The 55172-nt window shown below is 64.7% G+C and carries 57 protein-coding genes and 2 pseudogenes (2 of these 59 cut by a window edge); 31 read left to right on the top strand and 28 right to left on the bottom strand.

Annotation, left to right across the window (positions count from 1 at the left end; all coding sequences use genetic code 11):
* Window positions 1-2597, bottom strand: partial view of a VCBS domain-containing protein gene (locus I6F36_RS05560; protein WP_225171071.1) — the 5' portion only. 1495 nt of this gene lie to the left of the window's left edge; 2597 of the gene's 4092 nt are visible here — the first part of the coding sequence; the start codon lies at window positions 2595-2597; its stop codon lies beyond the left edge, outside the window.
* A 409-nt stretch (window positions 2598-3006) separates the two neighbouring features.
* On the opposite strand from I6F36_RS05560, the gene I6F36_RS05555 reads away from it, so the two are divergent.
* From I6F36_RS05555 to I6F36_RS05545, 3 genes are all read left to right on the top strand, one after another.
* Window positions 3007-3633 (top strand): FecR family protein, encoded by a 627-nt coding sequence (locus I6F36_RS05555; RefSeq protein WP_306469098.1) that lies wholly within the window; start codon window positions 3007-3009, stop codon window positions 3631-3633.
* A gap of 65 nt (window positions 3634-3698) precedes the next feature.
* Window positions 3699-4604: a tetratricopeptide repeat protein gene (locus tag I6F36_RS05550; protein WP_192893148.1), complete on the top strand. Its 906-nt coding sequence runs from the start codon at window positions 3699-3701 to the stop codon at window positions 4602-4604.
* Window positions 4605-4818: 214 nt separating this feature from the next.
* Window positions 4819-8535, top strand: a complete 3717-nt coding sequence (locus I6F36_RS05545) for a tetratricopeptide repeat protein (protein ID WP_225171070.1) — start codon at window positions 4819-4821, stop codon at window positions 8533-8535.
* Between the two features lie 169 nt (window positions 8536-8704).
* Here the strand turns inward: I6F36_RS05545 and fliP are convergent, their stop codons facing one another.
* Window positions 8705-9463, bottom strand: a complete 759-nt coding sequence (fliP, locus tag I6F36_RS05540) for a flagellar type III secretion system pore protein FliP (RefSeq protein ID WP_036013079.1) — start codon at window positions 9461-9463, stop codon at window positions 8705-8707.
* Complete coding sequence (locus I6F36_RS05535; RefSeq protein ID WP_225132771.1) at window positions 9460-10434, bottom strand: flagellar biosynthetic protein FliO; 975 nt, start codon at window positions 10432-10434, stop codon at window positions 9460-9462. The genes fliP and I6F36_RS05535 overlap by 4 nt, the downstream gene beginning before the upstream one ends.
* Window positions 10435-10785: 351 nt before the next feature.
* On the opposite strand from I6F36_RS05535, the gene flgB reads away from it, so the two are divergent.
* From flgB to I6F36_RS05485, 10 genes are all read left to right on the top strand, one after another.
* Window positions 10786-11190, top strand: coding sequence for a flagellar basal body rod protein FlgB (gene flgB / locus I6F36_RS05530; RefSeq protein ID WP_036013075.1), 405 nt, complete (start codon window positions 10786-10788; stop codon window positions 11188-11190).
* Between the two features lie 19 nt (window positions 11191-11209).
* Complete coding sequence (flgC, locus tag I6F36_RS05525) at window positions 11210-11635, top strand: flagellar basal body rod protein FlgC (protein WP_036013073.1); 426 nt, start codon at window positions 11210-11212, stop codon at window positions 11633-11635.
* 16 nt (window positions 11636-11651) lie between these two features.
* A complete protein-coding gene (fliE, locus tag I6F36_RS05520; RefSeq protein WP_157280796.1) occupies window positions 11652-11966 on the top strand; it encodes a flagellar hook-basal body complex protein FliE in 315 nt (104 codons plus the stop codon).
* Window positions 11967-12073: 107 nt separating this feature from the next.
* Window positions 12074-12337, top strand: a complete 264-nt coding sequence (gene fliQ / locus I6F36_RS05515; RefSeq protein ID WP_025037372.1) for a flagellar biosynthesis protein FliQ — start codon at window positions 12074-12076, stop codon at window positions 12335-12337.
* Between the two features lie 17 nt (window positions 12338-12354).
* A complete protein-coding gene (fliR, locus tag I6F36_RS05510) occupies window positions 12355-13125 on the top strand; it encodes a flagellar biosynthetic protein FliR (RefSeq protein ID WP_225114657.1) in 771 nt (256 codons plus the stop codon).
* Between the two features lie 13 nt (window positions 13126-13138).
* Complete coding sequence (flhB, locus tag I6F36_RS05505) at window positions 13139-14218, top strand: flagellar biosynthesis protein FlhB (RefSeq protein ID WP_225171069.1); 1080 nt, start codon at window positions 13139-13141, stop codon at window positions 14216-14218.
* A 155-nt stretch (window positions 14219-14373) separates the two neighbouring features.
* Window positions 14374-16962: a cell cycle histidine kinase CckA gene (gene cckA, locus I6F36_RS05500; protein WP_225132768.1), complete on the top strand. Its 2589-nt coding sequence runs from the start codon at window positions 14374-14376 to the stop codon at window positions 16960-16962.
* A 230-nt stretch (window positions 16963-17192) separates the two neighbouring features.
* Window positions 17193-18206 carry a Tim44 domain-containing protein gene (locus I6F36_RS05495; protein ID WP_225132767.1) on the top strand — a complete coding sequence of 338 codons (1014 nt, stop codon included), beginning with the start codon at window positions 17193-17195 and terminating at the stop codon, window positions 18204-18206.
* A 144-nt stretch (window positions 18207-18350) separates the two neighbouring features.
* Complete coding sequence (locus I6F36_RS05490) at window positions 18351-19031, top strand: lectin (RefSeq protein ID WP_225132766.1); 681 nt, start codon at window positions 18351-18353, stop codon at window positions 19029-19031.
* Window positions 19032-19282: 251 nt separating this feature from the next.
* Window positions 19283-19990, top strand: coding sequence for a glutathione S-transferase (locus tag I6F36_RS05485; protein ID WP_225132765.1), 708 nt, complete (start codon window positions 19283-19285; stop codon window positions 19988-19990).
* A gap of 22 nt (window positions 19991-20012) precedes the next feature.
* Here I6F36_RS05485 and I6F36_RS05480 read toward each other — a convergent pair whose 3' ends face one another.
* The 3 genes from I6F36_RS05480 to I6F36_RS05470 all read right to left on the bottom strand — a co-directional run bounded on the left by I6F36_RS05480 (window position 20013) and on the right by I6F36_RS05470 (window position 21752).
* Window positions 20013-20687 (bottom strand): isoprenylcysteine carboxylmethyltransferase family protein, encoded by a 675-nt coding sequence (locus tag I6F36_RS05480; protein ID WP_036027901.1) that lies wholly within the window; start codon window positions 20685-20687, stop codon window positions 20013-20015.
* 116 nt (window positions 20688-20803) lie between these two features.
* The gene (locus I6F36_RS05475; protein WP_167361693.1) at window positions 20804-20977 is read right to left on the bottom strand and encodes a hypothetical protein; all 174 of its coding nucleotides are present in this window, start codon (window positions 20975-20977) and stop codon (window positions 20804-20806) included.
* Window positions 20978-21278: 301 nt separating this feature from the next.
* On the bottom strand, window positions 21279-21752 hold the full coding sequence (locus tag I6F36_RS05470) for a hypothetical protein (protein WP_225171068.1): 474 nt from the start codon (window positions 21750-21752) through the stop codon (window positions 21279-21281).
* A gap of 211 nt (window positions 21753-21963) precedes the next feature.
* On the opposite strand from I6F36_RS05470, the gene I6F36_RS05465 reads away from it, so the two are divergent.
* On the top strand, window positions 21964-23619 hold the full coding sequence (locus tag I6F36_RS05465; RefSeq protein WP_036027899.1) for a fumarate hydratase: 1656 nt from the start codon (window positions 21964-21966) through the stop codon (window positions 23617-23619).
* 196 nt (window positions 23620-23815) lie between these two features.
* Here I6F36_RS05465 and I6F36_RS39840 read toward each other — a convergent pair.
* The 5 genes and pseudogenes from I6F36_RS39840 to I6F36_RS05440 form a co-directional block, all read right to left on the bottom strand.
* A pseudogene (locus tag I6F36_RS39840) lies at window positions 23816-24735 on the bottom strand (SH3 domain-containing protein).
* A gap of 16 nt (window positions 24736-24751) precedes the next feature.
* The gene (locus I6F36_RS05455; RefSeq protein WP_036013050.1) at window positions 24752-25048 is read right to left on the bottom strand and encodes a hypothetical protein; all 297 of its coding nucleotides are present in this window, start codon (window positions 25046-25048) and stop codon (window positions 24752-24754) included.
* A gap of 105 nt (window positions 25049-25153) precedes the next feature.
* On the bottom strand, window positions 25154-25708 hold the full coding sequence (locus I6F36_RS05450; protein ID WP_225171067.1) for an inner membrane-spanning protein YciB: 555 nt from the start codon (window positions 25706-25708) through the stop codon (window positions 25154-25156).
* Between the two features lie 227 nt (window positions 25709-25935).
* Complete coding sequence (locus I6F36_RS05445) at window positions 25936-26193, bottom strand: hypothetical protein (RefSeq protein WP_338129061.1); 258 nt, start codon at window positions 26191-26193, stop codon at window positions 25936-25938.
* A gap of 79 nt (window positions 26194-26272) precedes the next feature.
* Window positions 26273-27670: a carotenoid oxygenase family protein gene (locus tag I6F36_RS05440; RefSeq protein WP_225132762.1), complete on the bottom strand. Its 1398-nt coding sequence runs from the start codon at window positions 27668-27670 to the stop codon at window positions 26273-26275.
* A gap of 106 nt (window positions 27671-27776) precedes the next feature.
* On the opposite strand from I6F36_RS05440, the gene I6F36_RS05435 reads away from it, so the two are divergent.
* Window positions 27777-28505 (top strand): TetR/AcrR family transcriptional regulator, encoded by a 729-nt coding sequence (locus tag I6F36_RS05435; protein WP_225132761.1) that lies wholly within the window; start codon window positions 27777-27779, stop codon window positions 28503-28505.
* A gap of 4 nt (window positions 28506-28509) precedes the next feature.
* On the opposite strand, the gene I6F36_RS05430 is transcribed toward I6F36_RS05435, so the two are convergent.
* Window positions 28510-29115 carry a hypothetical protein gene (locus tag I6F36_RS05430; RefSeq protein ID WP_225132760.1) on the bottom strand — a complete coding sequence of 202 codons (606 nt, stop codon included), beginning with the start codon at window positions 29113-29115 and terminating at the stop codon, window positions 28510-28512.
* 162 nt (window positions 29116-29277) lie between these two features.
* Between I6F36_RS05430 and I6F36_RS05425 the strand changes: the two genes are divergently transcribed.
* Entirely contained in the window at window positions 29278-29841 is a 564-nt protein-coding gene (locus tag I6F36_RS05425; protein ID WP_036013055.1) for an SET domain-containing protein, read from the top strand.
* A 411-nt stretch (window positions 29842-30252) separates the two neighbouring features.
* Complete coding sequence (locus I6F36_RS05420; RefSeq protein ID WP_157784088.1) at window positions 30253-30645, top strand: hypothetical protein; 393 nt, start codon at window positions 30253-30255, stop codon at window positions 30643-30645.
* Between the two features lie 833 nt (window positions 30646-31478).
* On the opposite strand, the gene I6F36_RS05415 is transcribed toward I6F36_RS05420, so the two are convergent.
* Together I6F36_RS05415 and I6F36_RS05410 are read right to left on the bottom strand one after the other, a co-directional pair.
* Window positions 31479-31877 (bottom strand): hypothetical protein, encoded by a 399-nt coding sequence (locus tag I6F36_RS05415; protein WP_036013040.1) that lies wholly within the window; start codon window positions 31875-31877, stop codon window positions 31479-31481.
* 34 nt (window positions 31878-31911) lie between these two features.
* Window positions 31912-32142 carry a hypothetical protein gene (locus I6F36_RS05410; RefSeq protein WP_225132758.1) on the bottom strand — a complete coding sequence of 77 codons (231 nt, stop codon included), beginning with the start codon at window positions 32140-32142 and terminating at the stop codon, window positions 31912-31914.
* 100 nt (window positions 32143-32242) lie between these two features.
* Between I6F36_RS05410 and I6F36_RS05405 the strand changes: the two genes are divergently transcribed.
* Both I6F36_RS05405 and I6F36_RS05400 read left to right on the top strand, forming a co-directional pair.
* Window positions 32243-33064: a helix-turn-helix domain-containing protein gene (locus tag I6F36_RS05405; protein ID WP_225132757.1), complete on the top strand. Its 822-nt coding sequence runs from the start codon at window positions 32243-32245 to the stop codon at window positions 33062-33064.
* Between the two features lie 40 nt (window positions 33065-33104).
* Window positions 33105-33929, top strand: coding sequence for a helix-turn-helix domain-containing protein (locus I6F36_RS05400; RefSeq protein ID WP_225132756.1), 825 nt, complete (start codon window positions 33105-33107; stop codon window positions 33927-33929).
* On the opposite strand, the gene I6F36_RS05395 is transcribed toward I6F36_RS05400, so the two are convergent.
* On the bottom strand, window positions 33917-34717 hold the full coding sequence (locus I6F36_RS05395) for a thioesterase family protein (protein ID WP_225132755.1): 801 nt from the start codon (window positions 34715-34717) through the stop codon (window positions 33917-33919). The genes I6F36_RS05400 and I6F36_RS05395 overlap by 13 nt on opposite strands.
* A gap of 186 nt (window positions 34718-34903) precedes the next feature.
* Between I6F36_RS05395 and I6F36_RS05390 the strand changes: the two genes are divergently transcribed.
* Complete coding sequence (locus tag I6F36_RS05390; RefSeq protein ID WP_225132754.1) at window positions 34904-35569, top strand: DsbA family oxidoreductase; 666 nt, start codon at window positions 34904-34906, stop codon at window positions 35567-35569.
* A gap of 4 nt (window positions 35570-35573) precedes the next feature.
* On the opposite strand, the gene I6F36_RS05385 is transcribed toward I6F36_RS05390, so the two are convergent.
* The 3 genes and pseudogenes from I6F36_RS05385 to I6F36_RS05375 all read right to left on the bottom strand — a co-directional run.
* The gene (locus tag I6F36_RS05385; protein ID WP_225132753.1) at window positions 35574-36743 is read right to left on the bottom strand and encodes a GNAT family N-acetyltransferase; all 1170 of its coding nucleotides are present in this window, start codon (window positions 36741-36743) and stop codon (window positions 35574-35576) included.
* Window positions 36744-36898: 155 nt separating this feature from the next.
* Window positions 36899-38335: a cytochrome c oxidase accessory protein CcoG gene (gene ccoG, locus I6F36_RS05380; RefSeq protein WP_225171066.1), complete on the bottom strand. Its 1437-nt coding sequence runs from the start codon at window positions 38333-38335 to the stop codon at window positions 36899-36901.
* A 43-nt stretch (window positions 38336-38378) separates the two neighbouring features.
* Window positions 38379-38519 (bottom strand): annotated as a pseudogene (locus I6F36_RS05375) (ArsR/SmtB family transcription factor); the annotation flags it as partial.
* Between the two features lie 47 nt (window positions 38520-38566).
* Between I6F36_RS05375 and I6F36_RS05370 the strand changes: the two are divergent.
* Together I6F36_RS05370 and I6F36_RS05365 are read left to right on the top strand one after the other, a co-directional pair.
* Window positions 38567-38995, top strand: coding sequence for a YeeE/YedE family protein (locus tag I6F36_RS05370; protein WP_225132751.1), 429 nt, complete (start codon window positions 38567-38569; stop codon window positions 38993-38995).
* 5 nt (window positions 38996-39000) lie between these two features.
* The gene (locus I6F36_RS05365) at window positions 39001-39468 is read left to right on the top strand and encodes a DUF6691 family protein (RefSeq protein ID WP_036013015.1); all 468 of its coding nucleotides are present in this window, start codon (window positions 39001-39003) and stop codon (window positions 39466-39468) included.
* A 57-nt stretch (window positions 39469-39525) separates the two neighbouring features.
* On the opposite strand, the gene I6F36_RS05360 is transcribed toward I6F36_RS05365, so the two are convergent.
* From I6F36_RS05360 to I6F36_RS05350, 3 genes are all read right to left on the bottom strand, one after another.
* Window positions 39526-39849, bottom strand: a complete 324-nt coding sequence (locus I6F36_RS05360; protein WP_036013014.1) for a hypothetical protein — start codon at window positions 39847-39849, stop codon at window positions 39526-39528.
* A gap of 102 nt (window positions 39850-39951) precedes the next feature.
* Complete coding sequence (locus I6F36_RS05355) at window positions 39952-40353, bottom strand: hypothetical protein (RefSeq protein WP_036027875.1); 402 nt, start codon at window positions 40351-40353, stop codon at window positions 39952-39954.
* A gap of 348 nt (window positions 40354-40701) precedes the next feature.
* Window positions 40702-40944 carry a PilZ domain-containing protein gene (locus tag I6F36_RS05350; protein WP_225114243.1) on the bottom strand — a complete coding sequence of 81 codons (243 nt, stop codon included), beginning with the start codon at window positions 40942-40944 and terminating at the stop codon, window positions 40702-40704.
* 220 nt (window positions 40945-41164) lie between these two features.
* Between I6F36_RS05350 and I6F36_RS05345 the strand changes: the two genes are divergently transcribed.
* Window positions 41165-41458 carry an HdeA family protein gene (locus I6F36_RS05345; RefSeq protein WP_036013032.1) on the top strand — a complete coding sequence of 98 codons (294 nt, stop codon included), beginning with the start codon at window positions 41165-41167 and terminating at the stop codon, window positions 41456-41458.
* 114 nt (window positions 41459-41572) lie between these two features.
* On the opposite strand, the gene I6F36_RS05340 is transcribed toward I6F36_RS05345, so the two are convergent.
* Window positions 41573-42037 carry a PaaI family thioesterase gene (locus tag I6F36_RS05340; protein ID WP_225132750.1) on the bottom strand — a complete coding sequence of 155 codons (465 nt, stop codon included), beginning with the start codon at window positions 42035-42037 and terminating at the stop codon, window positions 41573-41575.
* A 362-nt stretch (window positions 42038-42399) separates the two neighbouring features.
* Between I6F36_RS05340 and I6F36_RS05335 the strand changes: the two genes are divergently transcribed.
* Both I6F36_RS05335 and I6F36_RS05330 read left to right on the top strand, forming a co-directional pair.
* The gene (locus I6F36_RS05335) at window positions 42400-42696 is read left to right on the top strand and encodes a hypothetical protein (protein WP_036013030.1); all 297 of its coding nucleotides are present in this window, start codon (window positions 42400-42402) and stop codon (window positions 42694-42696) included.
* Window positions 42697-42794: 98 nt separating this feature from the next.
* Window positions 42795-43049 carry a hypothetical protein gene (locus I6F36_RS05330; RefSeq protein WP_036013009.1) on the top strand — a complete coding sequence of 85 codons (255 nt, stop codon included), beginning with the start codon at window positions 42795-42797 and terminating at the stop codon, window positions 43047-43049.
* Window positions 43050-43090: 41 nt separating this feature from the next.
* Here the strand turns inward: I6F36_RS05330 and I6F36_RS05325 are convergent, their stop codons facing one another.
* On the bottom strand, window positions 43091-43279 hold the full coding sequence (locus I6F36_RS05325; protein ID WP_225132749.1) for a hypothetical protein: 189 nt from the start codon (window positions 43277-43279) through the stop codon (window positions 43091-43093).
* Between the two features lie 234 nt (window positions 43280-43513).
* Here I6F36_RS05325 and I6F36_RS05320 point away from each other — a divergent pair, with 234 nt between their 5' ends.
* On the top strand, window positions 43514-43765 hold the full coding sequence (locus I6F36_RS05320; protein WP_109143204.1) for a DUF2798 domain-containing protein: 252 nt from the start codon (window positions 43514-43516) through the stop codon (window positions 43763-43765).
* A 576-nt stretch (window positions 43766-44341) separates the two neighbouring features.
* Here I6F36_RS05320 and I6F36_RS05315 read toward each other — a convergent pair.
* Both I6F36_RS05315 and I6F36_RS05310 read right to left on the bottom strand, forming a co-directional pair.
* Window positions 44342-44512: a hypothetical protein gene (locus I6F36_RS05315; protein ID WP_036012997.1), complete on the bottom strand. Its 171-nt coding sequence runs from the start codon at window positions 44510-44512 to the stop codon at window positions 44342-44344.
* Window positions 44513-44668: 156 nt separating this feature from the next.
* Window positions 44669-44869 (bottom strand): hypothetical protein, encoded by a 201-nt coding sequence (locus tag I6F36_RS05310; protein WP_036013004.1) that lies wholly within the window; start codon window positions 44867-44869, stop codon window positions 44669-44671.
* A 753-nt stretch (window positions 44870-45622) separates the two neighbouring features.
* Between I6F36_RS05310 and recA the strand changes: the two genes are divergently transcribed.
* From recA to I6F36_RS05285, 5 genes are all read left to right on the top strand, one after another.
* Window positions 45623-46711, top strand: a complete 1089-nt coding sequence (gene recA / locus I6F36_RS05305; protein ID WP_027577058.1) for a recombinase RecA — start codon at window positions 45623-45625, stop codon at window positions 46709-46711.
* 104 nt (window positions 46712-46815) lie between these two features.
* Window positions 46816-47799 carry a hypothetical protein gene (locus tag I6F36_RS05300; RefSeq protein WP_036027870.1) on the top strand — a complete coding sequence of 328 codons (984 nt, stop codon included), beginning with the start codon at window positions 46816-46818 and terminating at the stop codon, window positions 47797-47799.
* Window positions 47800-47808: 9 nt separating this feature from the next.
* Entirely contained in the window at window positions 47809-48807 is a 999-nt protein-coding gene (locus tag I6F36_RS05295) for a hypothetical protein (protein ID WP_225171065.1), read from the top strand.
* A gap of 182 nt (window positions 48808-48989) precedes the next feature.
* A complete protein-coding gene (locus I6F36_RS05290) occupies window positions 48990-49835 on the top strand; it encodes a hypothetical protein (RefSeq protein ID WP_225132747.1) in 846 nt (281 codons plus the stop codon).
* A gap of 139 nt (window positions 49836-49974) precedes the next feature.
* On the top strand, window positions 49975-50958 hold the full coding sequence (locus I6F36_RS05285) for a hypothetical protein (RefSeq protein WP_346656646.1): 984 nt from the start codon (window positions 49975-49977) through the stop codon (window positions 50956-50958).
* Between the two features lie 129 nt (window positions 50959-51087).
* On the opposite strand, the gene gcvP is transcribed toward I6F36_RS05285, so the two are convergent.
* The 3 genes from gcvP to gcvT form a co-directional block, all read right to left on the bottom strand.
* Window positions 51088-53955, bottom strand: coding sequence for an aminomethyl-transferring glycine dehydrogenase (gene gcvP / locus I6F36_RS05280; RefSeq protein ID WP_225132793.1), 2868 nt, complete (start codon window positions 53953-53955; stop codon window positions 51088-51090).
* A gap of 163 nt (window positions 53956-54118) precedes the next feature.
* On the bottom strand, window positions 54119-54487 hold the full coding sequence (gcvH, locus tag I6F36_RS05275; protein WP_109143207.1) for a glycine cleavage system protein GcvH: 369 nt from the start codon (window positions 54485-54487) through the stop codon (window positions 54119-54121).
* A 9-nt stretch (window positions 54488-54496) separates the two neighbouring features.
* A protein-coding gene (gcvT, locus tag I6F36_RS05270; protein ID WP_225132745.1) for a glycine cleavage system aminomethyltransferase GcvT crosses the window boundary here: on the bottom strand, window positions 54497-55172 show its 3' portion. 470 nt of this gene lie beyond the right edge of the window; the window shows 676 of its 1146 coding nt (coding positions 471-1146); its start codon lies off the right edge, out of view; its stop codon occupies window positions 54497-54499.

Here is a 55172-nt window from a genome sequence, read left to right as displayed (position 1 = left end):
GCCAGGTTGTCAAAATCGTTGGGGTCGGCATCACTGGCGCCATGAATGGCGACGGTCACCGTCTGCGTGGTACCGTCGATCGCGGTCACCGTGAATGTGTCGGTCAGGGTGTCGCCGGAATCGAGAGCCTCAACCACGCTGTTGTTGTTGTCGAGGGTGTACGTCCATGCGCCGGCTGCGGTCATCGTGAAGGTGCCGTATCCGTCGTCGCTCGCGGTCGGTGAAGAGATCGCGGTGAACGTATTCGGCGCGTTGTCGACGTCGGTATCGGTCAGCGTGCCAGTCGCGATGGGAGCGCCGGGCGAGAAGGTTCCTGCCTCGGTCACTGAGCCGGTCGTGGTGCCGGAAATGAGGGCCGCGTCGTTGCTGCCGTGAATGGTGATCGTCACCACTTGTAGCGTGCCGTCGAGGGTCGTGACAGTAAAACTGTCGGTGAGTGTGTCCCCGACATTCAGCGCCTGCACCGCGCCGCTCGCATTGTCGAGCATGTAAGTCCACGCGCCGGCGGCGGTTAGCGTAAAGGTGCCATAACCATTCGTGCTTGCCTTGGGCGAACTCACCGCAGTGAAGGTATTGGACGCATTGTCGACGTCGGCGGCAAACAGCGTGCCGGTTGCGCTCGGGCTGCCCGGTGTCGCATTGGCAACGCCGCCGGCCTCGGTCACCGCACCGGTCGTGGTGCCGGAAACGATGGCGGCATCGTTGGTGCCATGGATGGTGACCGTCACCACTTGGGCGGTTCCATCCAGAGTGGTCACCGTGAACGTGTCGGTCAGCGTTTCGCCGGTATTGAGCGCCTGCACCGCAGCGTTGGCGTTGTCGAGCGTGTAGGTCCACACGCCGGCAGCCGTCATGGTGAAGGTGCCGTAGCCGGCGGCGCTCTGCGTCGGCGAGCCGACGGCCGTGAATGCATTTGCGATCGTGTCCACGTCGGTATCGGTGAGGGTGCCGGTCGCGATGGGCGTGCCGGGGTTAGCACTGGCGACGCCGCCAGCCTCGATGACGGCGCCGGTCGTGTCGCCGGAGATGACCGCTGCATCACTGGCTCCCTGGATGGTGATCGTCACCACCTGGGGCGTGCCTCCGATCGTGGTCACCGTGAAGCTGTCGGTTAGCGTTTGGCCGGCATTGAGCCTCTGCACTGCGAGGTTCGAATTGTCCACGGTGTAGGTCCACACGCCGGCAGCCGTCATCGTGAAGGTGCCATAGCCGCCGGTGCTCGTCGTTGGCGAACTCACGGCCGTGAATGTATTTGGTGGGTCGTCGACGTCGGTATCGGAAAGCGTGCCGGTCGCAATCGGCGTGCCGGGCGTTCCATTGGCAATGCCGCCAGCCTCGACGATCGAACCGGTCGTGGTGCCGGAGATGATTGCAGCGTCGTCGACACCGTTGATGGTGACTGTGAACGTCTGACTCGCAGAACTGAGGCCGTCGGAAACCGCGATGACGAAACTGTCGGTCGTGGGCGCCTTCAGCGCGTTGATCGCGATGCTGTCAGGCACGAACGTGTAGGCGCCGCTCGTACTGTTGACGTAGAGCGTTCCGTACGGACCGGGCTTTGACAGGTCGTATGTCACTCCGCCGAGGACCGTCTCGCCGGCGGTCGCCCCTATGACGCCAAAGGTCAGCTTGGCGCTGCCGCTGGTGCTGCTGGCAGCGAAGATTCCGCTCGTCGCAGTGAATGTATCAAACACCACCGTATCGAGCTCGGTCGGCCCCGCTCCGGTGCTGAGTGTCGGCGGTATGGGGTCGAAAACGGGAATGACGAATGGCGACACAGGCGCCAGCAAATTCTGCAGCGAGGGCGCGTCGGGCTGAATGAAATTGATCGGCTGCAGCGATTGGGTTTTGACGAAGGGAGGCGTGCTCGAGCCATGCGGCCCCTGTCCGTCCAGATTGGCGAGCACGTCCTGCTGTGCGGCGCGCAACTCGTCCATGCGAGCGGCCGAGTTCGCGACCTGATTGACACTGATGGTGGATCCCACTTTCTTGACGATGATCGTTTCGCCGGGATCATCGACGATGATGTGCCGTGGGATCGGCTCCTTGGTCACGAGCTCAAATGCGCCGTGCGCAAGGTCCTTGTAAGTGATGGAGTCGTCATCCAGGAATGTGACGTCCGGGTCCGCGGCCTCGGCATTTTCCGCAACCGAGAAAGTCAATGCTGCAAGCGTCAGCATTCCGAAACCGCCCGCGTGACTTCGGGCGCGAATGCCTGCAATTGGCGTATTCAGCTGGAGAGACCCGGTTTCTGCCAGCCGACCTGGTACGAAACTGAAGCTGCCTCGGGTCACGTCGAACAGGGCTGTAGGTGGCGTGCCTTCGACGTCGAAGACGAATTCGCTCAGCGCGAGGCGAGTGTCGCAGGAGATGTTGAAGAAAGTACCGTCGACAATGCGAATCGTGATCTGTCCGTCGGCGTCAGTCTCTATCACGTCAGCCCGGTAGACAGGCGCGCCGGCTACGGCCTGTGTGGCGACGCCACTGGCTCGCGTGAGCGTACCGCAGCCGATCGCTGTATGAATATGGCCAATGATTTGGACGGGCAGGGCCGCGGCGGCCCTATTGCCAACCTGGACATCGGATGCAACCAACATGGCTCGACCTCGCCTGGGTGATTAATTCAGGCTCGGCGTGCTGCCATGGTCTTTCGGGGCGGCCCTCGCCAAGGGACAAATATCCTGGGCGCTGGCAGCCGAAGGCTTGCCGCCGAAAATCATCAAGTCTGGGCCAGAGAGACGCATGGCGCGGGGACGGCGGCGCGTAATGCCATTCCCGGCGCGTATCCCTCCCGCTAAAGTGATTAAATTGACAAACGAGAGCTTATTTAATTTGTGGCGCTTCCGTAGCGTTACGGTAAATTAGGACGATTAAAATTATTAAACAAGAAATTTATTTATTGCGACCGCGCTTCGCGGTTCAAGAGCGGTTCAAGAAATGAGCCGCCGCTAGTCGATAGGATCTTCTCGGAAAGGGCGGATCATGTGCAGACCTACGACAGCCGCTTTGGCGACCGGCTTGGTCTTGGCGCTAGCCAATTTCTCGCCGAGTGCGGCTCAAGCGCAAGTCGATTCCACCGGGCCCGCCGTCGCCAGCTCGTCTTCCAAACCGATCGGGAAGGTGGCGACGGCCACAGGCTCCGTCACGATCGAACATGCGGGCGCAGTGATCGTTCAAGCGAATGTCTCAAGTGAGCCCGGCCAGGCCAAGAGGGGTGATCCCGTATATCTTGGTGACGTGGTGCTGACCGGAGACGACGGCCGGGTCGGAATAAATCTTAGCGACGGCAGCTCGTTCAATTTATCGAGCAACGCCCGTATGGTGCTGGATCACTATGTGTATGAGCCGGCCGGCAAGTCCAACGCGACCCTGTTCAGTCTTGCCAAGGGAACGTTCACTTTTGTTGCGGGCAATGTTGCGAAGACCGGCGATATGAAGGTCGATACGCCCGTTGCCACGTTGGGGATCCGAGGTACGACGCCGCACATCGAGATTTCTGATGACGGGTCAGCCAAATTTTCGACGCTGATCGAAGAGGGCAAAAGCAAGGTCCTGAAGAAGCCGCCGGCCGGCGCGGCGCCGGAGCCCGATCGAAGCGCCAATCGCAGGCTCATTATCTGTCGGGGATGCTGAGAAGTTTGCTCGGCCGAAGCCGCCGTGATGCCGGCGCAGCGTCCGGCCCGGCAGAGAGACGCAACATGAGTGCTTCGTTTCGCTCGCGGAGTTCGGCGCTTGGTGTGAAAATCGCACGGGCCAGTGTCATCAGGGCAGGGATGCTCATTCTGATCGTTGGACTCTCCGGTTCGTCAGGCTTGGCGCAGACGTCGAAGAAGAGCAGCTCACTCAAGAATATCGAGCTATGTAACGGGTCAGATCGGGTCTCGCCCGAAGCTCGCATCGAGGCCTGCACGGCCTTTATCGATGCGGGCGAGGGGAGCACAAATGGCTTTGCCGTCGCCCACAACAACAGGGGCAATGCCCATAGCGCCAAAGCCGACTACGAAGGCGCGATCAAGGATTTCGTCGCAGCGACCCGGCATAACCCGAATTATGCGAAGGCCTTCAACAACCTCGGAGTGGCCTATCTGAGGACGGGCTCGCACGACCTTGCCCTTGGCGCTTTTCAGGAGGCGCTGAAGCTCAACCCCAACTATGCCACTGCCTTTGCCAACCGTGCGGCAGCGTTCTTGAAGAGGAATGCGTACGACCGTGCAGCGCAGGACTATGACGAAGCAATTCGCCTTGACCCGAAGCTGGAGGCGGCCTGGAGCGGACGCTGTTGGGCCCGGGCCATCCTCGGCGCCTTGCAGGCTGCGATGGAGGATTGCGAGATGGTGCTTCGATCGGGAGCGGGTAACGCCGCGACATACGATTCGCGAGCCCTGATCAATCTGAAAATGGGACAACTCTCCGCGGCTATCGACGACTACAACGCGGCGCTGCGGTACGCTCCCAAGCTGGCGAGCGCGCTGTACGGTCGCGGGGTCGCCAGATTCAAGCTCGGCGACACAGACGGCGGCAATAGCGATATCTCGGCGGCCAGAAGGATCGAGGCCCGAATCGCCGAAGATTTTGTCCGCTATGGGGTGCCGCAAAGGGACTGACAGGCCGCGACATCGTGCAGCCGTTAACAACTGCTTAACCGCCTGCGTCTCAAATTCAAACTCGCGGAACGGCCCCCGCTCCATCCGGCACGGCATGCTGTTCCCGCAAATCAAGACATAGCATTAACAAGTCCTTAATTGGCGAGACCTACAGTCGACGGCACGGGCCGGCGCCAGTGCCGGCATGCCCGCCGAACCGGAAGAAATGCCGCCAATGGCGCGAGAGGCTGCCGCTGGATTTGTGTCGCGAGCCCGCGCATCGGCGCGGGGCTTGTCGCGTCACGCCCGCGCCGCGGCCTTGCTGGCGGCCTGTCTCCTGCTTGGCCTTGCGGCGCCCGGCCGGGCGGCCGATCCGATCAGGGGCGAGGCGACGTTTTCAGCCGGTGGCGGCTTTGCCCGTCTCGTCATCAAGCTCGGCGAGGACGTTCCCTCCGAGGTGACGACCGCGGGCTCGATCCTCGTCATCCGCTTCGACCGGCCCGTCGATGTGCCCGTCGAGCGCATTCCGGAAGGCGCGCCCGATTACGTCAATTCCGCCCGCCGCGACCCTGACGGCGGCGCCATCCGCCTGTCGCTGGCGCGGCGCGTCACTGTGAACACCATGAACGCCGGCGAGCGCACCTTCATCGACCTGCTGCCCGAGGGTTGGAAGGGGCCGCCGCCGAGCCTGCCCATGGACGTGGTCAAGGAGCTTGCCGAGCGGGCACGCGCGGCCGAGCGTGCGCTGCGCGCCCAGCGTGCCGCCGCGGAGTCCAGGAAGCGTCCGCCGATCCGCGTGCGCGCCTCGGTGCAGCCGACCTTCGTGCGCTTCGTGTTCGAGATGCCCGACGGGGTCGGCGTCTCCTCCGTGCTCAACGAGCAGAAGCTGACGCTCGTCTTCAACGCCAATCTCAATTTCGACCTGGCGGACGCGGTTCTCGCCGCGCCGCCGAACGTCGCCTCGATCAAGCAGAAGTCCGATATCGACCAGACCAATGTCGAGATCGCGCTGATCGGCGATGCCGACGTGCATTCGTTCCGCGACGAGAAGAACTACGTCGTCGACGTCTCCTTCCAGCCCGACAAGGGTAAGTTGGCGGCAACGCCCGAGGCGACGATCGCGCAGATGAAGCCGGCCGGCCGCGGGCCGGCGGCTGCACCTGCACCTGCACCTGCACCAGAAAAGCCCGCCGCCGAGAAGAAGGACGCCCATCGCGAGATCCCACCGCCGACCTCCGAGACGATCGCGCGCGAGGCCAGGATCGAGATCAAGCCCGAGGTGAAGGTGGAAGCGCCCGCCGCGCTGCCGCCCGCCGAAGCGCCGAAACCGGCAGCCTCTCCCGCGGCCGAAGCGGCCCAACCGCCCAAGGAAGCTGCGAAGTCGGCGCCGGCGCCTGCGCCCGTCGAAGCGCCCAGGGAGGTCGCGAAGGAACCGGTCAAGGATGCCGCCAAGGATGCTGGCAAGGATGCTGCCAAGGCTGTGCCGGCGGAGGTGCCGGTCGCGCCCGCGATTGCCAGCGTCGATGCGCGCCGCGACAGCGACGGCTTGCGCGTGACGTTCCCGTTTCAGGTCGCAACGCCGGCGGCGGCGTTCCGCCGCGGCGACACCGTGTGGCTGGTGTTCGATACGCCGAAGCTCGTCGATGTCGAGGCGATCCGCACCAAGGGCGGCGCGATGATCGGCGAGGTCGGCCGCGTCCCGCTCGACAAGGCGCAGGCGGTGCGCATCCGTCTCACCCGTCCCCTGGTCTATTCGCTGACGAGCGAGGAGGTCGGCAAGGAGACCAACTGGATGTTGACGCTCGCCGACAAGATCCAGGCGACGCCGCTGCCGCTGATGATGTCGCGCAACATCACCGATCCCGCGCTCGCCAATATCGCGATCCCCTTCGCCAATCCAGGCCAGCTGCACAAGCTCACCGATCCCGATGCCGGCGACACGCTCTATGTCGTCACCGCGCTGCGGCCGGTGCGCGGCTTCATCAAGCGGCAGGACCTCGTCGATCTCTCGCTGCTGGAATCCGCGCACGGCATCGCGATCCGGCCGAACTCCGACGAGATCGGCGTCGAGGTCGGCTCCGACAAGGTCATTCTCGGCAAGAAGGGCGGCTTGACCCTGTCGCCGGTCGACATCTCGGCCGAGCGGGCGCCGACCGCCGTGCGCCCGATCTTCAGTCCCGAAGGCTGGCGCAAGGGCCAGTCGGAAAACTTCATGGCGCGCCAGGGCGAACTGATGACGGCGATCTCGGCGGTCGAGCCGGCGCTGCGTTCGCTGCCGCGGCTCGATCTTGCGCAATTCTACATGTCGCGCGCCATGTATCACGAGGCCAAGGCCGTGACCGACGTGATGCTGAGCGATCCGCTCAACAAGGAGGAGAGCGGCGCGCTGATCATGCATGCGATCGCCAACATCCTGATCGGCCGGCCGGCGCAGGGCCTGAAGGATCTCGCCAATCCTGCGATCGGCAATAGCCACGATTCCCAGCTTTGGAAGGCGCTCGCCTATGCGCGCCAGGGCAAATGGGCCGATGCGCGCGAAAAGTTCAAGAACGTCGAATTCGCCATCGCCTCGCTGCCGCTCGACATCCAGCGCATCGTGACGATGGACGCGATGCGCGCATCCCTCGAGGTGAAGGACTATGCCGGCGCCTCCAAGCGCCGCAACGAGCTCGAGGTGGTCGGTGTCCCGCCCGAGGCCGCGCCAGGCTTCGCCGTGCTGCGCGGCCGGCTCGCCGAGGCGCTCGGCCACGACAAGGATGCGCTCGACGATTACAAGCTCGCGGTCGCCTCGAATGACCGTCCGGCTGCGGCCGAGGCCAAGCAGCTCGAGATCGCGCTGCGTCAGAAGCGCGACGAGATCGGCAAGGAAGAGGCGCTGCGGGAGCTCGAGACGCTGTCGATGACCTGGCGCGGCGATGCGATCGAGGTCAAGACACTGCAGATGCTGTCGCGCCTCTATGCCGACAACGGGCGCTACCGCGATGCGCTCACAGCCGCGCGCACCGCGACGAGGCTGCAGCCGAACGCCGAAGCCTCGCGTCAGGCGCAGGATCTCGCCTCCGAGCTGTTCACGCAGATCTTCCTCGGACCGAAGGGCGACGAGCTGCCGCCGGTCGAGGCGCTCGGGATGTTCTACGAGTTCCGCGAGCTGACGCCGATCGGCCGCCGCGGCGACGAGCTGATCCGCCGTCTCGCCGACCGTCTCGCCTCGATAGATCTGCTCGACCAGGCCGCCGAGCTCCTGCAATACCAGATAGATCATCGCCTCGAAGGCGCCGCGCGCGCCCAGGTCGCCGCGCGCCTCGCCATGATCTATCTCGCCAACCGCAAGCCCGACTTGGCCATCACCGCGCTGCGCGCGAGCCGCATCAGCGATCTCTCAGGCGAGCTCCGGCAGCAGCGCCTGCTGCTGGAGGCGCGTGCGCAGAGCGACGTCGGCCGTCATGATCTTGCGCTCGACATTGTCTCCAACGTCGCCGGGCGGGAAGTGCTCCGCCTGCGCTCCGACATCTTCTGGGCGGCGCGGCGCTGGCGCGAGTCCGCCGAGCAGATCGAGCTCTATTACGGAGACCGCTTCCGCGACTTCAAGCCGCTCAATGCGGTCGAGAAGAGCGACATCATCCGCGCCGCCGTCGGCTACGCCCTCGCCGACGACTCGATCGGCCTGTCGCGCTTCCGCGAGAAATACGCCCCGCTGATGAGCGAGAGCGCCGACCGTCTCGCCTTCGACATTGCGAGCAAGCCGGCCGCAGCCTCCAGCGCCGAATTCGCCGAGATCGCCAAGCTCGCCGCCAGCGTCGACACGCTCGACGGCTTCCTGCGCGAGATGAAGCAGCGCTTCCCCGACGCCACGGCCCGCGCGCCCGGCGCGCCGCAGGCCAAAGATACGAGCGACCACACCGGCTCGCTGCCCACGATCCCGGTCGTGCGGCAGATCAAGATGACGCGGTAGAGCTCAGCGGCGCGCCATTCCTCCGTCATTGCGAGCGCAGCGAAGCAATCCAGAATCTCTCCGCGGCGGCACTCTCTGGATTGCTTCGTCGCAAGGCTCCTCGCAATGACGGGAGGGAACGGAGGCGATCGCTATGGGCGGGGGGATGCAGGCGTCCCGAAGCCCGCCGTCACCCCCCGTAACTCTGCACCAAGCTCCCCGCCACCAGCGACCAGCCGTCGACCAGCACGAAGAAGATCAGCTTGAACGGCAGCGAGATCGTCGCCGGCGGCAGCATCATCATGCCCATCGACATCAGCACCGAGGCGACGACGAGGTCGATGATCAGGAAGGGCAGGAACAACAGGAAGCCGATCTCGAAGGCGCGCTTCAGCTCGGAGATCATGAAGGCGGGGACGAGAATGCGTAAGGCGAGATCGTCGGGCGTGGCCGGCGGCGGCTCGCCGGAGAGGTCCAGGAACAGCTTCAGGTCCTTTTCGCGCACGTTCTTCTGCATGAAGCCGCGCAGCGGCACGGAGGCGCGCTGGAACGCGTCCTCGACGCCGATCTGGTTGGCGACGAGCGGGCGGATGCCCTCGTCGTAGGATTTCTGCAGCACCGGGCCCATCACGAAGAAGGTGAGAAACATCGCGAGCGCGATGATCACCGAGTTCGGCGGGGCGGTCGCAGTGCCCATCGCGGTGCGCAGCAGCGACAGCACCACCACGATGCGGGTGAACGACGTCATCATGATCAGGATCGACGGGGCGATCGAGAGCACCGTGAGCAGCGCGATCAGCTGGATCGCGCGCTCGGTGACGCCGCCGCCACCGGCGCCGCCACCGAGATTGATGCTGATGTCCTGGGCATGCGACGGCATTGCGAGCGAAGCCGCGCCGACCAGGACAGAAAGGAAAAGAACTCTACGCGGGAGGGCGGGCAACCTCACGAAGATGGCTTCGGACGGCCGAGCAGGGAGGCCATCTCGTCTTCGAGATTTTCAAAGCTGGTCTTTTCCGCAGCCGGCTTCGCCGGCGCAGCGGGCGGTGCCGGCGGCTCGCTGCGGGCGGCGCGCGCCGGAGCGGGCGGCGGCTCCGGCGCAACCGGAGGCGCGACCGTTTCCCCGGCCGGGCGGCGCAGGGCAGCCTCGAGGCGCTGCGCCATTTCGGCGAGATTCTGCTCGGCGCTCGAGGGCGCGGCAGCGGGTGCCGGCGGCGGAACGGGCGCAGCCTGCGGCACGGGCGGAGGAGGCGGTGGTGCCGCGGCGCGCTCGGCTCGCACCGGCGGCATCTTCATCGGCTCACTGCCGCGCGGCGGACGCGGCATCAGCGGCGGCTCGCCGCGGGCGATGCGCGGCGGCAGCGGCTCGGGCCGCGGTTCGCGCTCGGGACGTGGCGCGATCGGCTCCGGCGTAAAGCCGCCCAGAGCCGGCTCGCTGCGGCGTTCGGCCAGTGCAGGCGCAGGCCGGCGCACCTCGTCGGCGAAGGATGGCCGCGCGGGCCGCGGCGGCGGCTCGGGCATTTGCGGCTCGGGATGATCGAGCAGCTCGGGCCGCGGCGCTTCATCGGCCCAGCCGCCGGCATCGGGCATGGGGGCAAGGCGCGGCGATTCGGCGGCACTCGGACGTTGCGGGATCTGGTCGCGGCTGGGCGCGGCGCGAACGATGTTGGGCTCGACAACGATGTCGGTTGGGCCGCCGATCATCAGCAGATGCTCGACATTGTCGCGCCGGACCAGGACCAGCCGGCGCCGGCCATCGACCGCGGCGGCGTCGATCACGGCGAGGCGGGGCATCCGGCCGCGCTGGGTGTTGGCGCCGATGCGGCTACCGGCGAATCGGCGAACCAGCCATGCAGCGACGCCGATCAACGCCAGAACGACGATGAACGCGACGATGAAGGTGATAGGGCTGCCTTGCATACTTGTCCCCGACAAATGGCGCATTTTTCGTGCCCATGGTCAGTCGAATCGACCACCGGCGGACGATGCCCCAAACTGCGATTTCTTAACGTTCCACGGCAAGTTTTGCCGTCCCCAACTCTTAATAACCCATGAATCGCCCGATCCAAAACGACTTCTTGCCCTGCGCACGTCTCGCCAAACGGCTGGGTTAATGCCACTTTTCGCGGCGTCGAATGGCGGGGCGCAAGAATCAGTTTCGGCTGGGGACATGCATCACGACCGGTCCTTAACCAGCTGTTAACCATACAGGCGGCAAATTCTGCCTAGCGGCGGTCCCTAGGGTCCGTCGGGGCGGAGGGAGCCGCGACGATGTCCATCAACGATATTCCGGAACTGTCGGTGCTTCGGACCAAGATGCAGTGGCATCAGGAGCGCCAGCGCGTCCTGTCCGAGAACGTCTCCAATTCCGACACGCCGAAATTCCGGCCGCGCGACCTGGTCGAGCCGAAGTTCGACAAGGCCGGCGCCGTCACGGGGTCCATGGGGCCCTTGGTCCTGACCCGGACCAGCGCCTCGCATTTGGCGCCGTCGGGGGCCCCTTCCGCCTTCGACCAGAACAAGAACGCGGGTTTCGAGACCCGCCCCGCCGGCAATGCCGTCAATCTCGAGGAGGAGATGATGAAGGCCGCCAGCAACCAGATGGACTACGCCGCGGTGACCTCGCTCTATTCGAAGAGCCTGCGCCTGCTCAAGACCGCGATCGGCAAAGGTTAGGCCCTAAAGGAGGCGGATCATGGCAAATGACAGCAGCGACTTCGCCCGCTCCATGGCAATCGCGACCTCGGGCCTGCGCGCGCAGGCCGGCCGCATGCGGGTGATCTCGGAGAACATCGCGAATGCGGACTCGACGGCGCAGACTGCCGGCGGCGATCCCTACCGGCGCAAGGTGCCGACCTTCTCATCCGCGCTCGACCGCACGCTCGACGCGCAGGTCGTCACCCTCGGCAGGATCAAGCCCGACCAGTCCGCCTTCCGCGTCAGATACGAGCCGAACAATCCGGCTGCGGATGCCAGCGGCAACGTCAAATATCCCAATGTGAACTCGGTGGTCGAGATGACCGACATGCGCGACGCGCAGCGGTCCTACGAGGCCAACCTCAACATCATCAGTGCGACGCGCCGGATGATCCAGCGCACGCTCGACATCCTCAAGAGCTGAACAGGACATTTGAGCCATGGCATCACCGACAATTGCCGCCAATGCTTACGCCAGCCTCGCCCGCGTGCTGGAGAACACCGGCACCGGCGCCGGCAAGGGCAGCGAACCGAACGGGCAATCCTTCGCCGCGCTGCTGAAGGACGCCGTCGGCAGCGTCGTGGAATCCGGTCGCAAGTCCGACGCGCAGACGGTGGCGATGGCCTCCGGCAAGGCCAACGTGATGGACGTGGTTACGGCGGTCGCCGACACCGATGTCGCGGTGTCCACGCTGGTCTCGGTCCGCGACCGCGTCATCGCGGCCTATGAAGACATCATGAAGATGCCGATCTGATTTGAAGCGAATGGCGAGTGGCGAATGGCGAGCTCTGGCCACCATTCGCTACTCGCGATTCGCTACTCGCTTCTCGCGCCTTCCTCTAACCCCATCGGAACCTCCAAATGACCGGACCCGAGACCCTCGACGTCGCGCGCGATGCGATCTGGACCATCGTGATCGTGTCGTCGCCGCTGATGGTGGTCGGCCTCGTGGTCGGCGTCATCGTGTCGCTGTTCCAGGCGCTGACGCAGATCCAGGAGCAGACGCTGATCTACGTGCCGAAGATCCTCGCGATCTTTGCCACGATGCTGTTGGCGCTGCCGTTCATGGCCGATTCGATGCACGCCCACATGCTGCGGATATCGTCGCGAATCATAGGCGGCTGAGGCACTATGCGTGAATTATGCGCATCGACGTCTCGTTGCTGCCGGCGCTCGCCGCTTCCTTCATGCTCGCCTTCGCCCGGGTCGGCGCGATGGTGATGCTGCTGCCCGGCCTCGGCGAGACCAACATCCCGACGCGGATCAAGCTGTCGATCGCGCTGCTGCTCACGCTGATCATTCTGCCGCTGCATCGCAACGCCTATCAGGTCGACATGGGCTCGCTGGCGCCGCTGCTGGTGCTGATGCTGCATGAGATCGCGATCGGCATCGTGCTCGGCGCGACCGCGCGCGTGACGTTGTCGGCGCTCCAGGTTGCGGGATCCGTGATCGCGCAGCAGATGGGGCTCGGCTTCGTCACCTCGGTCGATCCGACGCAGGGCCAGCAGGGCGTGCTGGTCGGCAACTTCCTGACCATGCTGGGCGTGACGCTGCTGTTTGCCACCGACAGCCATCATCTGGTGATCGCGGCGCTGAACGACAGCTACACGATCTTCTCGCCGGGCGAGACCGTGTCGAGCGGCGACGTCGCCTCGCTGGCAACGCGCGCCTTCTCCGCCGCGTTCCGCCTCGGCTTGCAGCTCTCCGGGCCGTTCCTGGTGTTCGGCCTCGTCTTCAATATCGGACTGGGCGTGCTGGCGCGGCTGATGCCGCAGATGCAGGTCTATTTCGTCGGCGTGCCGCTGTCGATCTTCGCGGGCTTCCTGGTGCTTGCCGTGGTGCTCACCGCGATGATGGGCACCTTTCTCGACTACTTCATCGGTGTCATGCACCAGATGATGCCGCTCAGGTGAGGGGGATCGATCGGTGGCCGAAGACAACGATCCCGAAAGTCAAACAGAAGACCCGACGCAAAAGCGCCTCGACGATGCGCTCGAACGCGGCGACGTCGCCAAGAGCCAGGAGATCAACACCTGGTTCATGATGGCGGGCGGCACGCTCGTCGTCTCCACCTTCTCGGGCTCGGTCGGCAGCGGGCTGCTGACGCCGATGCGCAACCTGCTTGCCAATTCCTGGATGATCAAGACCGACGGCAAGGCCCTGCTCGCGCTGATGGAGCAGATCGAGCTCGCCGTGCTTGCCGCGATCGGCGTGCCCCTGTTGGTGCTGGTGCTGGCGGCCATCGCCGGCAACATGCTGCAGCACCGGCTGGTTTGGTCGGCCGAATCCCTGAAACCCAAGTTCAACAAGATTTCGCCGGGCGCCGGCTTCAAACGCATCTTCGGCAAACAGGCGGCGGCCAATTTTCTCAAGGGCATCGGCAAGCTGGTCGCCTTGGCCGTGGTCATGACCATGATCCTGTGGCCGGAGCGGCACCGCATGGAGGCGATGATCAGGCTCGATCCGGCCGCCATGCTCGGCGCCAGCACCAGCATGACCATCCAACTGCTCGGCGCGGTGGTCGCCGCGCTCGCGATCGTCGCCATCGCCGACTATTTCTTCCAGTACCGAAGCTGGTTCCAGCGGCAGAAGATGTCGCTCCAGGAGATCAAGGAAGAGTACAAGCAGTCCGAAGGCGACCCCCACATCAAAGGCAAGATCAGGCAGCTGCGGCAGCAGCGCGCCAAGAAACGCATGATGGCGGCGGTTCCCAAGGCCTCCGTGATCATCACCAACCCAACCCACTATTCGGTAGCGCTGTCCTACGAGCGCGGCATGACCGCGCCGATCTGCGTCGCCAAGGGCGTCGACAATCTCGCCTTCAAGATCCGGGAGATCGCGCGCGAGCACGACATCCCGATCGTGGAGAACGTGCCGCTGGCCCGCGCGCTCTACGCCACCGTGGACATCGACCAGGAGATCCCGACCGAGCACTACCATGCCGTTGCCGAAGTCATCGGCTACGTCATGCGCCTGAAGCGCGGATTCAGCGCCGGACGGGGATAAGATGCCCGAAACGTACCGGAAATGGCCGTAATCTGGGAATCAGCGTACCTTTTGCCGTTGCTGCCCTTGCACCTCAGGGTCCGATTCAGGCAGGGAGGACCCCACGCGCCCGGTGGCGCGTTGATTCTCTGCCGACAGGCTGCGCCAGCTCGAGAATGACCGCCGAGACCGACCACGACCTCACACGCGAGCCCGTTGCGGCGCACGAGCCGTCGCCGCGCTCGGGCAGCATTGCGCTGGTGCTGTTGGTGGCCGCCGGCCTCGTCGCCGTGGCCGTCGGGCTGATGACGCTCGGGCGCGCGCAGGCGCAGCCCTATATCCTCGGTATCCTCGCCGTGCTGGCGATGGTCGGCCTGTTCAACCTGTTCGCCTTCGCCGCCGGCATCATCCGCTTCGCCGACCGCAATCTCGACGATCCCGTCATCGGCCGCATCTCCGATCACGCCTTCGACGGCCTCGCGGTCACCGACGCGCGCGGACACGTGGTCTATTCCAATGCCGCCTATCTGACGCTGACCGGCGCCACCGGACCGCAGGACGTGCGCCCGGTCGAGCGAGTCTTCATCGGCAACCCCGACGTCTCGGAAGCCGTGTTCCGGCTGCTCAAGGCCGCGCGCGAGGGCAAGCGGCAGCAGGAAGAGGTGCGCATCTCCGGCCATGACGGCAATCAGGGCCGCTGGCTGCGCATGCGCGTGCGCCCGCTCGGCACCGGCAAGCGCGAGGCGAAATACGCGGTGTGGTCGATCGCCGACATCACGCGCGACCGCGAACGCCAGGAGGACGTGTTCCAGGAGCTCCAGCACGCGATCGAATATCTCGATCACGCCCCGTGCGGCTTCTTCTCGGTCAATCCGGCCGGCGAGCTCGCCTATGTCAACGCGACATTGGCGAACTGGCTCGACTACGACCTCGCCGAGATCGGCTCCGGCGGCCTGAAGCTCACCGATATCGTCTCCGGCGACGGCGCTTCGCTCTTGACCTCGATCGTGGCGGTGCCGGGCGAGGTGAAGACCGAGGTGTTCGACATCGACCTGCGCATGCGCACCGGCAAGACCATGCCGGTGCGGCTCTATCACAAGCTCGCCTTCGGCGCCGACGGCGCGCCGGGGCCCTCGCGCACGCTCGTGATCAGCCGCGCCCGCGACGAGCGCAGCGACCCTGATCGTGCCGCCGAAGTGCGCTTCATGCGCTTCTTCGACCACACGCCGATGGCGATCGCGACCGTCGATCGCGCCGGCAACGTGGTGCGCGCCAATGCGCGCTACGCCAAGCTCAGTCAGGCGCTGGGGCTCGACACCTCTTCCAAGTCGATCTTCCGCGCGGTCAATTCGCGCGACCGGCACCTCCTGATCGCGGCCATCAACCAGGCCGCCGAAGGCAAGGCCGATATCGCGCCGGTCGAGGTGGCGCTGGAAGGGGCCAAGGAACGCTGGGGCCAGTTCTTCGTGACGCCGGTCGATTCGGCCGAGACCGAGGCGGAAGCCGCCATCGTGCACATGCTCGAGACCACCGAGCGGCGCGCGCTGGAAAACCAGATCAACCAGTCGCAGAAGATGGAGACGGTCGGCCAGCTCGCCGGCGGCATCGCCCACGACTTCAACAACGTGCTGTCCGCCATCATGATGGCGAACGACTTCCTGCTGAACGCGCACAAGCCGACCGACCCGTCGTTCCAGGACATCATGCAGATCAAGCAGAACGCAACGCGCGCCGCCACCCTGGTGCGGCAGTTGCTGGCGTTCTCGCGGCGGCAGACGCTGCGGCCGCAGGTGCTCGATCTCGGCGACGCGCTGTCCGATCTCACCATGCTGCTGCGCCGGCTGATCGGCGAGAAGGTCAAGCTCGACCTCGTCCACGGCCGCGACCTCTGGCCGGTGAAGGTCGACGTCTCCCAGTTCGAGCAGGTGATCGTCAACCTCGCGGTGAACGCGCGCGACGCCATGCCTGACGGCGGCAAGCTGATCATCCGCACCGCCAACGTCACCAGCGACGATTCGGGCAAGCTCGCCTACAAGGGCATGCCCGCCGCGGATTATGTCCGCATCGAGGTCGCCGACACCGGCACCGGCATCCCCGCCGACATCCGCGACAAGATCTTCGAGCCGTTCTTCTCGACGAAAGAGGTCGGCAAGGGCACGGGCCTCGGGCTCTCCACCGTCTACGGCATCGTCAAGCAGACCGGCGGCTTCATCTACGTCGATTCCGAGCCGGGGCAGGGCACCTCGTTCCACATCTTCCTGCCGCGCCACATCGCCGAACGGGAGGTGCAGGTCGAGCAGCCCGCAGCCGCAATCGGCGCGACCAGCGACGCCGCGAAGGAAGCCGCGCCCCCCGCGGCGGCAGAGGCGAAGCCGCGTACCGACCTCACCGGGCAGGGCACCATCCTGCTGGTCGAGGACGAGGAGGGCCTGCGCGCGCTCAATGCCCGCGGCCTGCGCTCGCGTGGCTACACCGTGGTCGAGGCCGAGAATGGCGTCGAGGCCATGGAGGTGCTGGACGAGCAAAGTGGCGCGATCGATCTCGTCGTCTCCGACGTCGTCATGCCGGAGATGGACGGCCCGACGCTGTTGAAGGCCATGCGCGAGAAGAACCCCGACATCAAGTTCATCTTCGTCTCCGGCTATGCCGAGGATGCCTTCGAGAAGAGCCTGCCCGAAGGCCAGCAGTTCGACTTCCTGCCAAAGCCCTTCACGCTCAGCCAGCTGGTCGCGGCGGTGAAGGAGACGATGACGAAGCAGGGGTGAGACCTGCCGCTCTCCTCGCAATGACGGCTGGTGGGCCAGCTCGGCTCGCGGACCCGGGGAAAAGCGGAAATCGGGTCGTAAACCCGGCGGTAAGCATCCTCCAATGGTTCCCGTAAAACCCCTGTCATATATGGGCTTTTGCCACATCCCCGCGACTGAGGGCCGCAGCCGCAAGTTCCGAAACCGGCTTCACTTTTCGGGAAGTCTGACCATCTTAGGGGCACGTCCCCATGCCGGGGATTTGGGAAACGCACATGACTTTCTCGCTTCGCTCCCGGAAATTCTTCAACACGATCGCCGTCGTGCTGGCGCTTGCGCTGCCGACCGCGCTGACGATCTCGTCGGCCGACGCCCGCGCGGGTGGCGGCATGTCGTCCGGTTCGCGCGGTACGCGCTCCTATTCGGCGCCGCCGTCGACCACGACCGCACCCGGCTCGGCCTCGCAGTTCAACCGCACCTACACCCAGCCGGGCGCAGGCATGAACTCGGCCGCGACCGCGCCGGCGCGCGGCGGCCTGTTTGGCCGCGCCGGCGGCTTCATGGGCGGCCTTGCGGCCGGCTTCCTCGGCGCCGGCCTGCTCGGCATGCTGTTCGGTGGCGGCCTGTTCGGCGGCCTCGGCGGCCTGTCCTCGATCATCGGCCTGATCATCCAGATCGCGCTGGTGGTGCTCGTGGTCCGGCTGGCGATGTCCTGGTGGCAGCGCCGTCACGCTCCGCGGGCGGCTTACGCCAATGCTGAGGCCGGCGCAGCGCCCGGACCGCAGACGAACTATCGCAGCGGTCTCGGTGGCGGCCTTGGTAGCGGACTCGGCGGCTTCGGCTTCGGCGGCAACAACGCGCCGCTCGAGATCAAGCCGGACGACTATGAGGCGTTCGAGCGCCTGCTCGGCGACGTCCAGGCCGCCTGGTCGAACGAGGACGTGGCCAAGCTGCACACGGTCGCGACGCCGGAAATGGTCTCCTATTTCGAGCAGGACCTCGCCCAGAACCGCGCCCGCAACGTGGTCAACAAGGTCACGGATGTGAAGCTGTTGCAGGGCGATCTCGCGGAAGCCTGGCGCGAAGGCGAGACCGACTATGCCACGGTGGCGCTGCGCTTCGCGCTCACCGACAAGACGCTCGACCGCAACACCGGCGCAATCGTCGCCGGCAGCGAGCAGCCGGGCGAGGCGACCGAGATCTGGACCTTCGCCCGCCGGCCGGGCACAGGCTGGGAATTGTCAGCGATTCAGCAGACCAACTGATCGCGGACGGGATGAGGAACCAGGGCGTCGTGCTTCGGCACGGCGCCCTTTTCTTTTGGGCCTCTCGCAGCACGGCATCGGAATAAGCGGGGGCGCCTCGGGTTGAAGTCAGGCGGCGAACAAAAACAACGTTGGGAGGACAGGATGATCCGTATCGAGAAATCCATGACGATTTCCGGTGTTGCGCTGGCCATGGTCTTGCTTGCTGCCCCATCGGCGCAAGCGCAGTCGGCCGACATGACCTTCTTCGTGACCTCCAACGGCCCCGGCAAGGGCGCCGATCTCGGCGGCCTCGAAGGAGCCGACGCGCAATGCCAGAAGCTTGCACAAGCCGCCGGGGCCGGCACCAAGACCTGGCGCGCCTATCTCTCGACGCAGGCCGCCGACGGCAAACTCGGCGTCAACGCCAAGGATCGCATCGGCAAGGGGCCGTGGCAGAACGCCAAGGGCACGGTGATCGCCAAGGACGTCGCCGAGCTGCACGGCGCGACGAACAATCTCACCAAGCAGAGCGCGCTCAGCGAAAAGGGTGAGGTCATCAATGGTGCCGGCGACCAGCCGAACCGGCACGACATCCTCACGGGATCGCAACCGGACGGCACCGCGTTCGCCGGGCCGGACGATCGCACCTGCAAGAACTGGACGTCGAGCACGCAAGGCGCCGCGATGGTCGGCCATTTCGATCGCCGGGGTCTGCGCGACGACGAACCCTCGAAATCCTGGAATAGCTCTCACCCCTCGCGGGGTCCCGACGGCGGCTGCTCGCAGGCCGATTTGAAGACCACCGGCGGCGACGGGCTGCTGTACTGCTTCGCGGCGAATTGAGACGCTGAGTTCTCTCCACCGTCGGAGCTCTCTCCATTCGTCATCGCGAGGAGCTCTTGCGACGAAGCAATCCAGAGTGTCTCCGCGGAGGCATTTCTGGATTGCTTCCGCCTTCGCCAAGCCTTCGGCGGACAAGTCGCTTGCGCTCGCAATGACGGCGTATGTTGAACCGCCGTTCCGCCTCACGCTGACGGAACCTTCAGCCACGTGCTACATTGGTCCGATCGCCTCCACGCTCACGGACCTCCCCCATGAAATACGAGCTCTACTACTGGCCCGAGATCCAGGGCCGCGGCGAATATGTGCGGCTGGCGCTGGAGGAGGCGGGCGCCGCTTACGTCGATGTCGCGCGCGGTCCGCGCGGATCGGCCGCGATGATGAAGATGATGGACGCGCAGAAGGGCACGCCGCCCTTTGCGCCGCCGTTCCTGAGAGCGGGCAAGCTCGTCATCGGCCAGACCGCCAACATCCTGCTCTATCTCGGCTCCCGCCACGGGCTTGCGCCGAAGACGGAAGCCGGCAGGCTCTGGGTGCACCAGCTTCAGCTCACGATCACGGACTTCGTCGTCGAGATCCACGACACCCATCATCCGATCGGGCCCTCGCTCTATTATGAGGATCAGAAGGCGCCGGCGAAGAAGCGCACGGCCGACTTCTGGGACGAGCGCGTGCCGAAATATCTCGGCTATTTCGAGCGGCTCCTCGCCGGGAGCGGCAGCATTTACGTGACGGGCCGGCGCCTGACCTATGTCGACCTCTCGCTGTTCCAGCTCGTCGATGGGCTGCGTTATGCTTTCCCCAAGCGCATGAAGGCGTTCGAGAAGGATGTCCCGGGCCTCGTCGGCCTGCACGACCGCATCGCCGCACGGCCCAACATCCAGGCCTATCTCGCAAGCGAGCGCCGCATTCCCTTCAACGAGCAGGGCATCTTCCGCCGCTATCGCGAGCTGGACCGATAGCGGCTTCGTGCAGTTGGCGCGTTCACCAGACGCCGGGGATGAGGCGATGGCGCACCCGCGCCGTGTAATCGGTGTAACCGGGCAGACCCTCGCGCAGCGTGCGCTCCTCGATCGGGATGCGGACCGCGAGCAAGGCGAGGAGGAGCGGCATCATCGCAAGTCCCCACCACGATCCCAGCAGCAACGGCACGCCGGTGAAGAACAGGATCATGCCGCTGTACATGGGATGGCGGACATAGGCATAGGGTCCGGTCGAGATCACGTGCTGCGCGCGCTCGGCTTGCAGCTTCACCACGGGCGCGGCGAACGAGTTCTCGCGGAACACCCACATGGTGAACAGTGTCGAGCCCAGGAACAGCCCGAGTCCGAGCACCTGCAATGCCGTCGACATGTCAGAGGATCGAACACGCCGGTCGAGCCCCATTAGGACAAGCCAGGCCAGGATGGCAACGATGAACAGCGCCATGAACATCTTGTCGGCGGCGGGCTGATCCTTTTGAAGCACCGGCCGCAGGCGTTCGGCGAGCAGCGCCGGATCGGTCCGGTAGAGCCACCAGCCGCAGAGTGGGCCGAGCAGGGCGGAGGTTGCGAGGAAGGCCCAGGCCGACGGCCAATGCAGCGTCCCCGCGCACGCGAACAGCAGCGCGCCCATGCCGACGACGAACACGGTGTTCCGCAATAGCAGCCGTGCGAACATGCGCAGGTCCCGAGTGAACGGCGCATGATCCTGGTGCAGCTATCCGGCAAAGATGCGGCCGGAAACGCCAAAAGCCCGATCGACCGGATCGGGCGCTTCGGTCTCGGGACGCCTGATCAGGCGAGCTGATCGATCCGCGTGCCCTGACCCGGCGGCAGCGGCGCCGGCGGCTGCGGCTTGAAGGTCGGATTCTCGTCCTTGACCTTTGTCTGATCGTCCTGCGGCTTGGTCGTGTCGTAGTTCGGAACCACGATCGCGATCGGCGGGGGCGCAACGGTAGAAACCTTCATCCGCAAATCCTCACACATGGAAACAATCAAGCCTGCCCTGCGAGGAGCGAAATTTCCTTCAAGCCAATCGTTAAAATGTGAGGGAATTGGCGCGGTGAAGGCTGTGCACGCGTGGCATCCGCAAACCGAGACGACGAGGCCTCTCCCCGTCAATGCGAGGAGCCCTTGCGACGAAGCAATCCAGACTGCTTCCGCGGATACAGACTGGATTGCTTCGCTGCGCTCGCAATGACGGAGTATGCGGCGGACGCCATCGCGCGATACGCACCCCGCAAGGGTGCGGAAAGAGCTGGCGCGTGCCCTATTCGTCCTTGCCGCGCGTGATGGCGATGGACGCCTCTGTCTTGGTGCGGGTGCATTCCATGTTGAGCCGGCGGTAGCGCATGGTGACCTTGTCGCCGCGCAATAGACCCATCCGCTTCAGGCAGCGCGTCGCGCCCGTCGTGGTGTCGTCCTTGGTCACGGTGAAGACGATCGCCGCCATCGAGCCGACCAGCGCGTAGAATTCCGGCTTCGGCTTGCGATCACCCTTGGCGTAGAGCTCGATGGAATATTTGTCGCCGCGGCAACCCACGGACAGCTCCTTGGCCGCCGGGTGCGTGAGATAGACGACGTTGGCGGCGCGGAAATTCACCTTGAGGCGATCGACCTGGCTCGCCAGCTCCTTGGCGCTGTCGTCGCAGCGATCGGCGCGGGCAGGCGAAGCGAGAGCCACAAGGCCGGTGAGGGCGGCGGCGACCAGGATCGCGCCGCGGACGTTCAGTTTCAATGTCATGATGAAAAGCCCCTTAGGGCACGCATTCAAGCGTCGGCGGACGCGAATCGCAAGGGTGGGCAGAGGCATTTCCACGAGCTGTGCCAATGCCTTCCGTGCCGAACCTACCCCTCCCATGCGCACCGCTCCCTTTCTTTTCTGGCTAGAATGCGCTTAGAACGCTTCTATGCTGAGAGGCCCGCCAGGGCCGCAAAACCCCGAGATTTGCCCCATGAACGCTCCCACCGCCTTCCCCGACCAGTCCAAGCCCGTTCCGCCCTACAAGCACACCCCGCTGTTCCCGCTGGGCAAGGACGAGACGCCCTACAAGAAGATTTCGTCCGAGGGCGTCAGGGTCGAGAAGGTGCTCGGCAAGGACATGCTGGTGGTGTCGCGCGAGGCGCTGCGGGCGCTGTCGGAGGCGGCCTTTGGCGACATCAACCACTATCTGCGCCCCGGCCATCTGAAGCAGCTCCGCGCGATCCTGGAGGACGGCGAGGCCAGCCCGAACGACAAGTTCGTCGCGCTGGACTTCCTCAAGAACGCCAATATCGCGGCCGGCGGCGTGCTGCCGATGTGCCAGGACACCGGCACCGCGATCATCATGGGCAAGAAGGGTTGCAACGTCATCACCGACGGTGACGACGAGGCGGCGCTGTCCGAAGGCGCGCGTGACGCCTACCTGCGCCGCAATTTGCGCTACTCGCAGGTCGCGCCGCTCTCGATGTACGAGGAGAAGAACACCGCCAACAACATGCCGGCGCAGTGCGAGATCTACGCCGAGGGTGACGACGCCTACAAGTTCATGTTCATGGCCAAGGGCGGCGGCTCCGCCAACAAGAGCTTCCTGTTCCAGGCCACGCCCTCGGTGCTGACCAAGGACCGGCTGCTGGCGTTCCTGAAGGAAAAAATCCTCACCCTCGGCACCGCCGCGTGCCCGCCTTATCACCTCGCCATCGTGATCGGCGGCACCTCGGCCGAGCTGTGCATGAAGACGGTGAAGCTTGCCTCCGCCCGCTATCTCGATGCGTTGCCGACGCACGGCTCACCCGACGGCAACGCCTTCCGCGATGTCGAGATGGAGAAGGAAATCCACAAGATGACGCAGTCACTCGGCGTCGGGGCGCAGTTCGGCGGCAAGTATTTCTGCCACGACGTGCGGGTGATCCGCATGCCGCGCCACGGCGCATCGCTGCCGATCGGGCTTGGCGTGTCCTGCTCGGCTGACCGCCAGGTGCTCGGCAAGATCACCAGGGACGGCGTCTATCTCGAGGAGCTCGAGCACAATCCCGCGCAATACCTGCCGCAGGTCGAAGAGTCGCTCGGCGGTGAGGTCGTCAAGATCGACCTCAACCAGCCGATGAAGGACATCCTGGCGACCTTCTCGAAATATCCGATCAAGACGCGGGTCTCGATGACGGGCACCATGATCGTCGCGCGCGATAGCGCCCACGCCAAGCTGCGCGAACGGCTGGAGAAGGGCGAGCCGCTGCCGGACTATTTCAAGAACCATCCGGTCTATTATGCCGGTCCCGCCAAGACGCCCGAGGGCTACGCCTCCGGCGCGTTCGGTCCGACCACCGCGGGCCGCATGGATTCCTTCGTCGACCAGTTCCAGGCTGCCGGCGGCTCGATGGTGATGGTCGCCAAGGGCAACCGCGCCCCTAGCGTGCGGGAGGCCTGCAAGAAATACGGCGGCTTCTATCTCGGCTCGATCGGCGGCGCCGCGGCGAACCTCGCCGAGCACTGCATCAAGAAGGTCGAGGTGCTCGAATATCCCGAGCTCGGCATGGAAGCGATCTGGCGCATCGAGGTCGTCGATTTTCCGGCGTTCATCATCATCGACGACAAGGGCAACGACTTCTTCAAGGAGTTGAATTTGGGCTAGTTGCTTCACCCGCACGCGCGCGGGGGAAGATGCTCGTGCCGTAACAATGATCGTCATGCCCGGGCTTGTCCCGCCTGCGCGGCCGAAGCCGCTTCGGCGAGGCGAAGGCCCGGGCATCCACGTTCTTAGTGCCGCAAAGAAGCCGTGGATGGCTGAACAACAAGCCCGGCCATGACGAAGCCAATGCTTCAGCGCCTCAACTGCAATTCGTGACCTGGTTGGAGCACAGCGCGCGCCACCAGCCGCGGACGCCATCGTGGCTCTCGACCAGACCCCAGAGCCGACTGCAGGCGAAGATGCGCTTCGGGCCACCGTCGGTGTCGAGCGGCCCGCCGAGCTCGCGCTGGGCCGGCATCCATTTGGCATCGATGAAGGGCGCCTGAAACAGCCCGCCCATGCGCGTGGCGCCATTGGCATAGTTCGCGCCGACCTTGTTCGAGGCGACCCAGCCGCGCCCGGCATAGGGCCTCGGCGCGCTGCGCGGATATCGCGTCTCGTCCTCATAGTCCTTGCCCGGCGGCCTCGCGTCTTCGATCAGGAACCAGCCGTCCCTGAAGCCGATGATGCGGAATTCGGTCAGCCAGCCGCCCTCGGGCGTGTTCTCGGCGCCGCCGAGCCTCAGCCGGTAGGGCGGCGGCAATGTGCCAAGCACGCGCGCCTTGATCGACGGCTCGGCGCGCACGTTGAGGCCGCTGGAATCCTTGTCGATGGACCAGGCGCCGAGATCGCAGGGCTCGGTGCCAGCAGGCAGCTTTGCGCGCTTGGCGGCGAGCTCGGCGTGCATCCCGGCGAAATCATTGTCGTCGTTATCAGGGGCCAGCCGGTGCGCGGCTTCAGCTCGGCTGACGTCGCCCGCGTCGCGTCCGCAGTCAGCGTGACGACCAGAACCTGGCGCGCCGCAAAGACGCTCCCCGGTGTCTTCGGATCGTTCGATGTCGCGGGATAGACCGCGAGATAACCGGTCGACCCCTCGGTTCGGTAAGCGGTGCCGGCAACATAGCCTGCCGGCACCAAGGCGAGCGCGCTCGCGCGCCACGCCGGTTCGCTGTCACCTGCGCGCGCGGCCTGTGCTACGGCAGACAGGACTGCCGCCGCGATGAGGAGGAGCGCACGCATCGGTGCAGCGCGCGGTTTACGCCCGCGCGCCCGTGAACGGGAAGCTGCCCATCGGGCCGATGCCCATCTCGCCACTGATGCTGTCGCCGGAGACCGTGCCGGTGAATTCGAGCGTGAGCGGCATCGGCTTGTCGATCGAGACCTTCCAGGAGACGTTGTCGCCGGAGACGGTGCCGTCGAAGATCTCGGTGGTATTGCCTTCCGCGCCCTGCGTGCCCGTGAGCGTGCCGCCAGCAGCCTTCAGGCTCAGCGTCGCCTGGCGCTCGCCCATCGGCGTCGTCATGGTCAGATTCCAGTTGCCGTCTACGGCCATTCCCGTCTCCCGAACAGATTGCGGCGGTCCGCGACGATCCGCGGCCGTCCCTGGCCGAGCCTATAGCCCAACTCGCAGCTCCTGCCTAACGCTCCGGTAGGGCATTTAGGCGCGGGCAGCGGCACGTCGGCGGTTGGTCACGATCAGCCGCAGAACGAAGTACTGCACGGCAAAAGCCAGGATCTTGGCGCCGCCTGCGACCACCATAAGATAGAACGCCCACAGCTTCAGATCGCCGGTGGCGGCGACCGCCATCATGCCGGCGCCGATCACGAACATCAGCACCGCCCAGGCATAGCCCGCAACGGTGACATATTCCGGAACGGTCTCGACGATGACGGGCGGCATGTAGCGCAGCATCCAGCCGCGCTTGAGCATGATCGCGCCGATCGCGAAATGTGCGATCGAGGGTTTTGCCAGCATGAAGCGCGGATCATTGGTCAGCAGCGTGATACCGCCGAGCACGATGACCAGAGCGAGGCTCGCATAGGTCATGTAGTGGAGCGGCTGTCCCTTGAGGCGCGCATAGACCACTTGCACGATCGCGCCAGCAATCGCCACCGCCGTTGCGAGGATCACGTTGTCTGTGAGGAGATAGACGGCCAGGAAGATGATAACGGAGAGGAGGTCGGAGGCGAGGCGGGCGAATACGTCCTTCATCGTCATTCCTGTTTAGCGGTCGTGGGCAGGGCGCAGACTGCCGCACCCTACTTGATCCGGCGATGCCCGGCATATCACTTTGTGAAGACAACCGCGCCGCTGCGACATGACGCATGGCACCCCTCAAACCGACCAGAATGCCAGGCTAGGGCCAGCAGCGCAGGATTCGGAACCGCAATAGGCAGACCGCGATGGTCGAGACAGGGAGCCGCGCCGGCTCAACCACATCACAACGTCAAGACGACGTAAACGACCTCCAGAAAATGAAATGCTGCAACGAGCTGGCTGGTCATCTCGTCGACCAACCCCGTCCAGGGCAGGCGCGACACCATCGGGAGTGCGGCCGCGAGTGGAAGGCCGGCAGCGAGCAGGACGCCGCCTTCGAAGAACGTGAGGCTTCGCCGGCGCAGCCGTATCGCCAAGCATGCAAGTACGGCGCCGGCCGGGGCGATGACAGCGGTGGAATACGCGGTGATCGAGAGCATGTGCATCGGGCTTTCTTTGACCACGCAATATCCACGTGGATTCCGGGGTCGCGATCTCCTCGCGTCCCATTGGCGAGGGCTACGCCGCGCCGACCCAATTGCCGTGGAAGCCGTCGGGGACGCGGTGGCCGAGCTGCACCAACGCAGCGGGGCCGGCCTCGATATCGGTGGCATTGAATACGGCGAGGTCGCTGCGATTTTCACGCGCGCGCCAGACCACCGCGAGCAGCCAGCCGTCGCCTTCGGCGGCATCCTTGGATCGCTCGACGAAAACAGGCTCGGAGATGGTGTCGCCGGCCGGCAGCAGGTATTGGCCGAGCCGCCTGCCGTTGCCGTCGACATGGACGATGCCTGCGAGCGCGCCGAACATCGGCAGCTTCGGATTGGCGCAGGCGTACCAGCCGTGACGGCTCTTCAGGCCGGCGCGGCGATCGTCGATGCGCGGGAATTCCCCAGTGAGATCGTCGAGATACGTTTGCTGGAAGCGGTCGGTATTGCCTGCGAGATCGAAAGTCCATCGGCAATGGCGGGCGCGCGATTTCTCGGGATCGGTGGGCCGGCCGTCCGGATGCGGAAACAGCGGCGCTTCCTCGAACTGCATGATGTCGGCGACGATACGGCCCTCGTCCTCCCAGGCATTCATGATATGGAAGACGTAGCAGGCTTCGGCACGAAACCAGACGATGTCCTTCGCCGTGCCGCTGCGCTTCATCACGCCGACATAGGCGCCCTTGTCCGGCTCCCAGGCATAGGGCGGCTTTCCGCTCATCGCGCGCTCCATGCTGCCCGTGATCGGCAGGATCGGAAACAGCACATGGTTCGCGGTGACGATGAAGTCGTGCACCATGCTGGCATAGGGCGCCTCAAACCGCTCGAACCGCGTCGCCTTGCCTGTTGCGTCGATCGATCCGTAGGAGAGGGCAGGCGTCAGCGGGCCCGCAGCGTTGTAGCCGAAGAACACCAGCTCGCCGGTGACGGGATCGATCTTGGGATGCGCGGTGAAACTGCCGGCGACGAGGCCCTGGTAGTTGTGATAGCCGCGCGTCGCCAGCGTGCCCGGCTCGATCTCCGTCGGCAGGTGCGCTTCTTCCAGCGCCAGCAGCTTGCCGGCGTGGAAGATGATGTTGGTGTTGGCGACGCCGCCATCGGTCAGGTTTGCCGGCGCATCCGGCAGCTTGCGGCCGAAGCCGCCGAACAGCGCGCGGCCGGCGTCGTGCTCGGCGAGCCATTTCGGCGTGCGGACCCAGCGGTTGCGGTAGCTGGCGCGCCCGTTCTCGAGATGGAAGGCGTGCAGCATCCCATCGCCGACGAACCAGTGCGCGCCGGGCGAATCGAACTGCGGATTGGGGCCGTTGCGATAGAGCGTGCCGTTCAGCTCGCGCGGCAATTCGCCGACGATCTTCAGGAAGGGCGCGTCGGCCTCGAATGGGATCGGCGCGATATTGTTGCTGCGCTCGGCCATGGCGTCGTGCTGCACGGCGAATCCTCCCTTATCTTTACATCGTAAAGATTGAGTAGACCCGATCGCAGCTTTCGTCAAGCGAAATCTTTACACTGTCAATATTGCGTCATATAGCTTGCAAATGGCCAAGACAGACACCAAGGGCGACGCGGCGCGCAGCCCGCGTGCCCTAAGAAAAACCACCCCGACCGCGGCATCGCGCACCTCGCGGCGCGCGAGAAGCGCCAAGACCGAGACGCCGTATCATCACGGCGCGCTCCGCGAAGCGCTGCTCCAGGCCGCCGAACGGGTGCTGGAGCGCGACGGGCTTGCCGGCCTGACATTGCGTGCGGTGGCGCGCGAGGCCGGCGTCTCGCATGCCGCCCCAACCCATCATTTCGGCGACCTGACGGGCCTGCTCAGCGAGCTCGCGGCCGTCGGCTTCCGCCAGTTCAACGTGGTCATGGCCGCTTCGTGCGATGCCGCCACCACGCCGCTCGAAGCCGCGCTGGCGCGGCCGAAAGCCTACATCGCCTATGCGCAGGCCCATCCTGGCATGTACGGCATCATGTTCCGCACCGAGCGGCTGGATTATTCGAGGCCGTCGCTGCACGAGGCGGCCGAGGCCTCTTTCGCCGGACTTGCCAATGCGGTCGGCATGATGCGGCAGGAGCAGATCAGCGGCGATGCGCTGACGCTGAACCAGGGCGCGGCAATCGCGCGGGCCTGGTCGCTGGTGCACGGCTTCACCATGCTGCTGCTCGACGGACGGCTGAAGGACATTCTCGCGCGGCTGCCGGAGGGGACGACGGCGGAGCGGCTGCTCGAGACGATGCTGACGGTGCCAGTGACGCCGAGGCTTCCCATCTAGCTGATTATCGCATCGTGGCGAGCTCGACGGCGCGGCCGCGCGTGCCGATGATCTTGACCGCGTCCTTGCCGCAAGCGAAGCCGCGGGCGAGATCGTCGGCGGCCTTGCGCGCGAGCTCGTTGGCGTTCGGGTTGGCGATCCCATCGACATAGGCGACGTGGCAGACCGGGCCCGGCGGCAGCCGGGTCACGACCAGCATGGCCTTGGTGTTCGGCCGCCCCTGCTTGTCGGGATCGGAATTGTCGGCGATGTGCCAGCGCTGGATGATCGCAAACGGCTTTGCGCCGGCCGCGCGCCATTCGATGGTCGTCTCGGATGAATTGAACGGCGCGAACCAGACTTTTGCCGCCGGTTCCTCAGCTGCTGCCTTGCGGTTGCGTCCGACCGCGACGATCTCGCGAAGGTCGTCCTCGGCGATCAGCACGATCAGGCCGTCCTTGCCCGGACAAACCCGCGTGCTGCTGCCGTCGAGCGCGCCGGGCTTGCCGATCTGCCGGCAATCTTTTGGTGCCGTCGAGGTGTAGCTGCTGCCCAGGGATTGGGCGTCGGCGCTGTTCAGGCCGATGCAAGCCATCAGGACGGCCAAGCCAATAGTAGTGATACGGTTCATGTGAGGCTTTGATGGACTGGGAACTTCGTTCCATCAGACGTCTTGATTGTGGGCAAGGTTCAAACAGGGTTGGGATATACCTGACAGAAGCGCGGAATCGTTCTACAAGAGCGGCTTCGCTTGGGCTCCTCCTGCCTCGTTCGCGTTCTCATTTTCTCGATCATGCCAGCCACCTCGAACAAACCTTATCGCGTCGGCCGCTCCAAGACCGGGCTCGGCCTCTTCGCCACCAAGCCGATCAAGAAGGGGACCCGGATCATCCGCTATTTCGGACCGATTCTGGACTCGCGGATTCCCGAGCACGACGAGATCGAGAACAAATATCTGTTCGAGCTCAACGGGCGCTGGACCATCGACGGCTCGGTGCGCAAGAACCTCGCCCGCTACATCAACCATTCCTGCCGGCCCAACGCCGAGTCCGACGTCCGCCCGCGCGAGCGCAAGGTGTTCATCCGCGCCATCAGGAACATCGAGCCGGGCGACGAGATCAACTACGATTACGGCACCGACTATTTCAAAGCCTATCTGAAGCCGATCGGCTGCAAATGCGATTCATGCGAGAAGAAGCGCAAGAAGCTGCGCGCTGAGGCGCGGGCGGAATCCGCCAAGGTGAAGGCGCGGGCCGAGCGCAAGGCGCAGAAGGCGGGGGCGAAAACCACCGCTACGAAAAAGAAGAAGCTGAACGGCAAGCACTTCCCCGGCAAGGTCGGCCGCGCCAAGGCGTAGCCTCGGATTGGTCGTCGCGCGCCTTCTGCCGCGCGAGCTGACAGGCTTCGCGCAAGGCCAAAGCTCTCGGCTCGCCCTCAGCCCGAGAACGACGTTCTCGTCTCCTCTCCGTCATTGCGAGCGAAAGCGACTTGTCCGCCGAAGCCTGGCGAAGGCGGAAGCAATCCAGAATCCTGCCGCGGAAAGATTCTTCGCTGCTCACCGCAGGCGTTGCTGGCCTCCATCTCGTTGCTCTGCATGACCAACCATTTCGGGCACAATTAAGCGAAACAACCGGAATAATCCCACCCACTTTGGATTGGAATTTGGAGCACCGGGGATTTATTTATTGCCGTACCCGACCGTAACCGTGAGACGACGATGCGAAGCTTTGGCATCCTATATCGAGATGTCTGCGCAGGAGTTGGATGTTTGTTCCTGTCGATGACCACGCTATGGCCGTCCGGGGCAATTGGCGGCGAAATGAGTTTGACGTGTGTTTATGAGATTATGACGTCCGCCCGAGAGGCCATGGTTCTTTGTGAAGGCACGCTCGATCGCAAGAGTGAGCATACTTATCAGGAATTCCGCGCGACCTTGAAAAGGTTCATCAACGAAAACGCAAAATTGGATAATGACAAAATCGCCGCCGACTATGATCGAGTGCGGAGCCTGTGGGCACGAGAGGAAGTCGCGAAGGGCTTTTGTGAGCTGCCAGAGTACCTGGCTTTGAAGGTGATGTTGCAGGAACTCTTGCAGCGAGAAGCAACGTTCCGCGAACGGCTTGAACGATCGGTGGATCCAACGGCGGGAGAATGCCTCTAGTCTTTCTGACGATCCAGTTGAGCCCCACTAGGTAATGAATTTAGCCCTTTGGATGGGTTGAGTCTTGCGAACCCATCGCTTTTCCGCGCAGCTCGCCGTTCTCGCTGCCTACCGGCGAGGCGTCGGGCAAAATACCCAAAGTCTGTCAATCTCGTCCGGCGAAAATATATCGCTTTTCCGAATTTCGGATTTGTGGCATGTGTTGCCTATCCGGCCCTGCCAGAGGGGCGCTTCGCGATCGTCACGAGATGCGGGCCGGGGTGCGGTGGACGCGGTAGCGCCGGCGCGATTGGCTTGAGGACAGGGCGGGCAACCGTGAGTCTCAGGCGATGCGCATACGACACGGCGCGGTCACAGCGGTTTGGTCGATGGTCTGGGGTGCGCACACCAAGCCCCGGGCGCTGAGGCCAAATCGTCCGCGGACGGAGAAGTCGTGTGGTCCTGACGCCCGGGGTCTGTGCGTCAAGGCTTGCGGTGATGCGGCGGCCCGACCGGGTGCGCGCATCAGAGAAGCCGCAAGGCGACGGGGGCAATAGTGCAACGCTCCCCGAGGAGAGCACGAAGGACACCGTTAAAACCATCCGCGCAGGGAAGGCCGGGCGACCGGCAACACCTGTGGTCCACCCCGTGTGCATGTCCTTGTACACGGACTCGGGTGCCGCCGGCGCCCGGCCTTCCCTGCGCCCTCCGGCAACCGAAGGGCGCAAGCAACGAAGCAAAGCTCGGGCGAAATCCGCCGCGAGAACGCGAGGTCATGCATGCATCCGGGTACGATCCCATATGACGAAGCCTTCGCGTTCCCCGGTTTGCGCCGCGGAGCTGGCACGCAAGGATCACGCCGCCACGGCGCGCCCGCTCTTCTTCAAGCCCACATATTGCAGCTCGGCGAACACGCCGGTGGCTATGGCTTGCGCGACGACCATGAGCTGACCGGCGAGGTTCGGCGACACCGCGCCCGAAAGCAGCAGCGCGATGCTGCCGACGGTCCAGGCGGCATTGCCGATCACGACCAGTAGCACCAGCGATTTCGCGACCGTGGCCCGCGAGGCGAGCCAGCCGACCAAGGCGGTGTAGGCGATCAGGAACAGACCGGTCTCGCGCAGCAGCGCTTCGGGCAGGTTGAACAGCGCTGCGAATGCGGTCGCGCCGAAGGTGAAGCCGAGTGCGGCGACGCCGCTGAAGACGGCGTCGGCGAACAGGGCGCGGCGCAGGAAGGTGGATGCATCGATCATCTCAGGGTCTCCTTGGTTGGGCTGGGGTGGAACTTTAGCGCCGACCGCGCCACCAGGCGCGGAGCAGACGGGCGAGCCGGAACGGGCAGAGGCTCCTGCCGACGCTGTGCTCGAAGGCGATGACCTGTGCGACGACATAGCCGCCGGCCGAGTGCACCAGCGGCTCCGGCATGTTGAGGCTCCGCGCCAGCATCCGCGTTGCGAATGCCATGGCCCAGGGCAAGACGTGGTCTGCGACGGTCCGGTAGAGCAGCAACGCGATCATGGTCATCTCCTGTTGCGACCAAAGATGCCCGTGCTCGTCCCCCAATTCGATTACCTCGGTGGTAATGGATGCGCCTAAATCCGCGTGCTAGCTTTTGACCATGAACGCACATGCTTCCACCGCACGCACCGAACGCAGCCAGCCGGTCCATATCGGCGACCATTTGCGCGAATGGCGGCAGCGCCGCCGCATGAGCCAGCTCGATCTCGCCGGCGAGGCCGAAATCTCGGCGCGGCATTTGAGCTTCGTCGAGACCGGCCGCGCCGCGCCCTCGCGCGACATGGTGCTCAGGCTCGCCGAGCGGCTCGACGTGCCGTTGCGCGAACGCAACGTGCTGCTGGTCGCGGCCGGTTTTGCACCGGCCTTTCCGCAGCGCCCGCTGGAGGATCCCGCCTTGAAATCAGCCCGCCAGGCGATCGACCTCGTCCTGAAAGCGCATGAGCCCAATCCGGCGCTCGCGGTGGATCGGCACTGGAACCTGGTCTCCGCCAACCGCATGGTGGCGCCGCTGCTCGATGGCATCCCGCATCATCTGCTCGGCCAGCCCGTCAACGTGCTCAGGCTCGCCTTCCATCCCGAGGCGCTGGCGCCGCGCACGGTCAATCTCGCCGAATGGTGCGGGCATCTCCTGGAGCGGCTGCACCGGCAGTGCGAGGCGACGGCCGATCCGGAGCTGATCAAGCTTTACAATGATCTGAAGAGCTATCCGATTCCAGCGCGCTCGGCCCCGCTGCCAGCCGACAACGTCGCGATCCCGTTCAAGCTGCGGCATGGCGGGGAGATCCTCAGCTTCTTCTCCACCACCATGGTGTTCGGCACGCCGGTCGACATCACCCTGTCGGAGTTGGCGCTGGAGACGTTCTTTCCGGCGGACGAGCGCACCGCCGAACGGCTGAAGCAGATGGCGGCCGGGCTGCGCTAGCGCCGTTTACAGGACGGAGCAGCGCTCGCATAATCGGCGGATGGACACACGCGCGTTCCGGCGATTGCGGCCGGCCAATCCCGTCGGTGATCTCCTGCGCGGCTGGCGCACCCGTCGTGCATTGAGCCAGGCGGAGCTGGCGTTCGAGGCCGGCATTTCGATCAAGCATCTGAGCTATGTCGAGACCGGGAAGGCGGCGGCAAGCCGGGACATCCTGCTGCAGCTCGCGTCGGCGCTCGATCTGTCGTTGCGTGATCGCAATGCGCTGCTCGAGGCCGGCGGCTTCGCGCGGCAATATGGCGAGCGCGAGCTGTCGGCGCCGGAGCTTGCCGAGGCGCGGCGTGCCATCGATCTTCTGCTTCTCCGTCACGAGCCGTTCCCGGCAATCGTCACCGACCGGCGCTGGAACGTGATGCAGGCCAATCGCGCCGCCTCGCGCCTGATGACCATGCTGCTTGGCCCTCTACGCATGCAGCGGCCGCTCAACCACATGCGCATGTTCCTCGCTCCCGACGAGCTCAAGCCGTTCGTCGAGAACTGGCCGATTGTTGCGGCCGCGCTGCTGGCACGGGCGCGGCATGAGGCAATGGCCGCGCCGCTCGACGAGGCCCTGCAATCGACCTGGCGCGAATTGATGCGGCTGCCGCAGCTGCCTGCGCCGGCGACCGAGGACAACGCCGCCCCGGGGCCGCTCTGCGAGGTGCGCCTGCGCAAGGGCGATATTGGCATTGGTTTGATTGGAGCGGTGCTGACGCTCGGCACCCCGCAGGACGTGACGCTGCAGGAGCTTCGCGTCGAGATGTTCATGCCTGTTGATGCCGCCTCCGAGGCCGCCTTGCTCGCGCTTGCAGATCAGGACGCTTGAGCCTGCACGGCTTCGCGCCGCTCGAAGCTCATGGCCTGCATCACCTCCGCGAACGGCCCGTTACAGTCACTCAGTGTCGCCGTGGTGAGGCCCGCGCCATGGGCGCCGACGCGCGTCGCGGCGCGGATCAGGATCCATTCGCCCTCGGGCGGACGGAAGAAATAGAGGCTGATCTCCGGGTTGATGAAGGTCCATTGGCGCATGTCGACGATCTGCGCGACGCCGCTGGAGAAGTCCGCCGCCTGCACCGCCTGGAGCAGCGGCGTGTTCGGCTCGCCCTCGACCAGCGGCGCATCGAGCCGCATCCAGGCCGCGGCCGGGCCCGGCTTCTCCAGCGCGCCCTCAATGAGCCGCACCGACACGTTCTGGAAATAACGGCTCCATTTCTGCGCGAAGGCGGGCGGCGGGCTGCCGGCCTCGGGGCCCTTGTCGACGGGCGTGGGCCTCGCGAACGGATCGATGGGCGACTCGCCGCTCGGCGCCGTCAGCAGCGCCGTGCAGCGGCCGATCTCGGTCTCGCCGTCCATCAGCCGCACCTGCAGGGTCTTGGCCTTGCGACCGTCGCGCAGCAGCTCGCTGACCGCCCTGAACAGGCGCAGGCCCGCCGGCCGCCACAGATCGAAGGTCAGGCGCCGCACAGCAAAGCCGGATCTGGCGGCGAGGCGCTCGACCTCACGGGTCATCAGCGCGGTGGTGGCGCTTCCCTGCAGCATGTCCGGCGACCACGGCCCGCCGGCATGCTCGGTGGCCCGGAACAGTTCGCCGTCCGGCTTGAAAATGGCGCTCATCGCGGTCTCCCCTTTGGGCTTGATTGTGGCCGTAAGTATCGTGGCCGTAAGTATCGGGGCGGGGAGAACCGGTCACAATAACCGCAGAGGTGAAGTCGTGAGCCATGCAGGACGGGTGCCTTGCGCCGCCCCCGGTTCGGCTTATGTTCGGGCGGACCCTCGAAGTGCCCGAAGGAGGCGCCTGACATGAGCACGCTGAAACCGCTCCAGATCGACGTCGTCTCAGATGTGGTCTGCCCCTGGTGCTATATCGGCAAGCATCGCATCGAGAGCGCGCTGGCGCTGGTGCCTGACGTTCCGGTCAAGCTCAATTTCCGTCCCTTCTTCCTCAATCCCTGGGTGCCGCGCGAGGGCATCAGCCGCGAGGCCTATCTCACCCAGAAGTTCGGCTCGGTCGAAGCCTATAAGGGCATTGCGGGACGCGTCGTCGCGGCCGCGAGCGAGGAGGGGCTCGTCTACAAGCCGGAGCTCGTGGCGCGCCAGCCCAACACGACTGACTGCCACCGCCTGATCCTCTGGGCGGAAGCGATCGGCAAGGCGCCTGAGATGAAGCAGCGCCTGATGGAGCTGTACTTCCGCGACGGCGGTGATCTCACAGATGTGAACGTGCTGGTGCAGGCGGCAGCCGACATCGGCTTCGACGCCGACGACGTGCGCAAGCGCCTCGCCACCGACGAGGACGTCGCGCGCGTCTCGGCAGATGCCCAGGAAGCCGCCGACAAGGGCATCTCCGGCGTGCCGACCTACGTCTTTGCGCAGAAGTACGCCGTCTCCGGCGCGCAGGATCCGAACCTGCTTGCCCGCGCCATCCGCCAGGTCTCCGAGGAGATCAACGCGCAGGCGGCGGAGTAACTTTTTATTTTCGGAGCCGGCGAACCACGCCGCGCGCGGCCTCGTGCGCGGCGTTGAGGCCGACCAGCGCGCCGTGAATGAGCGCCACGACCGGGTCGTGCCGCCGCAGCGGGATCAGCACATCGCCAATCGCGAGGCGTCCGCGCCAGATCGGGTTGATCATGGGGTGATCGGCATTCGCCGTCGAGTCCGCGCTGGCGACGGCGGGGTCGGCGCAGAGATGGCGGGTGAGGTCGAGCGTGAGCTGCACGCCCGGCGAATATTTTGCAAAGCGCTCGTCGATCCCGAGCTTGAAGAAGAAGGCACGATCCTGATGGCGCAACACGATGCCGGCGGCAATCGGCGTCGCGCCGGCGCGAAGGGTGACGATCTCGCACTGCGCGGTCTCTGCCAGCGCCGGCACGGCGCGGCGAATGAAGGTCGCGTCGCCCGGATGCTGGACCAGCGCGGTGCCCCGCTTGCCCTTCCAGCCGCTCGCTTCGAGCTGCAGAAAGGTTTCGAGCGCACGTCCGATCTGGTCGGAGCTGCGCGCGATCTCGAACACGACGGAGCCGTGCTCCTCGAGACGGTGGCGCTGGCGCCGCAGCTCCTTGAGCTTCTTGGCGCCGAGCGCCTCGCGCAACAGTGCGTCTCCATCCTGCGTCGCATCGAGGCTGGCGCGGATGTAGGAGCTGAGGATTCTCGGCTTCAGGCCGTCGCGCTTCAGCGCCTGCTTGAGTGATGCCATGGCTGCGCCGTCGAGCGCGACGTCGGTCAGCACGAGCGCATGCGCGCCGGCCTCGCGCGCCTGCTGCAGCAGACGCGCAGCGGCTTCGAGCGGAGCGTCGCGGTCGAGCAGCGGGCTGCACAGCGTGCCATAGGGATGCGCGCTCACCAGGGCGGGCAGGGGAATCTTCAAAGCGCGCCAGAGTGAGACCACCGGCATCAGGCCGATCAGCCGGGCCGAAGTGCCGTCAAATGCGGCTAGCGCCAAGGCATCCGTGCGACCGCGCGCAGTTGCGCTGACGGCGAGCTCCCAGGCAGGCAGGTAATATCCGTTCGGCTCGATCGCCCGCTGCGCCAGCGCGCGCCATTGGCCGGTGTCGACGGCCGCAAGCGGGACAGGCGCGCGCGCCGTCACGGCATCCCTTGCCGATGCCGGATTGATCGCAGCCTGATGCGCGATGTCGACCACGTCCCGTCGTCCCCGTTCACGCGAGCTGAGCCCGTGCCACCGGCCATGCTTAGCGCAAAGATTGGAAAATACCGTTGGCACGCCGCCGCAATTCGAGCGGTGGTGTTAACATTCCATTCAGCATCCGGCCGCGGCTTGACCCTGAGGAATCGTGGCTAGTCTCCCGGCACGAAATGATCGCGGGTGCTCGCGCGGCCGCCGCTGGCGGTATCGGTGATGGTGATCTCGATGTCGCGGGAGGTCTTCGGCAGGTCGCTGGGCCCAACCTGTACCGAGAGCCTGACCTCGCGGGTCTGATCCTGCCCGACCTCGATGATGGGCTTGCCGCCAGGTTCCGCCTCGATGCCGGCGACGCGAATGGTCGCGCCCGGCAGACCGGAGACTTCGAGCGCAAACGATCGCTGTGCACTCTTGTTGAGGATACGCACGGTGTAGTCGTTGCGCACGCCGCCGTCCGAAAGCTGGACGAAGAGGGGATTGCGCTCGTGCAGTACGTTGACGTCCATCGTCGCGCGAGTGGCGAGAGTGTACAGCATGATGCTGCCCACAATGGCGATGGCCGCGGCATAGATCAGCGTGCGCGGACGGATGATGCGGTAGATCGGCGGCTTGCCCTCGCGTCGGCGCTGCATGTTGATGTCGGTGTCGTAGCCGATCAGGCCCTGGGGCCGGCCGATGTCGCGCATGACGTTGTCGCAGGCGTCGATGCACAGGCCGCACTGGATGCAGCCGAGCTGGATGCCGTGGCGGATGTCAATGCCGGTGGGGCAGACATTGATGCACTGATGGCAGTCGACGCAATCGCCGGCGGGATCGCCATGGGCGCGCGCGGCATCCGCCTTCTTCACCGACATGCGCGGCTCGCCGCGGTCACGCCGATAGGTGACGTTGAGCGCCCATTCGTCGGTCAGCGCTGCCTGGATCCGCGGCCACGGGCACATGTAGATGCACATCTGCTCGCGGGCGTGACCGGCAAAGACATAGGTCGTAGCGGTGAGGATGCCGATCCAGAGATAGGCGATGAACGGGGCCTGGAAGGTCGCGAGCTCCTTCACCAGCGTCGGCGCGTCGGAAAAGTAGAGCACCCAGGCGCCGCCGGTCCACCAGGCGATCATGATCCAGAGGAAGTGCTTGAGCGCGACCTTGCGAAGATGGTCGAACGTCCAGTAGCGCTTGTCGCCCTGCATGCGCTCGCGCCGGTCGCCCTCGACCCAACGCTCGACCGCGTAGAACAGGTCGGTCCACACCGTCTGCGGGCACATGTAGCCGCACCACAGCCGTCCCGCGACCGCGTTCATCAGGAACAGAATCATCGCCGCGATGATGAGGAGACCGGTGAAATAATAGACCTCCTGCGGCCACAGCTCGATGAAGAAGAAATAGAAGCGCCGATGCGGGAAGTCGATCAGCACGGCCTGGTCGGGCAGGCCGGGTCCGCGATTCCAACGCACGAACGGCAGCAGGTAATAGGTTCCGAGCGTGACGCACAGGATCGCCCATTTGATGCGGCGGAAAGGGCCATTGACCGACTGCGGGTAGACCTTCTTCCGCTTCTCGTAGAGAGGCCCCTCGATGAAGGTGTCGTCGGTCATCCCATGCTCCCCGCGTTTTGCGAAGGCGAGAGTCCGACTTGCCGGCGCAGAAGAGCCGGCAAAGAATCTCCAGCACTGCGCGGACTTTCGGGCTCGCGATGTTGTAGTATATCGTTTGGCCGTCCCGCTTTGGTTTGACCAAGCTCAATGCGCGCATCTTTCCGAGATGCTGGGATAGCGCGGCCATGGTATTTGCGCCCTACGCAAGGGCGCTCTCGCTCAGGAGAGGTCATGGTCACGACGTCTTTTACGCCGATCGCGTCGCTCGTTGGCGGTGCGATGATTGGCCTCGCGGCCGTTCTGCTGATGTGGGCAACGGGTCGGATCGCCGGCGTCAGCGGCATCGCGGCGCGGCTGTTTCCGCCCTATGAGGACAGCGAACTCGCTGGGCGCCTTGCCTTCGTCGCCGGTCTTGCTGCTGCGCCCGTGCTGGTCCGGCTCGTCACCGGAGCTCTGCCGGAGCAGACGATCGCGGCGGGGCCGGCCCTCCTGATCATCGGCGGATTGCTCACGGGTTTCGGTTCGGTGTGGGGCAGCGGCTGCACCTCGGGCCACGGCGTTTGCGGCCTGTCGCGGCTGTCGGTGCGCTCGCTGGTTGCGACCATCACCTTCATGGCCGCCGGCATGGCGACCGTGTTCTTGATGCGGCACTGGAACTGACGGCGATGGCAATCCTGGTTCAATTCGCGATTGGGCTGATCTTCGGCCTCGGCCTCATCGTCTCCGGCATGTCGAACCCCGCAAAGGTGCTGAACTTCCTGGACGTCGCCGGCATTCAGGCAGGGACATGGGATGCAAGCCTCGCCTTCGTGATGGCGGGCGCGGTGGCCGTGACCTTCGTCGGCTTCAGCCGCGTTCTCAAGCTTCCGCGTCCATTCTTCGCTGATCGATTCTATTTGCCGACGCGGCGAGACATCGATCCCAGGATCGTCGCAGGTCCGGCGATCTTCGGCATCGGCTGGGGGCTGGTAGGCTTTTGCCCGGGGCCGGCGCTGACCGCGCTCGGATTTGGCTCGCTCTCCGCCGTCATCTTTGTCGTGGCGATGTGCGCCGGCATGGTGCTCGCCCGCTTCATCGCTCAGCTGCCGTCATCGACGCGCTACATCACGCCGGCCGATCCACTCGAAACCTGAGGTCACGGGACCGGGCGAATAGTCTCGCCCGGTCTCCGACCATCAAGCCTTCATCGCTCACCAGCTACCGACGCCGACGCTGACGCCGGGCGCGCGAATGCCGACGCCGGCGCGCGGGCCGTCATCGTAGTGGCGATGATAGCTCCGGCGCTCATAGTAGCGGTCGCGCGGCATGTAATTGTAGGAATCGCGCACGATCACGCGCGACCCGCCGCGCGTGCGATAGCAGCGACCATCCTCGTCGCAGACGAGTCGCACCTGCTGCACGAGATCCGGATTGGTGTATTCGCTGGTCGTATAGATGTCGGAAGCCTTGGCCCCCGAGGCGGCGGCCAAGGCCCCCACGCCTGCCAGCAGCGCAATAGTCAACGTCCTCATCATGTCCTCCTCGAAACTGCCCTCGGCGGTAACAAGAAGGGGAGGCGGTGATCGTTCCGGGTCATCTACAGGTTTTTCCCGGAACCTGTCGTCAGGGGCGGGTTCCTAGATCGGCTCGTAAGTCTCCGTGCCGCAGATGTCGTCGGCGTCGGCGCGCCGGCGGTCCACGACCCTGCCGTCGTTGATCGTCACGATGTAGGTCTGGGCGCCGAGCGACGTACCGGTCGCCGAGGTGAGCTGCGCGCGGACGCACGCGGTCCAGCCCGGTCCTCGCAGCTCACGATGCGGCGGGGCGACGTGAACCTCGCGCGGATAGGACGTTGCGAGAAAGACGACGTCGATCTGCTCGCGCACCACGCGCTTGACGTCGGGCGGCGCTTCCGGCGGCTGCTCGGGCTCCTTCATGCGCATGAATTCCGGCACCGGTGCGCGGCTGTCGGCAAAGCCGCAGGCACCGAGCGCAAGCGCGCCAATGAGCAGCGCCGCATGAGCAATGATCCGCAACATCCGTGAAAGGTCCCCTGCGGGCCGACAGATAGGCACGAATGCGATCGGACGAAGTCCAGGCCGATCAAGATTTGCTGAGGTTCCGGAACCCGGACATCGCTATTCCGCGATTGGGGGCTGGCTTGTACCCCAGAGGTGGGGGATTGCGGTAATGCGGATTCTGGTCATCACGCCGCCGTGCTGGCGCTGAGGGCCGCCTCAGCGCAGGCGCAGTGCCCGCCCAATGACCGCGTCGAGTCGATCGACGTTGCGGGGCTCATCATCGCTCGCGGGTGTTACGCGCGTGATTGCGAGCCAGTCATGATGGTGGTGTGCACGCGATGCGAACCTTCGTTCACATCGCGCCCGCTATTGCACGAAAGCGAGGCCGACGCGCTTGTCGCTGCGCCAAACTGTGCGACAATGCCGTACGAAATCGTCACACGCGATCGAGAGCGTGACCGATTGCGGCAACATGACGGGAGTATCGAGGTCGATCGCCGCGCCGCCCGCCGACATGTTTCGCACTGTGCAAGGAATGCCGCTGTTTTCAAAGGTGATCTTTCCGCCCTTGAAAACACGGTGACGTTGCGATGTGCGCTTCTCAATCATCCGCGTTAGTCCTGCCGATGAGTAGGAAGTAGTGCAGAGAAATTACGTTGAACTAAACTCAATACTGGCGCTACTTGCACGGCGTTTCAGACTTTGTTTACGACGTTGGAGCGGCGAGCCGCTCCCACGAACCTACCCAAAGAGCCTACCCAAAGAGCCTACCCAAAGAGCCTACACAAGTGCCTTTCCTTTATGGCGCGACGCGCCGATGGAGATATTGATGAAGACTTCGCTTTCGATTTTGTTCGCCGCAGCGCTCTCGCTGGCCTCGATGCCCGCCCACGCCGTCAAGTGGGACCTCTCGACCATGACCTGCAAGCAGTTCCTCGAGAGCGGCGAGGACAACATCGGCGTCGTGCTGACCTGGATGGACGGCTGGTACAAGGGCGACGAGGACAACGCGATCATCGACACCGACATCTTCATCGAGAATGCCAAGAAGTTCGGCGCCTATTGCGGAAAGAATCCGACCGTCAGCGTCGTCACCGCGGCCGACGAGATCCTCGGCAAGTGACATTGCCGGCGCAATGACGGCAAGCGCGATCGCGCTTGCTGTCCCGACACGATTTCCATCGAGAGCCGCCTCGAGCCTTGCGCTTCGCGCGGCTCTCTTGTTTTCAGGGCGCGTTCACCCCGGCAGCATCGCGAACGCGCTCGACACCATCGCGGCCGGCTTGCCGTCGGCGGCCGAGAGCAGCGTGACGCGGCCAAAGCTCATGGTGCGCCCGAGCCGCACCACGCGCGCATCCGCCAGCACGTCGGACGCGGCGATCGCGCGCATGAAATGCGTGGTCTGATCGACCGTGGTCATGGGACGGTAGCCGCGATTGGCCGCGAGGATCGCGATCACCATTGCGGTATCGGCGAGCGCCATCAGGGCCTGGCCGCAGACCACGCCGCCATTGCGGCACAGCCGCTCCGAAAACGGCATGCGCAGCAGCGCGCCGGGCTGCCAATCCGGGACGTCCGCGCGCGGCACATGCTCGATACGCTCGACCGCGAGGTTGAGGTCCTGGACCCAGGGCGCAAAGACCTCGCCGAGGATGCGTCTGGCGTCGGCGGGGCCGAACTCGGCTTCTGGCTGCGTTTGCATTGCTGTCGCGCTCTCCTGTGTTGCCGGATGTTTCGCCGCATTGTGCGCGCATCGGCGAGGCAAAGTCACCCGGTCTGGCGCCGGCCGCCCCGGCTTGAAAATGCCTGACTTGGCCCGATATGATGCCTGGCTTGGGTAGGGGTGGATGATGTTGCGTCGCTGTATCCTCGTCTTTTGCATGGGCCTGCTCGGTCTCGCGCTGAGCGGGTGCACCAAATGCGGTCCGATCTGGGACGATTGGCTGCAGTCGCCCAAATCATGCCGATCGGATCGGCACTAGCGGTAACGGGTCGTGACCGGGCTGACGAGGATGACAGGGCACGGGGCGATCCGCGCCTCATGGAAGACTTAAGGAGTGAATGATGAAGCTTTTCCGTTTGGCCGCGGTGCTGGCCGTGCTGGCGGGACCTGCCTACGCGCAAATGCCCAACATCAATTTGATGCAGGATGCCCCGAGCAAGTCGCCGGAGGAGAAGGCCATCGAGGCCGAACGTGAGAAGGCCTACAAGGAAACACTGAAGAAGATTCCGGATACCAAGGCGTCCAGCGATCCCTGGGGCGGCATGCGCGCCGAACAGCCGAAGCAGCCGGCGGCGCCGAAGGCGTCGGCCGCGACCAGTGCGCCGAAGAAGGCCAAGAGCGGGACGGCCGCCAACTGACCCGTTCCGGGGAGGCACAATGCTCCTCGGAAGGACTCCTCTTGATCCGGCCCGCGCCCTACATTGTCGGTAGCGTAGTGCGCAGAGGAAGGCAGGACATGGCCGATCGTCCGCGGGATCTCGCCGAGCGGATGGCGCGCCGGCGCAAGGCGGCCGGCAAGCCCGGCCAGTCCGCCGGCGACGGCTATCTGCGCGAGACCTTCACGCTGCCGCGGGCGGCGGCGCGGGAGCGGGCGCAGGCCTTCTTTGCCCGCTATCCCAAGGCCGGCTATATGAGCGAGGTCGAGACTTGGCGCGAATTGCCCGGCGGCGATATCGAGTTCACCATGCGTCGGCTGCCCAGCGCGGACTGACGCTGGCTATGGCGCGCTTTGGCGCATGAGGTCGAAACGGTTCAGGCCGTCTTTCGCCCGATCGCCTTCAGCTCCCGGTCGATGCGCAGCTGCACGCGCCGGATCGCCAGCAGGTCGATCCGGGTCTCGGTCTTGCCGGTCTTGATCCGGTCGCCGATGCGAAACTGCCACTGCCAGACTGCGGGAATCGCCGTCTTGGCGATGGTGAACTCGACGCCCCTGTGATTCATGGTCACCTCCCACGATTCACCCTCATGCCTGCAAACATGTTGGTCGTCGCAATATTCCGCAGAAAGCAAAATGTCGCCCACGGCCTCCGTGGTTCTCCGACCATGAACAAAGTTCCTGGAGCCCGGCCGGGGTGCATCCGGCGGTCCCGCATCGCGGTTCCAATCGAAGCGCCGGATCCGCTCGACGGCATGTGCCTTGCTTGCCGATCACGGGCAAGCAACCATGGGCGCCTCATGCTCGGCATTCCCCGCCGCTACTCGCATTTCGTCTTCGGCATCATCCAGTCCGGGCTGACCTCGCTGATCGCGGCGGGGATCGCCAGCTTTCCCGCCGGCAGCCCGATGCTCTTCGTGCGGCACTGGATGGTGTCCTGGCTGATCGCATGGGCCGCGATGCTGCCGGTCGTGCTGCTGGCGGCGCCCGCGATCCGCGCCTTCTCGCTGCGCCTGACGCAGGAGGAGCAGGAGCCCCGCGCCGGCCGGTAGCCGGGCGACCCTAGCCGGCTGGCTGACGACAGCCTGATAGGCGGACCGCCGGCAGGTGCGCGATCGAAAGGCCGCACACTGGCCCCGTACCGGTCCCAATTTCGACATCCGTCCGCACCACTGCGGACACACCCGTCGGCAAGATTTTATCCGTTCGGCGCAGCCATGGGGGAAACGTGGCGCGCCGGAAACGGGGTGGCATCATATGGATAACGTAGAGCGGTCATTCGCCGCCGCGACGGCGGCTGGCTTCGTCGTGCTGGTGATAGGCCTGGTTCTGCTGGCGGTGCTCTAGCAGGCGCTGCTGCAGACGGAACCGACGTGCCGGGCCGTCCGATCGACGGCGCTGGCGTGCCTTGCCTCTCAAAAGTGGCAAAACAACCCCATGCACACAGTAGGGGTCCTGCCGATTTCATCGCGTCGCCAATGGGTTGCTGGTAGTATTCAGCTACCTTCTGCATCGGCGAGCGCGACGCCCCGACCGGCGATGCCGGATCGAGGTTCCGGCCAAGGACCGGAGCGGAGTGCCGCATCGCGGGCGGGCCTGGCCGCTCCGGACGGCGGTCCTAGCAGTGCCTAATGAACCTTGATCTCGTTCAGCGGCAGATGGAGCTCGGCGGCGCGCTCTTCACGGTCCCTCTTGCGGAACTCGTTTTCCTTGCGCTCGAACTTCACCATCTCCTCCTGCGCCGCCTCCAGCATCGGCTTTCGCCTCGGCGTATCGTGCAGCGTGTCGTTGTTTGTCATGACTAGAGATCCCCAAAAGTTGCGGTCCCATCCCCACAGAAAACCGGAGACCGCGAAAAGGTTCGGTGCCGCAGGATTACGGAAACATGACGGCGCCCCAGTCGCGCGTCGTTGATCCCGGTCATGGTCGCTTCCAGGAACCCACGGAGGCCCGGTTTATTTCGGCGGCTGCAGCCCCGGCGATTTGACCCAATCGTTGAGATGATTGGCAACGTCGGCCTGGCGGGCCTTCTTGAGCAGCGCGTCTCGCTCCGGCCCGGGAGGTAGCTTGGAGGCCTGTTCGCGGATCTGCTTCACCCATGCGGACAGCCGGTCCTGAAGGGTCAGTTGCTGCTTGAAACGTCGTCGCTTGAACATGGCGCGCTCTTTCCGTGCGATGAGGCGGGAGCGCGAGGTGAGCGTTCTCATCACCGATAGTGGCCGGGGTCCGCGCGGTGATGATGCATTAGGATCCGGAAATGGATCCGCGTCTGTTCAGTTGTGCACGCAGAGCAAAGCGGGGAGCGTGACGATCCAGCATGGCTGGTTTGTCAGAGGTTGATTTATCAACCGAAAGAGGCCGCCAGACGAGGCGGCCTCCGGTCATCCCAGGAACTTGCCACCAGGGCACCGAATGAGGTTGCGGTGACGGCGAGGAAGGCCACGAAATACCATAGGCGATGCATGCCGCGGCAACGCGGACGCGCAGCCATGGTTCATGAAGCTGTTTCGAACAGCTCTGTGGTCTTCTGGTCCAGTCGGCAAGACAAAAACCCTTGGGGCTGTCCTAATTAGGACACCCGCAGAGACAGATTAGAACAGTTAGAGAATTCTCCCCTTGAAGCGGATTGGCTGGGCCATTTTGATTTCCATCGCATCGGGTTTGGCTTTCGTCTTGTTGACGAAGCCGAATTGTTTCCGCGGTACCGAGCGCCTGACGCTAACCGGCTGGGAATGTGTTCAGGACAGGCCGCCGCTTTGACACTGCTGAGGGAAATTAGGGCAAAGGGGAAAACCCGCAAAAGAACATATTGCGAACTGAGAACAAATGGGGTACATTGCTTTTATCGCCGAGCTGCCTCGCAACCGTTTGTCCCTCACGCGAATCCTCGCCATAAGGAGCACGACCCAATGTCCGCAACTGCCCTGCGTATCGTCGAAGGATCTTCCATGGACAAGAGTAAAGCTCTGGCCGCCGCGCTCTCCCAGATCGAGCGGCAGTTCGGCAAGGGCTCGGTGATGAAGCTCGGCAAGAACGACCGCTCCATGGACATCGAGGCGGTGTCCTCCGGGTCGCTCGGGCTCGATATCGCGCTCGGCATCGGCGGCCTGCCCAAGGGACGCATCGTCGAGATCTACGGGCCGGAATCCTCGGGCAAGACCACGCTGGCGCTGCATACGGTGGCGGAAGCGCAGAAGAAGGGCGGCATCTGCGCCTTCATCGACGCCGAGCACGCGCTCGATCCGGTCTATGCCCGCAAGCTCGGCGTCAACATCGACGAGCTCCTGATCTCGCAGCCCGACACCGGCGAGCAGGCGCTGGAGATTTGCGACACCCTGGTGCGCTCGGGCGCCGTCGACGTTCTCGTGGTCGATTCGGTGGCGGCGCTGGTGCCGAAGGCCGAGCTCGAAGGCGAGATGGGCGATGCGCTGCCGGGACTTCAAGCGCGGTTGATGAGCCAGGCGCTGCGCAAGCTGACGGCCTCCATCAACAAGTCCAACACCATGGTGATCTTCATCAACCAGATCCGCATGAAGATCGGTGTGATGTACGGCTCGCCGGAAACCACCACCGGCGGCAATGCGCTGAAATTCTACGCCTCCGTCCGCCTCGACATCCGCCGCATCGGCGCGATCAAGGAGCGCGACGAGGTGGTCGGCAACACCACGCGCGTCAAGGTGGTCAAGAACAAGCTGGCCCCGCCCTTCAAGCAGGTCGAGTTCGACATCATGTACGGCGAGGGCGTCTCCAAGATGGGCGAGATCCTCGATCTCGGCGTCAAGGCCGGTATCGTCGAGAAGTCCGGCGCCTGGTTCTCCTATGACAGCCAGCGCCTCGGCCAGGGCCGCGAGAACGCCAAAGCGTTCCTCAAGGGCAACCCCGACATCACCGCCAAGATCGAGACCGCGATCCGCCAGAATTCCGGTTTGATCGCCGAGCAGATTCTGGCCGGCACGCCGGAGCGCGACGCCGACGGCGAGGAGCCGGCGGACGAGTAAGACCTAACGCGAAAATTTTTCGCGAGGAGCGGGCACTGAGGACGTTGAGTTGCCGACGTCTTCGGTGCCCGTTTCGTTTTGCGTCGCGTTGATCAGGTGGTGCGATGAAGCGGCTGATCTTGACTGGCTGGGGCGGCGGGAGTGATCTCGGTCGATCGGGGTTGGCCGAGATCGTCATACCTTTCCATTTTCAATTTGAGTGGGGGCCGCTCCCGCCGGCGGAAAAGCTCTCAGCTTATTTGGCTGCCCAAACCGCAGAGCTAGGCCATGCCGAACATTGGTCGGATTGGGTCCGCTGGTCCCGCGGCGCCAAGGGCCGCAAATTGTCGCTGGCCGAATTTTGCGAGCCGTATGACGAGATCGAACTCTGGTTCGGAGCGACTCCGCGCGACCAATTGCAACTGGTCTGGTTGCTCGATCACCTCAGCAGCTATCCTGCGCTAGCGCAGAAGCTCGGGCTGCGATTGCTGGACTCCGATCTGTTTTTCAGTCCCGATTATGATTTCGCCAAGGGCGAGCCCCATATTCCTGTTATGGACGTTGCTGCGGAGGAGTTCGAGACTGCCAAGTTGGCGTGGTCGGCCTATCGCGCGCGGACGCCTGAGGCTTGCATGGATTTGCTTCACCGCGATCTGAGTGCCTTGCTGATGCTGCGGCCGGTTTTGCTCGATCTGCTGGCGGAACTGCCGTCACCCAGGACCGGGCTTGGTGCGACCGAGACGCGATTGCTTGAGATGCTTGCCAGAGGGTTTGCCAACACGAACGGGTTGTTTCACCTGCGCTCGCAGCGGCGTACCTATGTGTTCGGAGAATTTGAGTTGGGCTCGTTGCTTGAGGGGCTAGCGCTCGGCCCGAGGCCGGCCGTGGCCGGCTTGGGCGACGAACTGCGCACGATCGACCCTAAGAATTTGAGGGCTCGGCATGAAGTCTATCTGCGCAGCCGCCTTTCGCTGACCGAGTTCGGGAAGGCTGTCCTGGCGGGCCATGACGACTTCAGCCGTTACAATCCGATCGATCGTTGGTGGGGTGGCACGCATCTGACCAACGATCGGCTGTGGCGCTCCGGCCCTGTCCTGACGATGCCCTGAGAGGCTGACGTGACGCGGCTCATTGTGACAACAGATTCGTCCGCCGCCGGCGCGATACAGCGGGCCGGCCTTGCCGACCTCGTCCTTGCGATCGAGCGTCGCTTGGTCTGGGGACCGCCGCCCACGCAAACGGAATGCCAGGCATTCTTCTCCCCGCGCGTGGCTCAGCCGAACGGCCTGCACTGGCTCGACGACACGCCGGTTTGGCGCCTGGAAAGGTCTGGGGTGAAGGGGCGCGGACTGATTGATCTGTTGTCCGAATGTGGCTCGGCCGAACTATGGATGGGGCCAGAGCCGAACGCACAATTACTTCTGCTCTGGCTACTCGACCATTGCGGCATCGAGGAAGCGGCATTGTCCAAGCTCGCGATACGTCACCTGGACCTTGCCGTAGGCGATGTCGCGCCAACGCAACTGGCGAAGCTGAACCCACCGATTGTCAAGCTCACGAAAGATCACCTTGAACTGGCTGGTCGCGCCTGGCGAGCTTACCGTGCGCCTACGCCGCAGGCCTGGTTCGATTTCCTCGAAACGGATTTGCGCCTGCTTCCGCAGCTCGAGCGTTGCGTCGTTGATCTGCTCGAAGAGCTTCCCAACGTGACCAGCGGCCTTGGGACCACGGAAACGCGGATTCTGGAATTGATCGCGCCGGGCGAGGTGCAGCCCTTTGATGTGTTCCCGGGATATCAGAAGCCCAACGAGCGTCGCGTCTTCGATTACTGGGAAGTTGGCGCCCTGCTTGATGGACTAGCACGATGCGAGAGGGCAGCGGTCGCTGGACTGGACGAAGGCCCGTTTTCCCTGGAGATGCACGACGATTCGAGCCGCCTCCAGCGGTACAAGCAATCCCGCTTGTCGCTCACCGCGTTCGGCAAAGCGGTGCTTGGCGGCGATGAAAACTTTTGCCGCCATAACCGAATCGATCGCTGGTGGGGCGGCATCCATCTGACCAACGACCGGCTGTGGCAGTGGGACCCCGAGGCCCTCTCACTCATCGCGCCTGATTAGTGCGTAACTCTTCGCTCAGAGTGTTCTTGTATTGTATCATTTCGAGAGGCAATCGTGTCACATTTGATCCTGGCAACGAACGATCGTGCGGAGGACACACTTCGCCAGTCCGGCGTTGCGAACGTCGCGCTCGGGTTCTATCCCGGTTCGTCTTGGGGGAACTGCCTTCCGACGAGCAACTCTTGAGGGGGCTGGAGCGCCGATCGGAAAAGCACCGCAATCCCGGCGATCATTGGCTCGATGACGTTTGTCGCGGTGCACTCGACGGCTTCGGCACGCGCGATATTGGTTTGTTCGAGCTGTGCGAGAAGTTCGACTCAATTGAAATATGGGTGGATGCTCGGCCCAATGATCAACTTGTGCTCGTCTGGCTGCTGGACCTGATTCGTCCTCACAGGGAGATCACGAGCAAGCTGAGCCTGGTGCATGCGGACGATACTATTGCCAACAATACCCCGGAGTCTGTCGCAAAATGGAAGCTGCCGGCCTTCAAGGTGACCGAGAACCATTTGGTGACGGCAAGCCGCGCCTGGCGGGCCTATCGGGCTGAAACGCCAGAATCCTGTTTCGATCTGCTCATGACGGATCTGATGCTCCTGCCGAGACTTCGATCGGCGCTAATCGCGGTGCTCGAAGAGCTTCCGGACAGCGTGACGGGACTCGGTGCAACTGAAATGGATCTGCTGGATTCTGTGAACGACGGGCAAACCGACCCAAGGCTCGTCCAACACGCGAGATGGCTTCGCGATGTATTCGGCGAAAACGACGCGCGTGACGCTTTGCTCGAGCTGGGGGCGTATTCGGCGCCGTCGCTCTTATTGGGCGATCCGGCGTTCGACAATGAGGATCGTTACTTCGGCAGGAGTGAGTGGAGGCTCACGCTGACTGAACTCGGGCGTTCACTTCTCGCCCGCGAAGACGATATGTGGCGGCACAATGCCATTAAACGATGGTGGGGTGGGACCGAGTTGACCAACGAACGGCTGTGGCGGTGGGATCGCGAAAGCCGATTGCTGGTTGCGCCCTAGGTCAGCTTCGTAGGATGGACTAGTCTTACTGAGTCACTCGGCCGCGCCGCGAGAAGTGTTATCGGTCCGGCAGCGCGGATGAGGCCACTGCTTGACTATTGTACCGGCCTGATGCTGCCGGTGAACAAGGGCGCGTCGAATGAAGCGTGTGATTCTGACTAGTTCGTCCGGCGTTGGTCTCACCTATGCTGGTCGTGCTGACATGGTCGTCCCGTTGATCTTTCGGTTCGTTTGGGGGCCGTTGCCTACGTCGCACCACCTCGAGGACTATCTTACGGGAGGCTATTACAGGGGCGATCCGGAGGTGCGGTGGTCCGATCTTGTTGGCCGGTTGCCTCAGACCGGTCTCGCGCACAAGGAGACTGGCCTGGTTTGGTTTTGCGAGACCTATGGCGTCGAGTTCATCGAGCTGTGGTTCGACCCTGAGCCTAACAGTCAATTGCAACTCATCTGGATCCTGGACTATTTGCGGTCCCATCCATCGATCACCCATTGTCTTAGACTGCGACGGGTCAATTTCGATCTGCGCGAAGCGGACGGCCCGCAACTTCGCGATCGTACGGTGCGGGAATCGGAGATCGCAGAGTGCGACTTCGAGATAGCCAACATGGCCTGGGAGGCGTATCGGGCGCCGACGCCTGAACTCTGCTTCGGGTTGCTGACAAGGGATTTACCAAGGCTACCTTTCCTGAAGCCGGCTCTGGAAGCGTTGCTAGCTGAACTGCCGTCACCAATCACCGGATTGGGCGCGACGGAGGCGCGGCTTATCGAGCTGATTGCAAGGGGGCACAATCGTACAAAAGAACTGTTTCAGCCGGGCGGGCTGCTCGAAACGCGCGTGTTCGACCAGTGGGAGCTGGGTCCGTTGCTCGAAGGGCTTGCGTCGGGCCCGATGCCGGCGGTCGCAGGTCTCGATCCGAAACTCGCGACGCTCGCCCCGCACGATGCGCGAGGTCGCAACGCCGCCTATCGTCGGAGCCGGTTGTCGCTGACCGAATTGGCAAAGCGGTTCTGGAAGGCCGCGAAGATTTCCGTCGCCACAATCCGATTCGACGTTGGTGGGGCGGCACGCTGCTCACCAATGAACGGCTGTGGCGGTGGGATCGCGAAAGCCGGTTGCTGATTGCGCCTTAGCGGCGCGTTCGGCGCCGTAGGGTGGATTAGCCGAAGGCGCAATCCACCACTGTTTAGGTGGGTTACGCGTCGCGGACTGCGCTTTGCGCAGCCGCGAGGCTAACCCACCCTACAAAGCTTACTCCGCGGCTTCTGCGTAATCGCTCACCGGCGGGCAGGAGCACACCAGGTTGCGGTCGCCATAGACGTTGTCGACGCGGCCGACGGGGCACCAATATTTGTCGGTGCGCGAGACGCCGTCGGGGAAACACCCCTCGCTGCGGGTGTAGGCGCGCTTCCAATCGTCGTCGGCGATGTCGTGCACGGTGTGCGGGGCGTGGCGCAAGGGCGAGGCTGCGATCTCAAAGCGGCCGGCCTCGACCTCGGCGATCTCCTTCCGGATCGCGATCATGGCGTCGCAAAAACGATCCAGCTCGGCCTTGGATTCCGATTCGGTCGGCTCGATCATCAGTGTGCCCGGGACCGGGAAGCTCATGGTCGGGGCGTGGAAGCCGTAGTCGATCAGGCGCTTTGCGATGTCGTCGACGGTGACGCCGCTCGTCGTTTTCAGCGGACGGGGATCGACGATGCACTCATGCGCGACGCGGCCCTTCGCGTTCTTGTAGAGCACCGGGAAGTGCGGATCGAGGCGCGCTGCGATGTAATTGGCGTTGAGGATCGCGATCTCGGTGGCGCGCTTCAGGCCCTCGCCGCCCATCATCAGGATGTAGATGTAGGAGATGGTGAGGATCGAGGCCGAGCCGAACGGCGCGGCCGAGACCGGACCGACCGGCGCGTCTGCCTTCGTCGCGGGGTGGCCAGGGAGGAACGGCGCGAGATGCGCCTTGACGCCGATCGGGCCCATGCCGGGGCCGCCGCCGCCATGCGGGATGCAGAAGGTCTTGTGCAGGTTGAGATGGCTGACATCGGCGCCGTAGTCGCCGGGCCTGGAAAGGCCGACCTGCGCATTGAGATTGGCTCCGTCGAGATACACCTGGCCGCCATGGCCGTGCACGATGTCGCAGATCTCGCTTATATGCTCCTCGAACACGCCGTGCGTCGAGGGATAGGTGATCATGACCGCGGCGAGATCGTTTGCATGCTTCTCCGCCTTGGCGCGGAGATCATTGACGTCGACGTCGCCGTTCTTCTCGCAAGACACCACCACCACGTCCATGCCGACCATCGCGGCCGAGGCCGGATTGGTGCCGTGGGCGGAGGAGGGGATCAGGCAGATCTTGCGATGGCCCTGTCCGCGCGCGGCATGATAGCCGCGGATCGCGAGCAGCCCGGCATATTCGCCCTGCGCGCCCGAGTTCGGCTGCAGCGAGATCGCGTCATAGCCGGTGATGTCGCAGAGCCATTTCTCCAGGCGTGCGAACAGCGCGTGATAGCCGGCCGCCTGCTCGCGCGGGGCGAACGGATGCAGCGAGCCGAATTCCGGCCAGGTCAACGGCATCATCTCGGTGGTCGCGTTCAGCTTCATGGTGCAGGATCCCAGCGGGATCATGGCGCGGTCAAGCGCGAGGTCGCGGTCACTGAGCTTGCGCATGTAGCGCAGCATCTCGGTCTCCGAGCGGTGCGCATGGAACACCGGATGGGTCAGGAATGCGGTGGCGCGCTTCAACGCGTCCGGCAGCGCCTCGCGCGTCTCGGCGTCGATCTCGGCATAGGCAAGCTTGCCGCCGAAGGCGCGCCAGACTGCTTCAATCGTCGCAGGCGTCGTGGTCTCGTCGAGCGCGATGCGAAGAGCCGTATCGCTGACGCCGAGATTGATCTTCTCGCTTGCTGCCCGCGCGACGATCTCGGCGCGCTTGCCGCCGGCATCGACGCTCAGCGTGTCGAAGAAGCTGTCCGATTGCGGCGCGAAGCCGAGCTTGCGCAGGCCGGTCGCGAGCACGGCGGTGCGGCGGTGGACGTTGCGCGCGATCTGCGTGAGGCCCTCGGGGCCGTGATAGACCGCGTACATCGAGGCGATCACGGCGAGCAGCACCTGCGCGGTGCAGATGTTGGATGTCGCCTTCTCGCGGCGGATGTGCTGCTCGCGGGTCTGCAGCGCGAGCCGATAGGCCGGCGCACCGCGGGAATCGACGGAGAGGCCGACGATGCGGCCGGGCAGCGAACGCTTCAGCGCATCGCGCACCGCCATATAGGCGGCGTGCGGCCCGCCATAGCCCATCGGCACGCCGAAGCGCTGGGCCGAGCCGATGGCGATGTCGGCCCCGAGCTCGCCGGGCGAGGCGAGCAGCGTCAGCGCCAGGAGGTCGGCGGCTAGAATCGCGAGTGCGCCCTTGGCCTTCAGCGCGGCGATCGCGGGCCTGAGGTCGCGCAACGCGCCCGAAGAACCGGGGTATTGCAGCAGCGCACCGAGCACGTCCGATTTGTCGAGATCGGTGAGGGGATCGCCGACGACCAGAGTCCACCCCAGCGGCTCGGCGCGGGTGCGCATCACGGCCAGCGTCTGCGGATGCACGTCCTTGTCGACGAAGAAGGCCCTTGCCTTGACCTGCGAGTGGCGCTCGGCGAGCGCCATGGCTTCGGCCGCCGCGGTGGCTTCATCGAGCAGCGAGGCGTTGGCGACGTCGAGCCCGGTGAGGTCGCAGATCATGGTCTGGAAGTTGAGCAGCGCTTCCAGCCGGCCCTGGCTGATCTCCGGCTGGTAGGGCGTATAGGCCGTGTACCAGGCCGGGTTCTCCAGGATGTTGCGCTGGATCACCGCAGGCAGGATGGTGCCTGAATAGCCCTGGCCGATCAGCGAGGTGAAGACCTGGTTTTGACGCGCAAGCTCGGTCATGTGCGCGATCGCCTCGGTCTCGCTCAAGGGCTTGCCCAGATCGAGCGGGGCGGCCTGCCGGATCGAGGCCGGCAAGGTCTCCGCGATCAGCGCATCGACGCTCTTGGCGCCGACTGTCTCGAGCATGGCGGTGACATCGCGCGCCGATGGGCCGATGTGGCGGCGGACGAAGGAGGTGGCGGTGTCGCCGTTGGACTTGCGGTGCGCGGTCATCATTGGGTCCTCGCTTCAGATTTCGCTGTCAGTGTCATGCCCCGCGAAGGCGGGGCATCCAGTACTCTCCAGCAGCGCGGATTGAACCGAGGGGCCGCGGCGTACTGGATCACCCGCCTTCGCGGGTGATGACACTGAGCATGAGGTTAGACTTCGCTTCATCTCACGCCGTATGCGCCTTGTAGGCGGCTTCATCCATGAGGCCGCCGAGCTCGCTTCTGTCGGCAATCTTGATCTTGAAGAACCAGGCCTTGCCTTGCGCGTCCGAGTTCACCAGCGCCGGCTCGGATGCGAGCTCGGCGTTGGTCTCGAGCACTTCGCCAGAGATCGGCGCGTAGACGTCGGAGGCCGCCTTGACGGATTCGACGACCGCGGCGGCTTCGGCCTTCTTCAGCGCGCGGCCGACCTTGGGCAGCTCGACGAACACGACGTCGCCGAGCTGCTGCTGCGCGTAATCGGTGATGCCGACGGTGGCGACATCGCCGTCGATCGCCAGCCATTCGTGATCAGAGGTGTACAGCGTCGTGGTCATTTCGAATCCTCAGCGTTTGTAGGTGTTTTTCACGAAGGGCATGGCGGCGACCTGTAAGGGCAGTCGCTGGCCGCGCACCTCGGCGAAGAGCTTTGTGCCAAGCGCGCTCAGATTCGTGGGCACGTAGCCCATCGCAACCGGCGCATTCAGGCTCGGGCCGAAACCGCCCGAGGTGACTTGTCCGATCGGCTCGCCGCTCGCGTCATTCGCAAACAGCAGCGCGCCCTCGCGCACCGGCGCGCGGCCTTCGGCGCGCAAGCCGACGCGGCGGCGGGATGCGCCGCCATCGAAATGGGCGAGGATCTTCGCAGCGCCGGGAAAGCCGCCGGTGCGCGCACCGCCGCTGCGGCGGCTTTTCTGCACCGACCATTCCAGCGCGGCCTCGACCGGCGTGGTCGTGGTGTCGATGTCGTGGCCGTACAGGCAGAGCCCGGCTTCCAGCCGCAGACTGTCGCGGGCCCCGAGGCCAATCGGGAGCACGTCGGGATTTTCCAGCAGCATTTTTGCCAGGCGTTCGGCATCGCCTGATGGAACCGAGATCTCGAAGCCGTCCTCGCCGGTGTAGCCGGAGCGCGAGACGAAGCACTTGATGCCGGCGACCTCATGCGGGCCGGCATCCATGAATTTCATGGCCGGCGCGTCTGCACAGAATTTCGCCAGCGCCGCTTCCGCCTTCGGGCCCTGC

Origin of the sequence: Bradyrhizobium sp. BRP19 (genome assembly GCF_020194195.1) — a bacterium.
Taxonomy (GTDB): Bacteria; Pseudomonadota; Alphaproteobacteria; order Rhizobiales; family Xanthobacteraceae; genus Bradyrhizobium; species Bradyrhizobium yuanmingense.
This window is presented reverse-complemented; position numbering and strand designations above follow the sequence as displayed.

Bases quoted from the DNA above. Each gene is read 5' to 3' on its own strand.
- I6F36_RS05550 (WP_192893148.1), top strand. From the start codon at position 3,699: ATGAGTGCTTCGTTTCGCTCGCGGAGTTCGGCGCTTGGTGTGAAAATC.
- I6F36_RS05545 (WP_225171070.1), top strand. From the start codon at position 4,819: ATGGCGCGAGAGGCTGCCGCTGGATTTGTGTCGCGAGCCCGCGCATCG.
- I6F36_RS05535 (WP_225132771.1), bottom strand. From the start codon at position 10,434: ATGCAAGGCAGCCCTATCACCTTCATCGTCGCGTTCATCGTCGTTCTG.
- flgB (WP_036013075.1), top strand. From the start codon at position 10,786: ATGTCCATCAACGATATTCCGGAACTGTCGGTGCTTCGGACCAAGATG.
- flgC (WP_036013073.1), top strand. From the start codon at position 11,210: ATGGCAAATGACAGCAGCGACTTCGCCCGCTCCATGGCAATCGCGACC.
- fliE (WP_157280796.1), top strand. From the start codon at position 11,652: ATGGCATCACCGACAATTGCCGCCAATGCTTACGCCAGCCTCGCCCGC.
- fliQ (WP_025037372.1), top strand. From the start codon at position 12,074: ATGACCGGACCCGAGACCCTCGACGTCGCGCGCGATGCGATCTGGACC.
- fliR (WP_225114657.1), top strand. From the start codon at position 12,355: ATGCGCATCGACGTCTCGTTGCTGCCGGCGCTCGCCGCTTCCTTCATG.
- cckA (WP_225132768.1), top strand. From the start codon at position 14,374: ATGACCGCCGAGACCGACCACGACCTCACACGCGAGCCCGTTGCGGCG.
- I6F36_RS05495 (WP_225132767.1), top strand. From the start codon at position 17,193: ATGCCGGGGATTTGGGAAACGCACATGACTTTCTCGCTTCGCTCCCGG.
- I6F36_RS05490 (WP_225132766.1), top strand. From the start codon at position 18,351: ATGATCCGTATCGAGAAATCCATGACGATTTCCGGTGTTGCGCTGGCC.
- I6F36_RS05485 (WP_225132765.1), top strand. From the start codon at position 19,283: ATGAAATACGAGCTCTACTACTGGCCCGAGATCCAGGGCCGCGGCGAA.
- I6F36_RS05480 (WP_036027901.1), bottom strand. From the start codon at position 20,687: ATGTTCGCACGGCTGCTATTGCGGAACACCGTGTTCGTCGTCGGCATG.
- I6F36_RS05475 (WP_167361693.1), bottom strand. From the start codon at position 20,977: ATGAAGGTTTCTACCGTTGCGCCCCCGCCGATCGCGATCGTGGTTCCG.
- I6F36_RS05470 (WP_225171068.1), bottom strand. From the start codon at position 21,752: ATGACATTGAAACTGAACGTCCGCGGCGCGATCCTGGTCGCCGCCGCC.
- I6F36_RS05465 (WP_036027899.1), top strand. From the start codon at position 21,964: ATGAACGCTCCCACCGCCTTCCCCGACCAGTCCAAGCCCGTTCCGCCC.
- I6F36_RS05455 (WP_036013050.1), bottom strand. From the start codon at position 25,048: ATGGCCGTAGACGGCAACTGGAATCTGACCATGACGACGCCGATGGGC.
- I6F36_RS05450 (WP_225171067.1), bottom strand. From the start codon at position 25,708: ATGAAGGACGTATTCGCCCGCCTCGCCTCCGACCTCCTCTCCGTTATC.
- I6F36_RS05445 (WP_338129061.1), bottom strand. From the start codon at position 26,193: ATGCTCTCGATCACCGCGTATTCCACCGCTGTCATCGCCCCGGCCGGC.
- I6F36_RS05435 (WP_225132761.1), top strand. From the start codon at position 27,777: ATGGCCAAGACAGACACCAAGGGCGACGCGGCGCGCAGCCCGCGTGCC.
- I6F36_RS05430 (WP_225132760.1), bottom strand. From the start codon at position 29,115: ATGAACCGTATCACTACTATTGGCTTGGCCGTCCTGATGGCTTGCATC.
- I6F36_RS05425 (WP_036013055.1), top strand. From the start codon at position 29,278: ATGCCAGCCACCTCGAACAAACCTTATCGCGTCGGCCGCTCCAAGACC.
- I6F36_RS05415 (WP_036013040.1), bottom strand. From the start codon at position 31,877: ATGATCGATGCATCCACCTTCCTGCGCCGCGCCCTGTTCGCCGACGCC.
- I6F36_RS05410 (WP_225132758.1), bottom strand. From the start codon at position 32,142: ATGATCGCGTTGCTGCTCTACCGGACCGTCGCAGACCACGTCTTGCCC.
- I6F36_RS05405 (WP_225132757.1), top strand. From the start codon at position 32,243: ATGAACGCACATGCTTCCACCGCACGCACCGAACGCAGCCAGCCGGTC.
- I6F36_RS05400 (WP_225132756.1), top strand. From the start codon at position 33,105: ATGGACACACGCGCGTTCCGGCGATTGCGGCCGGCCAATCCCGTCGGT.
- I6F36_RS05395 (WP_225132755.1), bottom strand. From the start codon at position 34,717: ATGAGCGCCATTTTCAAGCCGGACGGCGAACTGTTCCGGGCCACCGAG.
- I6F36_RS05390 (WP_225132754.1), top strand. From the start codon at position 34,904: ATGAGCACGCTGAAACCGCTCCAGATCGACGTCGTCTCAGATGTGGTC.
- ccoG (WP_225171066.1), bottom strand. From the start codon at position 38,335: ATGACCGACGACACCTTCATCGAGGGGCCTCTCTACGAGAAGCGGAAG.
- I6F36_RS05370 (WP_225132751.1), top strand. From the start codon at position 38,567: ATGGTCACGACGTCTTTTACGCCGATCGCGTCGCTCGTTGGCGGTGCG.
- I6F36_RS05365 (WP_036013015.1), top strand. From the start codon at position 39,001: ATGGCAATCCTGGTTCAATTCGCGATTGGGCTGATCTTCGGCCTCGGC.
- I6F36_RS05360 (WP_036013014.1), bottom strand. From the start codon at position 39,849: ATGATGAGGACGTTGACTATTGCGCTGCTGGCAGGCGTGGGGGCCTTG.
- I6F36_RS05355 (WP_036027875.1), bottom strand. From the start codon at position 40,353: ATGTTGCGGATCATTGCTCATGCGGCGCTGCTCATTGGCGCGCTTGCG.
- I6F36_RS05350 (WP_225114243.1), bottom strand. From the start codon at position 40,944: ATGATTGAGAAGCGCACATCGCAACGTCACCGTGTTTTCAAGGGCGGA.
- I6F36_RS05345 (WP_036013032.1), top strand. From the start codon at position 41,165: ATGAAGACTTCGCTTTCGATTTTGTTCGCCGCAGCGCTCTCGCTGGCC.
- I6F36_RS05340 (WP_225132750.1), bottom strand. From the start codon at position 42,037: ATGCAAACGCAGCCAGAAGCCGAGTTCGGCCCCGCCGACGCCAGACGC.
- I6F36_RS05335 (WP_036013030.1), top strand. From the start codon at position 42,400: ATGAAGCTTTTCCGTTTGGCCGCGGTGCTGGCCGTGCTGGCGGGACCT.
- I6F36_RS05330 (WP_036013009.1), top strand. From the start codon at position 42,795: ATGGCCGATCGTCCGCGGGATCTCGCCGAGCGGATGGCGCGCCGGCGC.
- I6F36_RS05325 (WP_225132749.1), bottom strand. From the start codon at position 43,279: ATGAATCACAGGGGCGTCGAGTTCACCATCGCCAAGACGGCGATTCCC.
- I6F36_RS05320 (WP_109143204.1), top strand. From the start codon at position 43,514: ATGCTCGGCATTCCCCGCCGCTACTCGCATTTCGTCTTCGGCATCATC.
- I6F36_RS05315 (WP_036012997.1), bottom strand. From the start codon at position 44,512: ATGACAAACAACGACACGCTGCACGATACGCCGAGGCGAAAGCCGATG.
- I6F36_RS05310 (WP_036013004.1), bottom strand. From the start codon at position 44,869: ATGTTCAAGCGACGACGTTTCAAGCAGCAACTGACCCTTCAGGACCGG.
- recA (WP_027577058.1), top strand. From the start codon at position 45,623: ATGTCCGCAACTGCCCTGCGTATCGTCGAAGGATCTTCCATGGACAAG.
- I6F36_RS05300 (WP_036027870.1), top strand. From the start codon at position 46,816: ATGAAGCGGCTGATCTTGACTGGCTGGGGCGGCGGGAGTGATCTCGGT.
- I6F36_RS05285 (WP_346656646.1), top strand. From the start codon at position 49,975: ATGAAGCGTGTGATTCTGACTAGTTCGTCCGGCGTTGGTCTCACCTAT.
- gcvP (WP_225132793.1), bottom strand. From the start codon at position 53,955: ATGACCGCGCACCGCAAGTCCAACGGCGACACCGCCACCTCCTTCGTC.
- gcvH (WP_109143207.1), bottom strand. From the start codon at position 54,487: ATGACCACGACGCTGTACACCTCTGATCACGAATGGCTGGCGATCGAC.